This window comes from Pedobacter nyackensis (assembly GCF_900176505.1).
Lineage (GTDB): Bacteria > Bacteroidota > Bacteroidia > Sphingobacteriales > Sphingobacteriaceae > Pedobacter > Pedobacter nyackensis.
Window position 1 is genome coordinate 789,457 of sequence record NZ_FWYB01000001.1, and the last position, 41,476, is coordinate 830,932.

A 41,476-nucleotide genomic window follows, 5' to 3' on the forward strand; every position below is an offset into this window, starting at 1 on the left:
TTTATGATTATAGCTGTATTGTTTTATCGCTTGTATGGTAACTGGTGATGACCATTTACCTTTAAAAACCAAGACAAAGTTCTTTTTCCTATAATCCATTTTTGCTTCGAGATATTGGAATTTAAAACTGGCAATTGAATCAGATTTATTTAAAGGTTTGAGTATAGCTACAGGAAAATCAATGGTTGCAGTCGAGTCCAAACTCAGGTTGAAGCGAGGGTTAAAGTGGTCATCTATTTTGGTTTTCATACCATCCTGGAAAAACCTGGTGACTGCATAGAAACGCTCAATTTTTTCCATGGTTTTTACAGAATCCTTTTGTTCAATAAACGTTTTGTATATGGGGTTAATGCGTCTTGAACCGAATGTCTGAATGTAGTATTTAAGGTATTGGTTGATATCTTCATAAGCTTTCTCAGGAACTATAATGTTGGTTTTCATCTTTTTGTTCACCATTTCATTAAAGATCTTCAGTTTTTCAATTGATCCATCTGACTCGATTTCATAGTTTAGGGTATTGGCTATCATTTGACCCGGTGATAGTTTGAGCATTTTATAAGCTATATAGAAAAAGTCTTCGTTTGTCTGTGGAAGTTCATCGTAGCGTACTTTGCCGAGATAAGATCTTATTTGCTGTGTAAACAGTACACTGATTTTTTGAGAACGCGCGCTTGGTGGCGGAAGTGTTGCAAAGCGTAACTGCATTCCATTAGTGCCCTCGAGCGGAACCAGAACAGGATTTCTTCCACGAAGAGAAAAACTCAGAAAGTTGTTATCTCCATAAGTTGATGTGCTATACTGCAAATTCGTGATGTATAAAGGGCTGATAGATTTCTTAATCCACTCTTCTACTTTAGTCATGTCGCAAGGCATTTCGGTACAACTGGATAGATTGAAGAGTAAGTCTAAAGTGTTTTGAGCTGATGCTTTGGCTCCACAGATAATAATTAAAATCAGTGTAAAGAGCGATTTTCTAATTTTCATAATTCAAATCTAAAGAAAAGCAGGTGTTAATTTTCATGATGTATCTTACTTTTATATTGCTAATGTAACCTGTAACCCTCCCTGAAAATCGGATTGTGTAAAAGGCGAAAATTTGTAACTTTAAAACGGTAGGATGAACAAGTTAAAAATCAAAAACAATAAACTATGGATTTATGGTACATAGGTGTTTTGTTTGTTTTACTTCTATTCTACAAGTTATTTAGGCCTACAATAAAGGGCTTTGTTGGAGAGAAAAGTATCGCATTAAAACTTTCGGCGCTGCCCCGGTCAAAATATCTGATTATAAATAACCTGGTATTAAATAGTAAAGGAAAAACACAAGTGTCCGCGTTGCGGGGCTGAACTCGTGTTGAAGACAGGGAAATTTGGCGATTTTAAGGGCTGTTGCCGGTTTCCTTCTTGCATGTATACAGTGAATTAATGGTCTTGAAATTTATAATGCCCAAAAAAGGTATTTACTTTTGCTGTATTAACGATGCTCATCCAATAGATATGATTCATATCCTTTTTATGTTTTTCATTTTGCAAAGTTCCTCAATAGCACTCTGGGCTGCCAAAGGATATTCGTTAAAACTTTCTAGAATCGTTTCTAACTCAGTATTACTGCAGTTTTTGAACTTTTTAAAGTAAAAATCTGTTAGCTTTTGATGTTCTATTTGATTTTCTTCATCACTTGAAAAGAACATTGTTTTAAAGGCCTTTTGTATATCATTTTTGTTTATAAAATAGTAGATGATTAGAAGGAGAAAGATTATTGGATCGATGCCAATTGGATCAAGGTTTCCAAAGCCAACTGAAAATGATATATTTCCCAACCCAAGGTTTGCTATGTTCACTGTTCCAAGAAAGAGAAGTATTGCTAATCCATACCTTCGGTATCTATGATTGGTAAATCTTAAAACTGTAATAATGATCCAGATTATACCGCCACCATAATTATTGATGCTTAGTTCAGTACCAGTTAATTTGGATTGCACCAAGGTATTGACCATTAAAGTCCCTAAAAGGCCAATAAAAATAAAGTCTACTTTTCTCTTCATTTTAATTTGGCTTAATTTCCGTACTTTTCAATAGCTCTTGCTATTCTTGAATTCACAAAGTGTAGTTCAATTAATGTCAATAAAGGATAACCAATACAAATTATAAATGTTACTGCGATTTCTTTGCTGCCAGGATTGGCAGTGATTAAAGCTATAATACCTCCAATGAACATAATCGCAAAAAATAATAATGCGATTGTGGTTGACAGGCCAAAACGGAATTTATAGTGATTAATACTCGGATCTTTGGGAAAGGAGATGATTAGTTTAGGTAACAGCTTTTCAAAGCTAGTTCTGATTCGAGTAAAGGTGATGTCCTTTTTTCTTTCAAATCCTAGAAAGACCTTGTCGGGACCAATGTCACTAACTGATGAAAGGAAATCTAGAGCATGATTGCGCTTTGAAGCTGATTTTCTAAAGGCATTTTCAACTTGTTGCTTTTCCTGATCGTTTTGAAAATATACTTTTTTGAAATAGAGCATTTGATTGGGGAATATTTGAGAACAAATTACTAATTGTATCTTGAATAAGATTAAGAATATTAAATGAATTATATTAGAAGTTTAGAAGTAATGTTGAATTTGTTTAACAGGTCATTTGAAGGTATTGCTATAAAGATTTTATTATTATGATGGAAGGATTAAAAGCAAAGATTAACGATTCCCTTGAGTTTAACCTTAAGCATGTTGAATGGGAGGAAGTAGGGGATGTACTCGTAATAATTGAACAATCCTTTAATATTAGTTTTGAAGATCGGGACTTTATAAACCTGAAAGCCTTTGGAGATCTTTGTGATCTTGTTCACGATAAAATTGTTCTAGAACATCGGGATGATTGCACAAGTCAGCAAGCTTTTTATAAACTTAAAAAGGCACTTGCAGCGACTTTTGATGTTGATCAGAAGAGCATAGTTCCTGCTACGCTTTTATCTGAGATTATACCTTATAAATATCGAATTGATAAAGTAAAGGTTTTGGAACAAAAGCTTGAAATGAAACTGATGTTACTATCTCCTCCAGTATGGCTTAGTGTTGGTCTTTTAATCCTATTGGGTTTTTCGTTTCTGGCTTTCTTTTTTAGCTTGAAAATCGCTGTTGCTGGATTAGCTTTTTCTTTTGCTGGTTTTTGGATCTCCGCAAAGCTTGGAAAAGAAATTGAAGTTCTTACTGTAGGCGATCTCGTATCAAAAATCACATCCGAGCATTATCTAAAATCACGTAGTATCTCGAATACAATAAATAGGAATGAGTTAGAAGGGGCGATTCGATTTCTTTTTATTGAACATTTAGGGCTCGATTCGGGACAGCTGGGTAGAGAAGCTAGGTTTAAGGATTGAAATGTAATTAGGCAGAATTTGAATCTGCACCTTTCCCCTCAGGGAACATCATACCGAAGTATTTACCGCACCTTTTATTTTTAATGAGTAAAAAATTAGAAATCCAATGATGAGAATTATTTATTTTATCAATTTGATCATGATCTCTGCTTCGATGTCTTATGCACAGAAAAGCCCTTTTGTAATTAAAGAGGTTGTTGACACACTCGCGGAAAAGAAGAGTCCTGGAGATTTTATCAATTCAAATTATGTGTTTTTTGAAGATGATGAATATATCGCTACCAAGACATGCAGTGGTGAATGGGGTGGAACAGTCAAATTTAAAAATAAGAAGTCAGGGATTGAATATGCTTGTAGCTCGAGTTGTCCTGTAATGGTTAACAAAATGTCGGGCAAATACATTGTGACAAGTACTTTAGCGCACCTGAGAGGATCCTCTCGGATTATTGAAATAGATAATCCACAATCAATGAGCGTCTTTAAGCTTAGTAAACCTCGAAAAAAGCATGGAGTAATAATTAAATATGTTGGGGATGATGAATCTAAATCTATGCAAGGAACTCGTAGTTTGATTGATACTATTGGAGTGCTTACCCTTGCCAGTTTCCCGTACCAAGGTGAACTATTTCACGTAGTTACAGACTTTCATACCACCTTTTTAGCAAAAATTAGTGATGGAAAATTTGTAAACGTAGATACCATCTCCGAAAAAAGTATTTGGACTTATAATCCACAAGTAATCAGAACTACAGATAATAAGTATATCATCTTTTTTGATAATAAGGAAACCAATGGCTATATAGAAATATTGGACAATACTATTGTTCTTATGAGATACAAATAGACTTCGTTATGGATGTAGGTGTCCTTCGACCCTGCTTTAGCTGCTAGTTTTATTTTAAGTCTATTACTTTTTGTTCCAGGGAGATTATGGCTAAGCATCTGGAGTTCGATAAATTACACCTACAGATTTGTACCAGCCAATACTGCCATTTGGATTGGCTTTGTTCTGTTTCCTGGTATACTTATGCTTGCCAATTTTAAAAAAGGAAGGAGTTATTGATCCAGCTGTAAAATGTTTAGCTTTACATAACTCCTTATATAATCTAGGTTTTCAATAAAATCATTATGGTAGCGCAACGCCCTTATATTATTTACAAACTACCGATAAGCCGAACTACACAAGCACTTATCGGAGGAAGAATAGAGAAGGTTTGGAAAAATGTAGAAAATTTCTTGACAACTTGTACTACCGCCGATGTTAAAAAACCAAATAGTATTTATATGGTTGGTTATACTGCCGCTGAAGAACATGGCGAACAACCTGAATTGGCAGATGAAGTATTAGAAGGAGTAAGAAAAGTCTTTGGTGATGGGACGACTGAACCTCTAGGCTATTTATATCCGGAGAATGTACCTTTAAAACAAACTAAAACTGAATGGAAGTTGATCAATAAAGATTTGCCACGAGTTATAGAATACATGATAAAAGAACAGCCTTTTCCTAAGTACAACCTGGGTCCGATTGAATTAATAATATCCTATGACTTTAAACTAATCGATCCGGATACCAAAAATGAACTGCCAAATCAACAGTATATCTCGAGTTTTTTGATATGGATAACAAGGAATAGTTGTGTTAGTGCAAGTTTATGTTTTCCTTTTAACGAACCCAATCAAGAATTTTGGAATTATGTTAATAGTATTAAGCCGTACATCCCTTTTAAGTTTGACAGCAAGCATTTAAGATTAGGCCGATCTAATAGAAAAGGCGCTTCCAATATGTTTTCAAAATTATAGCGATTATTTCTGCTTTAATTTGCAAGTTACTTTTGCAAACTTCCAGACAGTTTCAGAAGATTCATTCCTTTGTTTAAAACAATTTATTTGAGACAGGTTATTAAAACAAGTATCGGACATTTATTTCCTTTTTGTTTTATATAGACATTAGGTGTCATTATTTTTTGCAATTTAGTGTGCTGAATTAATAGCACTCTATAATGAACAAGATAGTAAAATGGACATTGGTTGCTTTTGGCATTTTTATTCTAATCGCTATCGTATGGTTTGTGTCTCTAATTTCTGCCTTCGGAGTTTTTGATAAAGTGTATTCTCCTGATGATCTGAAAGCCAGTTTCCAGGAGAAAAAAACTGAGATTTATGAATTAAAGCACTACTTTAACAAGATTGTCCCTAAGAACCGCTTTGTGGAAATTGAATTTTCCAGTGATCATGAACTGGCTCGTTTTGGTATTAAAGCACTCGACTCTACAGCAGGAGACATCACTGAGCCTATGTTTCTGGAATGGGATTTGTCAACCGAGACAGAAAAAATGGATAGTTTAATAAAACCCATGGGATGGAGCAGAGCAACTCTGGCTGAACTAAAAGAAAAACTGGATAATGCAGGTTGTATTCAGATTGAAAGTGGCGAGCCTACTAAAATCGGTTTTAAAAGAAGTGGAATGGGGTTTTATTTCTTTAATGTCTTTGATAATCCAATGCCAGATAGTTTGAAAAGCAACTACGATGAAATGTGTACACATATCTATGTAGACCCTAAACTGGTTCTGGAATATGGAGGCGGTGCTGTTGGACCGCAGTGTTTTGCAGAGAAAATACAAAGTACAAATAAGTAAGTTATCACCGTGCATTAGGTTCAACTAAATTACTTATTCCGTTATGGTATGAGTATGTATGGTTATTAATTAATTTCTTTAAGTGTCTGTAAAGCTCAGTATAAATCCTCAAGTTAATCTCAGGAATAGCTGGTCAGGAAAATGATTAAGGTAGACAATAAGGATCCTCCATTCTGCTCAGGATTATCCAGGAATCCTTTATCAAAGAGCCTAGGTATACTCAGTTTCTTAAGGATTGTATTAGAACAACATTGACCTGTTTTATTATTAAAACTAGATTATGAGATGGTTAATTGATCGTTGTGGTTATATTGTTTTTTTTAAATATTTAATAACAGTTTGAATAATAATGGAAACATTTGAGCGGATTCTGGTAAAACACAACTGTGTACGAAGAACGGATAAACCGATAGCCCATTTTGAGGATATTGAAAATATTATAGGCTTTAAGCTTCCACCTGATTATAGACTGTTCCTGGAAACCTATTGTGGGTTTGAAGAATTTATAGGAGAGGCATATGTTCGTCTTTGGGGTATGGATGAGATTATAGACCAAAATCAGGGGTATGGTGTTTTTGAAAATCTTCCTGCTACATTAGCAATAGGGGGTAATGGGGGAGGTGAGTTCATCGCAATAACCATAATAGATGAAGGAAATTACAGGATTGTAATTTCGCCCTTTATTGATCTGAATGAAGAGTATCATGTAGAGATAGGTAGTTCTTTTACAGACTTTTTAGAACGCTTAAATAATGGACATGGATATTTCGATAACATTGATTTAAAAAAGTAATGCTTATGCCTGGTTGGGAATTAGAGAATGCTGTAGAGATTCAAAAGAAGTCTTTGGCCATATTTAATCGCCAACTTCGGATATTAACGTTTTTGTTGTGATAAGAATTTGAAAATAAAACAATAAACTACAAAAGTCATTATGAACAATAATAACTATACTGAGATTGTCGTCGGGCAGCCTGTTTTCTTTATCCTCAAATGAAGTTCTTATATTCGTAAAAAACGCTGTTATGACTAAAATAAAATTGCGCTATACTCTGATTCTGATGGTTTATTGCTTGAATTCCTGTACCAAGAGTAATGAAGTAGGCTGCTGGAAATGTACTATTAAAATATCAGGATCTGAAAAAACCAGAACTGTATGCGACAAAACATTGCAGGAGGCTATTGAATTAGTGACTAACGAAGAAATCGGGTATTTTGGCAGTAGTGCTAAGAATATTACATGTAAAGGGGATTAAAACGAAACATGTATTATTAGGACTAAGAGTTAACATCAGAAACTCCGTACCAGTACTAATTTTAAAATCTGTAAGATTTTTGTACGACGAGACATATGGAGAACCATAGTGGTATAAACAGATAAATCATGGATAATAAACTAACAGAAAACAGCATCCTGGAACAGGAAAACAAACTTTACAGCGCAATCAAAGATGGCAATATCACCTCGCTTGACCAGTTGCTGCATGATGACCTGTTGTTCATTCTCCCAAGCGGGGAGACAATAACAAAGGAGATCGATCTGGATACTTATCGCGATGGTGCATTAAAGGTCGACGAACTTCTACCAGAAATTGAAAACCTAAATATTATCGATGATATGGCGGTGATCACATTGACAATGAAATTGAACGGAAAGTTTAATGACGTACCGTTTGAAGCTAACTATCGCTATATCAGGTTTTGGAAAAAATTCGGTGATGGGATTAAAGTAGTAGGCGGAAGCGGAATAGCTATTTGACCAGAATAATGATAATTACAGAAACCGTTTGAAATTTCAGGGGTGTCGCCGGTAAACTGTTTAAAGTCCTTAATAAAATGTGACTGGTCGAAAAAATTGTTTTCTTAACAGAGTTCCGAAAGTGATTTATTGTTATCCAGATTGTCCAGTACCGTATTGAAACGGACAATAAAGGCAAATTTGAATTGGCTCGGCGTTTTGTTTGTTCTCTTTTATTAATGCATTGACTTATACGTTCCTGCCGCCACCAGTTCGAATGTCAAGACTTAAGTCGAACGTAACGAACCCTATGAGTCAGAGAAGCGAAGGATCGTGTAAGGAATCAATTTATCTCTTAAATCCCCTATACTTTTTCCTATTTCTATCCATACTAACATTTAGCATATCTGAGTAAACAATTGCATTCGAGACATTGCATAGCTATTTGATATTTAATAAAATCCTATGTGACTTGTTTTACTGTTTTATAATTCCATCCTCATCTACATCATCAATAGACCGAACCGAACTGTCAACTGCCCCTTCAGCAACAAAATCATAATTCAATCCCTTCGGATCATCTCCATACTCATTCGGCCCAATATCACCTTTATAGAATAATAGAATTAGCCCGTAAAACGGCAATAACTGCCACCATCCATTAACACCCTTATCATGACAACGCTTTGCACCCTGAGCGAAAATAAACCATAAAAAAGGAATATATATAACCATACTTACAAGTCGCTCACTTAACTCGCCATGGTCCATATATGGCATAATGAGAAAATGCGGAACGAAAAATATTAAATTACTCAGCCCATATTCGAGCCTGCGGATCCTGCCATTAAAGGCGAAAGGATTTTTGAACATACGTTAATTTAGATTTGGTTAGAGTTTGGAGTAAAAGCGTTCATGATTGAGTAGCATTAAAGTTTCACCTGCATCCCTATAAGACATTTACAACAGGTGCTATTTCAAATTTTAGAAATTTAACTTAGAATATCAAGAAAATTTACATTTATTATTATTCGGGATAAGCAAGAATTAACCTCAAATGATGGGGATGATTTCAAATGGGCTGTTTGATTAAAGAATTTTTACATATTTGTTATGTCTAATTAATTAACGAACTCTTTTATGAAAAAGATCTTTATTGCAATTTCATTCTCGAAACTGTACTTCTAGAAGAATACATATCAGAGCATAATGGGGCCACCCGTATTACCGATACGAGTGGCCATCTTCAAACGATATGCTTGGCCCAGAATCACCGATATATACATGAATATAATGGTTCTTCGTCACTTTTGGTGCCCGTTTCTACGGCACCCTTATTAATCTCTTTAAAAGTATGGGAATTTTGCAATTCATACCTGGTTTATAGTTCTATTTTATTGATCGCATCTAATGCGGACTCACCATTTTCTAAAGTAATATGATATATATGTTTGAAGCTCAACGTAGTTAAAACCAAAAATAGGACCCGCCCTAGGAGATCTATCCAAATAATCTTCTGTCAAGATCTTTTGAAATTATAACTTTCGGAATTTTATATCAGTTTTTCATAGTTATTTGGTGGAATCCACCAAATTTGTAATAAGGTATCGCTTCTATTCCAAAGCTTATTACGTTTGTTGCTGAGCAATTCTTAACGAAAAATGTCAATACAAGATACAACCTTAACTACTTTTCGCGATCCAGATAAAACACAACTTAGATATAGAATAAATTCGATCCTTTTAGTTCAAAATTACTGAGTTTTAGATGGCAGAAGACAGATACACTTATTTAAAAATGCCGGAAGAATACTATTATGAATTTTACAGCGAAGGTCCGAAAGGCATTATAAAAAAAATAATACGGTACAGACTTATTCAGGAAATACCATTTAAAATTTATAACCTGGGGTTTGGTGATTGGGATGAAACTGAGAGCGATGTTGATGATATGGTTAATACCAATAATCAGGATAGACAAAGAGTTCTGGCTACAGTTGCAGATACAGTTTTGGATTTCTTAAAAAGCCATCCTGATGTATCTGTATTTGCTAGAGGCAGCACGACATCCCGCACAAGACTATACCAAATGAATATTTCTGCATTCTGGAAAGAAATTTCAGACGCATCCTTTATTGTAAAGGGGTACCAGAATAAAGAATGGAAACCATTCCAAAAGGGTATAAATTTTGAAGCATTTATTATAAGAAAAAAAATATGATTATCTTTGTTATCAAGCTATTGTGAAATGGGAAATATAAAAAACAAGAAAAAAACCGAAAAAGTGGTTTCAACTCAAGATGTTGGTTCTGTAGTTAAATACGCAAATGCTCCATTTTTCAAGAAAAAGGATGAGGAGGCTATTACATTCCTCAAAAAGCACCCTATTCCTGTCGATTTCTGGAAAAACTAGTTCCCTTTACATGAAGAAGGTTCGCTATGGCATAAATATGCCGTGTCGCATTCCTTCAGGCGCATGACACAACTGTTGTAAAGCGAAACCCGTATACGTACGCCAGTTCAGCTCATAATACCCTGCAATCCGGGTGATGGAATGGACATTCGGAGTGTTTCGCTATTACACGATAACTTTATATTGTCCTGAAAATGCTTCGGTTGGCTATCGATAACGTAATAGCGATGTATGCCCGTGGCATGAGTACCCGCAATATTTCTGATTATGTAAAGGAAATGGGGTAAAAAATATCCGTTATCTGTAAAGGGCTGGATAGACAATTGGACGAATTTATCTACGTATTTTGAATATTCCCCAGAAATCAGAAAGGTGATCTATACCACCAGTGCTATAGAAGCAATGCATAGACAGATCCGTAAAGTAACTAAAACAAAGGGGGCTTTTACATCGGATCAATCCCTGCTAAAACTTGTGTATCTGTCCTACAAAGACTTCTCTAAAAAATGGACGATGCCAATGTGGAACTGGGGGTTGACAATGTCTCAGCTCTATATTAGATTTGGGGATCGATTAAAAGCCTTCGGCGACTTCTTCCTTGGTGGAGGCTGAAGGGCCTCCACCAAGGAAGAAGTGATGTTTGACAGTTCAGTTTACACTCCCGCCTGCACCAGAGCTGTTGAAATAGTTCAGCAAAATTAATGCATTTTACTGTCCTTATATCGCTTTAAACGTCCCTCAGCTAGTTTCAGCATATACTCCCCGCCTTCGAGTTGCTTGAGCTTGTCAATCCAGTCTTGTATTGTGTCTATTGCCTTATCTTTTTCACCTAGCCTAAAGTATACTTCGGGAAGAGCCTCTCTTAATAAAGGCTGGCCCAACCACGATTTATCCAACAGTGTTGGTTCCAAGAGTTTTTTTGCATGCAAATAAAATTCTTTCGACAGCCCCTCTTTATTTACAACGATCCATGTAACCCAATACTGCCACCTATCTTCATTTTGAATTAAATTCTTGTAGAAAGACAGCGACTTCTTCTGGTCAATATTTATTAGGGCCTCAAAATATACATCAACCACCCCAGCAGCTACTGCTGCAGAATCTTTACACAAAGCATCATAATAGGCAAGCGCTTTATCATAATCCTTTTTTTCTATAAATTCATATAACTTCTCACTTGCCAAATTAATCTCCTCACTTTGAGGCATCATCAAATAGCGCATAATTCCTGGTCTTCCCGGTTTAGTTTTTTCAGTCAGGTCATAACTCGTTTCACCATTCAATACCTTGGCGAGCATAACATCAAGTCCGCTATTTCCATACCAGGCAATTTTACCCTGCTGATCAACAATAAATGAGGTTGGAATTCCAGTACTACCAGAGCTAATAAACCAGTTTTCGCTCATGGTGCCATCATCTAATCCAACAGTGTAATCTATCTTATCCCCCATTTCACGAACAAAAGAGGCTATTTTGTCTTTAGGTGTCCGGTCTAAAATATTAATCCCAATAACCTGAACTTTATCTTTATACTGCCTTGCCAATTCACCTAAATGAGGCATAAGTTCTATACAGGGTTTACACCATGTTGCCCAAAACTCAACAACATAAACTTTACCATTTTCAAAATTTTTAATCGGCTCTCCCTTTAACCAATGCTTTACGCTTATTTCGGGTGCTTTGTCTCCTATTTTAATAGAACGTTGAGCATAAATTGGTATTGAACAGATCCACAAGCCTGTAATCACCAACAATTGCTTTTTTAAACTGCTATATTTCTTCATCTCAGAACAACTTTAAAATCCTCCACTTGCGGGGGCATACACATTTGCGCATTGCAGCCCATATAAGCCACAGAACCGTTAAGTGTTACCGGCAATTTCCCATTTAACTTTACCTGCTGAATAAACTCTACTTTGTTGTAGTAATACTTAACGTCAATGCCAAATGAAGATTCATATTTTTGTTTAAGCTCACCTATTTCTTCTACTTTCCCTAAAATATCCACTGACGGATTTTTTTTATAAGTAATGCTTGTAGGAAGAGGGCCTTTATTACCCATAAACTGAGAATAAATGTACCAGCCATCACTTATGGATGCGATAAGACGAATCTCAAAAGTGTTATCCTTTAGTGGCTTTGCCGAAGCTGTCCACAACACAGGCTGCTGCCCACTTGCCTTATATACCGTTAAAGCAATAATCAATAACATCATTATCCTTTTCATACCTATTTCTTTTCTCCCAGCATTAAATAAATATAACCTTTGTGAACAAGCGATTTAAAAGCTTCATTACCTCCATAATGCCTCAAAATAATATCCTCCTTAGTAATATATTTTTCGTAGTTACCGGGAACAGGTTCCTCTTGCCTCTTTTTCATCTCTAGCTTACCGATCTCCGCTTCCGTCTTTTCTGCCCTTTCTATTTTCTCCTGAATGTCTTTCTTTTTTTGACCACTATAGTAACCAGGATTCAGCTTTCCTAACATTCCATATTCTTCATCCCAGGACCAATTGATCTCAGGGGAGAAATCTCCATCTACCAGTGCTATTTTTGTCCCCAACAGTAAGTCATTTATCCCATCATTATTCCAGTCAGTTACATAAACGTTCAAATACCCACCTGGAAAAGCCTTGGTATTGTTTTTGGTGTCGAATAGTGATATACCTTGTTGAAACCTATATTCATTATTCACTTTAACCCCCTTATAAAACACAACAGCTTTGTCTTTACTAGTAAAATAAGTACTTGTAACTAAAAGATCTAATACCCCATCTCCATCCCAATCTACAACATGCGGAATTGCGATGTCCCTTATTTTATCGTCGCAAATTGCTTGTCCTTCAGGATCCAATAACAGTTCCCTTAATCCAAATTCGGGATTTGTAGCAGTACCAATATTTTTGCTGATCCTTAGCCCGGCAAGTCCACCTACAATCATATCATTAAGACCGTCACCTGTAAAATCGCCAAAGCTAACAGCAGAATATGCCCAATAGGACCAGTCTGTTGGGTCCTTATAGTTTTCTTTGTTATTTTTATAAATGCTGGCATCGCCTTTTTGTTTCAATTTTTCTCCAGGTAAAAACCCCCGCTCAGTACCCCGGAACCAAAAAACTTCACCTGGTGAGTATCTGCCTGAATACAAGTCTGGAAAGCCATCATTATTTAAATCAACAAACTGTGGTATAAAACTCATACAGCAAAATTGTGGAATTGAAATTGGTGTTCCATAATCAATAAGGTTCACCGGATATTTATTCGGATTGTCCTTCCAATAAAATCTTGCATCCATATCATCAACCATTCTTGCGTAATAAAAGTCGTCCGCAAATTTTGGAGATTCATTTTTTCCGATATTTTCATAAACCCGAATAAAATTTCCGTTACAACTCCCATGTTCAATGCCACTGCCAAACTCGCCGATAAGCAGGTCTTTTTTACCATCCCCATTCCAATCCCAAAAAGCAGGAGCCGCCCAGCCCATTCCCTCACTGATCAATGGTCGTGTATCGGACATTAAAAGAATGGGCTTTCCAAGCTTTGGTGCACCTTTTATAGGTGAAGAAATAATTTCAGGGAAGTTGATTGCTGTACTCGTTTGAGCAATTATACTCAAAGGGCTGAATAGAAATATTACTGCAGCTATTGTAATAGATAAAGCAGTTATGTTTTTTTGTATTTTCATCTTTGTTTTTTTAGTATTATGTAACTGATCTATTGATAACCTGTATTTTGTGGAAGTAAATTAGGATTAACTATTAATTCGGAATCTGGAATGGGCCAAACAACATCTGAATTATTCCAACCTGGTTTCGCTAAGGACAAAACAGAATTAATTGTACCTCTTCTCTTTAAATCTAAAAAACGGTGACCATATTCTGTGAAAAGTTCAAATCTTCTTTGTTTTTGAATTTCTTCTACTATTTCAGTAGCTGTAATTGCAGTTGTATTGGTTAGTCCGGCTGTATTTCTTATTAAATCAACATCTTCTTTCGCGCCTATTAAATCACCTTGTTTTGCTCTTGCTTCAGCTCTTATCAGATATTGTTCTGCTAAGCGTAAGATTACAGAATACTCTTGTGAAGATGTTGTTGCTATTCGCAATTTGTATTTTAATGGATGATACCAAGTATTTGCTCCATTGGTTACTGCTTTTGTCCATTTTACTTTTCGTTGGTCGCCAGTTTCAAAAGCATTTATGAAATCGCTACGAAGCGCACATAAAGGAGGCGGACCAGAAACAAAAATAAATATTGAACCTTCATTTGTATTTTTCACTGGTGTAGCTGAAGCAAATTGCCAAATTGTTGTTGTACTATTTCTTTGAAAAACTTTATTTAAATCGTTTTCCCAAACGTAAAGTGGACTATTGATTATAGTAGTGGCTTCATTTATAGCTTCTAAATTTTTATTTCTATATAAATATACTCTTGAAAGCAACGCATGAACTGCCATTTTATTTGGTCTTGCTTTATCTGGTGATAAATAAGCATCCGTTAATAGACCTTTTGCTTCCACTAAATCTGTTTCAATTGCGTCGTAAACTTCTGTTTCAGGTAGTCTTGGGACTTGACGGTTAACTTCATAGTTCGTGCCAGTTATATATGGGATTTTGCCATACATTTGCATTAAGTAAAAATGAACTAAAGCACGAACAAATAGTGATTCTCCTTTTAATTGATTTTTTACAGGAGTTGACAAATTAGTTGAATTTTCGACACCATTTATAATTGAATTTACATTGTAAATTTGACTGTAACTACTTTTCCAAAGTGTTGAAACCGTTGCGTTATCTGCTGTAAGTGCATTATTATATATAGGCAATGATATTGTTGATGTTGTATAATCTTGAAGTTCATCTGCATACAAACCTAAATTAACAGAAGAACCTGTTGCTAAACCTGTTAAAATTCCACCATCGCGCAATTGTATATAAACTTGAGCCATAGCAGCATTAGCTGTTAATTCACTTTCAAAAACTGTTGTTCCCGTGAGTTGTGAATTTGGTAATGGGACTTCTACAAAATCATCACAAGAAGATAAGGTTATCAAAAGCCCAAAAATTGCTATCGAACAAAACTTGTTTACCTGTTTTGATATTGATAAAATATTACTTTTATTTTTCATTTTAATTTAATTTAGAAATTAGAAACTTAAAGTCATTCCTGCACTATAGACTTTTAAAGGTGGAAGAAATCCAGAAAATCTAAATTCAGGGTCGCCTCCTTTGTATGGTGTAAAAGTCAAAAGGTTTTGACCTTGAAGAAAAAGTTTACATTTTACCTTATTTGCCATTTTTAAAGGCAAATCATAAGTTAAAGCAATGTTTTTTAGTCTTATAAAAGAACCGTCTTTTATTACAGCATCACTTTCGACATCCCTGTTGTATGCACTTACTGCCTCACTATTTAACCCCGTTGTATGCATTTGTGTGTCAGTTTGGTCGCCTGCTTGTTGCCAGGCATCTGTAATTGTTATACTTTGGTTATATGGACCACCGCCAGAAACATTTGATATGTAATCGTAATTTTCTTTTTTGACAAATTGAAATAAGAAATCTAATTGCCAATTTTTATATTCCAATTGGTTTTGAATGCCACCAAAAAATTTAGGTGTTAAATCTTTTACATTTTGTTTGTCCGAAGAAGTTATATTACCATCATTATTTGAATCTTCAAACTCATACAAACCTGTTTGCGGATTAACACCATTAAATTTGTACAGTTTTATAATATCTAACGATTGACCAATTACATAACGATTGGCGTAAGTTGAACCTGCTAATCCAGGAAATGAAAGCAATTTATTTTTAGCAACTGCAATGTTGAAATTTGTTGACCATTTAAAAGTTTGCTTATTGATGTTTACTGTATTTAAAGTGAACTCCAATCCAGAATTTTCAACACTTGCATTAAGGTTTGAATTTAGCGATGTAAAACCCGTTGTAGCAGGCATTGCAATACCTACTAATTGATCTGATGAACAATTACTGTAATAGGCAGTTGTAATAAAAATTCTGTCGTTAAAAAATCCTGTTTCTAAAGCTGCTTCAAATTTACGATTCGTTTCCCAACCAAAATTTGCATTAAATAAACGGGTTGGTTGTAATCCGATAACTCCTTGATAATTTCCACCAGTGCCAGCATACGTATCATAAAACTGGTAATCTCCTATTTGATCATTACCAGTTGTTCCATAACTTACTCTCACTTTTCCAAAACTTAATTTACTATTTTCCGGAACAAAATTTTCTTTACTAAAAATCCAGGCTGCTCCAACTGCTCCAAAATTTGCAAACTGTTTTCCTGGACCAAAACGACTTGAACCATCACGACGTCCGGTTAAATTAATAATATACTTTTCGTTGAAAGTGTAGTTTAAACGACCAAAAAAAGCTTGATATCGGTATAAAAAAGTATCACTATTTAATGTGTTCTTAGTAATTGCTGATGCAAAATTGTTAATCAAGTTGTTGTTTGAAAACCCAATTCCTGTTTGGAATAAACGTTCTGAACTTTGTTGTTGCGCTGTCATTCCAATAAGCACATCAAGTTTATGCTTATTAAAGACTTTGTATCCTCTAATTTGCGGTTCTATAATCCATGATTGCCTGTTTGTTTGGTTCATGTGCATCACTGAATTGTCACTACCCACTTCATATACTGGATTGTATATCGTTGACGGAATGACACGGCTTTCATTGATTTTTAGGTTTGTAAAACCTAAACTCGATTTGATTTCTAACCCTGGAATTATCTCATATGAAAGCAAACTATTTGCAATGAGGTCGTTCGTTTTTGAATGATAGGTACTTTTTAATGTTGCTAATGGATTTTCGAAAGTATTGTTTTCCCAATTCAGATTTCCGTTTGCGTCATATAGCGCTGGAGCATTTGGAGCTAAATAGCGAGCCGTTAACGTTAAATCTGTTGCTGCTTGTAAGTTATCTTGCAACATATAGCTACTTGAAAAGTTGAGCTTGAATTTTTTATTTGTGGAAACGTGATTGATGGAATTGGTCACTCCACCTTTTTTGTATCTGAAATCTGCAGGTAAAACTGTACCTTCTTTTCCATAATTCGCACTTACTAAATATTGTGTAGTTTCGCTACCGCCTGAAACACTTGTTTTGATATTATTAATAGTTGCAGTTCCTCCCAATAACGTTTTTTGCCAGTCTGTATAGCGATTTTGATCCCAAGTTCCGTTTACATCATAATCAGCATCAGAAATAGGAATTCCGTCATTTATAAATGCTTGTTGGCGCATTTGAAGATATTGTTGTGTATTCATTAAATCTACAAACTTGGTTACCGAGCCAACTCCAGTTGATGAGGTAAGCGAAACATTTGTTTTTCCAGCTTTTCCTTTTTTAGTAGTAATTAATACTACCCCGTTTGCTCCTCGTGAACCATAAATTGCGGTTGCATCTGCATCTTTTAGAACTTCAATACTTTCAATATCGCTTGGATTGATACTATTTAATGGACTTGCCTGACTAGCCATAGCGGTTGAAGTTCCGGGTGAACCGATAGACTCGTTTGAGTATGGCACTCCATTAATAACATAAAGTGGTTCATTACCATTAAGCCGAATACTATTTCGACCGCGAATTTTAATTTGAAAACCACCTCCAGGTGTTCCTCCGTCTTGAATGATATTAACTCCAGCTAACCTTCCTTGCATTGTTGCCAGCAGATTAGTTACAGGTTGCTTTTCAATATCTTTAGCTTTCATTTTTGCGATACTTCCCGTTCGTTCACTATCCTTAACTGTGTAGTATCCCGCATTAACAATTACCTCTTCCAGTTTTGCATCTGCCACAATCATAGTTAAAATGGCCATATCAGGTGCAGCCTCAACTTCTCGGGTTTGATATCCGATATAACTAATCACCAACTTATCCTTCTCTCCAACATTCTGCAAATAAAACTCACCCTTTTCATTAGTCTTTACAGATCTGCCGCTTCCCTTAATTACAACGGTTGCTCCTGACAAAGGCAAGCCTTCATTATCCACCACAACCCCACGAACATCAATAGCGGTAAAAGCAGCCACCACCTTATCCAGAAAGGAGGGTATTTTAGGTTTTAGCATAATAAACTTATCCTTTATGATGTAGGTAAGTTCTTGGTTTCTAAATACCTCTTCCAGGGCATCATTTAAGTTTTGACTTTTAACGTCTACACTTACTTTTTTAGCTCGGGTTACATCGTTAAAACTGAATATGAAATCATATCCTGTTTGTATACGGATTTTTTCGATCACGCTGCCAAGAGATGCGTTTTTTTCATTCAATGTAATCTTTTGGGCAAGAGTACCCGCACTAAGGTGCAGAAAAGCAGCTAATAATATAACGGTGGTTAATCGCATAATAAGCCATATTTTACGGGGAAACCGATAGGGCATACCCGTCTTGTTTATGTAATTTTTGTACATTTACTTTTAGTTTGGTTAAGCAGTGTGTCTTTAGTTTCGAAGCCGGAGACACCTGCGCCTTTAGTTGATAATTTAATTATTGATGCCAAACATAAACCAGGTTCCGGAAACGGGATCTGGTTTTTTAGCCTTAAGGGTCGTTTTTGTAATATTTCATCATGCTGTTGTTTTTTGTTGATTTTGTATATTGATTTCTGTGGCTGATTTACCTACTAACGTAAACCCGTTTTCCCTCTACTTTAAAATGTACATTTCCTGCGATCACAATTCCTTCTAGTACACTGGAAATATTCCGTGAACGTGAAATAACCGCAGTTAAAGGAATATCCCTGGGTGCATCATAGGCGTATTCTACCTCTACATCATACCAACGTGCTACTTTCCGCATAATACTTTCCAAAGGTTCGGCCCTGAAGACGAAATCACCATCCTTCCAGGCAACGGCCTCAGTTACATCTACCGTTTTAACTGTTATCTGGTTAGCGCCGGTTAGCTCGGCTTGCTGTCCCGGTCTTAGTATTTTGTTGCTATTTTGTGCACGAACCTTAATGGAGCCTTCCAATAAAGTTGTCTTTATTGCTTGCTCGTCTTTGTATGCGCTTATATTGAAATGCGTACCCAAAACTTCCACCTCCTGCTTATCCGTTATTACTATAAAAGGATGCTTTTTATCTTTAGAAATTTCAAAATAAGCTTCACCGGTTAGTGTGACCCTGCGCACTCCATGCTCATTTAGAGCAGTTGCATACGTTAGCTTTGAAGCAGCATTGAGTACAACTAAAGATCCATCAGGCAAACGCACCCGGTAGGTCTCTCCGTTAGCAGTAGAAAGTGTATTGGTTTTATTGATTTCAGGATTGCCTTGATCCTTAATTTCGTAAACGATCTGCCCGTCAGCAGTTTTGGAGATGCTTAATCCCGCTTCTTTAACTAGCTCGCCATTCAATGCGTCAGACAATACGATCTGCTTGCCATTGGCTAAAGTTAAAGTTGCAGTATTTTTGCCTGGAGCAATATCGTTAACGTATCGAGAGCCTGAAACCAGTTCAGGATGACGAGATGTGTTTGTATAGTAGAATAACCCTGCAGCAATAACCAAAAGAATAGCAGCAGCGGCAGCAATGCGAGGCCATAAACGACTTTTATTAATCCTTTGCCCAATTATTAAAGGCTGTGGTTGTGCAATAATGCACTGCTCGATTTGATTTGCATGCGCTGCTTTCATAGCAGGTATGTCATCATCTTTAACCTCCCAAAGTCCATCTACCAATTCCTGAAAGAAATGATCATTGCTCAAATTCAGTCCCAAATCTTCCCATTCCAAACGTTCGTCTGCTGTCAGCTCATTTTTAACGTACCTTTCGTAAAGGTAATTCGCTCTTTCTTTTTTCATTTTCAAGGGATTTCAGTGCATTAATTAACATCTCCTTAAATAATAAGTAGAACTCCGAAGGCAATCGAGGTAGTGAAAAGGAAATATTTTTTAAAGCAATCTGAAAATAACCACAAGGGCAGCAATATCGGAATGATTGGAGAGGTGATTTCTCAGAAATTTCAAGGCCTGTTTCATGTGTGATTGTACAGTGCCGTGAGAAATGTTTAATCTTTCGGCAGCTTCTTCGTATTTAAGCCCTTCCTGATAACAAAGTTGGTAAACCAGCTTTTGCTGCTGGGGGAGGAGTGCTATGGCATCATCCAGGAGCTTACGCGACTCTTTATATAGAATACCTTCCTCGGTTTCATTATGACTATCAATATGAGATGATGTCAAATCTTTTATTGCTCGTTCTTCAATTGCTTTTCGGCGAAATAAGGCAATGACCTTGCGCTTAGCAATTGTTTTAAGGTAAGCATCTAAATTATTAATATCCTTAAGTTTTTCACCGCCCTGCCATATAAAAAGCATTGTTTCCTGAACAACCTCTTCTGCAGGTTCTTCCGTGCACAATAAACGGTAAGCAAATTTGTAGATTTTATCGTAGTACAGCTGATAAATGGTATTAAATGCATGCTGATCTCCTTCGGCAATTCTGCCTAGCAACTCGCTTTCATTAAGAAGATGTTTAACATCCATTTTAATATATCCCTAAATTTACCAGATTTTCAAAGCAATATTAGATAAAATGGTTAACATTAACCGCTTAATTGTATATTTCACCGAAAGTCATCTCCGTTATATCCACTCAGAATGTTTTTTGACCTTTTGAAGTACAAGGTAATATAAATATTTATACAGGAACCGCTAGACTATCATAATACCAAATGGCAACCTATCATTGAATTAATGCTTATGCCGAATAATATCTTGAATAGCCATCACCCGCTAACCATACTATCTTCTGATGTATCCGTCCGACCAAGTACATCTTGAATGGATGATTTTCTGGTTTTAGCTTTGCCAGTATAAAAAATTTGAAGGAAAAGCGCAGCGCCATGTCAGCCATGATCGAAGATTGGCAATCCAGCGGCAAGTCAAAGAAGCAATATTGTTTGGAAAAGGGTATTACAGATTTGTACCAGCCAATAAATGGCGTAGCCGTACTGCTGAAGATCTGTTTAAAAGTAGTTCAATTCATAATGTACGCTCTGCAGGTACAGCTTCAAGCGCACAGGTTAAGGTTTCAGAAAAACTCCTTATCTGGGCTGAACTCATCTTAGTTATGGAAAAACGACATAGAGACCAACTCAGGGAAAAGTTTTCAGTAGCTATGGAAGATAAGGAGATAATCGTTTTGAACATCCCAGATGAATACCAGTATATGGATGAGGAACTTATTGAAATACTTAAAACATCTGTGGAACCGTATTTAGGCTAATAAAAACATATGGAGATTCATAGTGGTATAAACAGATAAATCATGGATAATAAACTAACAGAAAACAACATCCTGGAACAGGAAAACAAACCTTACAGCGCAATCAAAGATGGCAATATCACCTTGCTTGACCAGTTGCTGCATGATGACCTGTTGTTCATTCTCCCAAGCGGGGAAACAATAACCAAGGAGATCGATCTGGATACTTATCGCGATGGTGCATTAAAGGTTGACGAACTTCTACCAGAAATTGAAAACCTAAATATTATCGATGATATGGCGGTGATCACATTGACAATGAAATTGAACGGAAAGTTTAATGACGTACCGTTTGAAGCTAACTATCGCTATATCAGGTTTTGGAAAAAATTCGGTGATGGGATTAAAGTAGTAGGCGGAAGCGGAATAGCTATTTTTTAGTCCCGAAATCCCTTTAGCCATGCCGGAAAGTCTGCTGCCATTAGCAATTGATCGGAATGATGTTTCCCTATAATCAACTCATGCATCTCGGACCAATCTGTTCCCATAGCAACTACCCTTTTTTTGAGTTCAGCCAAATTGATATCCCTGCAATAAACGGTAGAACCCGGCTGCTGCCTCCAGGATTGAGCAATCGTCCCTATATCAAGCGGATCGAAACCTAAATCATCTACCAGCTGAAACACAATTTCCTTTGCCCTGGCATCATCACCAGAAACAGCCAGAGCGATACGATTTCTATCACCTTTAGGCCTGCCCAGATCATTCAGGCTTGTCGCAAAAATGGAATTAAACACCTTTACCACCGAAATACCCAATTGCTCCTGCATCCACAAACTATCAATACCGCTTTGTTCAAGTTCCGGCAGCACTCCATCACGTAGGTCTGGATAATAATTACCCGTATCAATGACAACCACATCTTTGGGAAGACGCTTAAACAAATTTTTTGGAAGATCCGGAATACTCTTTTGAGGGATGGCAACAACAATCAATTCTTTGTTTTTTACTACTTCTTCTACAGTAGCTGCCTCAGCTCCGGTTTCCTCAGCAAGCTGCTTTAAAGAAGCCGGGCCCCGGGAGTTAGCAATCGAAACGCTATGTCCCAGCTTAACAAATTTTGTTGCCAGGCAACTTCCTATCTGGCCTGAACCAATAATACCTATATTCATAATTTCGTGTTTTAAAAATGCACCTATTTTTAGTTAGGTAATCTCTTATTTAATAACGCTTCCAGCTTTTTCAATTTAGATGCCCAGAACTCATCGAAATAAGAGATCCAGGCTTGCAGCTCTTCAAAACCATCCTTTTTCAAGGTGCAATACCGTTCCCGGCCAATATCCTGAATAGAAATAAATCCCGCAGTTTCCAATATCTTAATATGCTTTGAAACCGCAGGACGGCTCATGTCAAAATTATCTGCCAGGTTATTTATAGTCAGACTATCCTCCAACAGCAACATCAGCATCTTTCTCCTGTTTGGATCACCGATCACCTGGAAGGCATCAAGACTTGGTATCGCCATATACTGAAGCATTTAAAAGTTCGTCGATTTTGTTGAGTTTTTCGACCCAACCATGATTCAGGCCATTGTAGAAATCCAAATTCTCTTTTTTCGCGAAACCACTATGTTCCAGGAAAACCTCGGTACCCTTGTCTGCTTGCTGCAATTGCCATACAACGACAGAATCAAGGTTAATCTCGCCACCACCAGGGCCACTGCTCCAGGAATAAGAAAGCTTTTTAAAGGGAATGATCTCTAATACCTTGCAATAGAAGATCCCGTCAAAATCCAGACTCGGTATCGGATTGGTTCTGAATTGAAAGTCATGCCCTAGCACGGGCTGAAAATCATTTTTCATGAGCCACAGCTCCATTAGCTCAGCTTTGGTCAGGTATTCCCAAACCATCTCAGTTGGGTGGGGGAAATAAAATTGGTGTTTAATGGTCCTTTTCATAATTAGTAACTTTGAAGTTACTCAAATATATAAGTAACTTGTGAGTTACGCAAATGTTTTTAACAAAAAAAAAAACTAAAACCCTATAGTATGGATATTATGGGTAATGAACGGCATTTCAAAGTTGTCGTGCCTTTTTTCTTTTGGAAAAGCCGTGAGGGCGAGCTTCGAATGATGGTTTCATATAATTATAGGCACGGTTTCGCCTGTATATCCAATACTTATATCTCGCTGTTTTCTTAAGTTTTCTTTTGGGGTATTCTATGAAATCAAACCTCCTCTGCGAAGTAATGTAAAGATTCTTGGTCATGGAGGCGTCGGTTTTCCCTCTAAAATTTCTTACATAAAAAAATATATATTTTGTTTTATTATTTTCTTTTATGTATATATGTATATACAATGTTTTTTTTTGTCGGCAATAAGCTGATTATCATGTGGTTTTTGGCATTAAAAAAGACAATTAAAAGTATTTAAGACACAAGAGATATCCTGGATTCAGAGGTACTATATTTATCAACTGCTCCCTAAAAATAAAATTATTTAACGCCTCAAACATGAAAAATGAGTTAACAATCTTAATTGCCTGGCATAAAGAAAATAATAAAGAACGGTTAAAATGTTTTGAAGAAAATAAGAAAACATTCGAAAACTATAACCCAAATATAGAGATTGTTGTAATTGTTAGCCCTTTTGAAAATTCCGCTGAGGCTTGGCTTAGTTCAGATTTAAGCATCTTTTCCTGGTTTAACGAAAATTCCCATAGAATAGATTCGGAAAGATTCTTATTGTTGGAATGGGATTGTTGGTGCGACATTAGCGCAAAGACTTATTTTGAAAAAACATGGGATATGGATGTGGTCGTGCCTTGTGTAAAATATCCCGAGCGAGATTCTTGGCTATGGTTTAATAAGCATGGTCAGTTATTGCCGGAACGAGCGAGATTATATGCAACGGGAATAGTCCCTTTTTGTGGCATTTTAGTGTCAAATAAAGCTATGAGGTTAATCTCGGATGAGATCCTAAAACCAGATTACAAAGGGTTAAACAGTGAACTCCGTTTTGCAACAATAGCTACTATGTTAGGATTTGACCCTGTGCCTAATCCGGTTTGCAGTAGAGCCATTACCTGGAAAACAATAATTCCGTTTGATACGAGATTTAAAGGTATACATCACCCTAGGAAGTCATTAGTTAACACCAATGTCCTTGACAAAATAGAAAAATACCTGGAGCCGTCTGAACATCAAATTCCAAAAATTATACATCAGACATGGAAAGATGACTTTCCTCCTTCACATTTGAATCTTTTGACGAATACCTGGAAAGAAAGTCATCCTGAATGGGAGTATATTTTATGGACTGATGAAATGAATCGTGAATTTATCAGAAAGTTTTTCCCTGGATTTCTTTTGCAGTATGATTCTTATGAGCATAACATTCAACGAGTTGATGCAGTGAGATACTTTATTCTTTATAAACTTGGCGGCTTGTTTATAGATCTGGATTTTGAGTGTTTTGTTAATATAGAACCTCTGTTAACGGATAGTGAATGCGTTTTTGCTTTAGAACCAATTGAACATTGTATCCAATTTAATAAGGATAAAATAATTTGTAATGCATTTATGGCTTGTAAGCCAAATAATGCTTTTTTTGAGTTTATCTGTAATTCATTATCCTCTTTTGCTAAGAAAGAATCCACATTCATCACCAGTATTTTATGTTCAACTGGACCTTTTGCCTTAAGCGATATTTATAATCTTTATGAAGAAAAAGAGCAGATAAGAATTTTGCCTTCCGGTACAGTTTACCCTCTTTGTGTAAAGGAAACCAGACGTGCGATCGAAGATGACATTGATGATGGGATACAGGAGAAAATTGAGGGTGCATACGCTGTTCATTATTTTCTTGGCTCGTGGTATTGAAAGCAATGAAAGGCAGAGAAACAAATGATTAATATGAATTATATGGAGGATATTAATTTCTTAAAACCAATTTCGATAAAACATAAGGTCAGACTCGGTCCAAATATGGATGGCGGTTATGTCATTTATGAGCCAGTATTGAGCGATATTGATGCGCTGGTTACTTATGGTGTAGGATGGGAAGTTGGCTTCGAAGAACACTTTAATGAAATTACAGGTAGAAGAGTTGTAATGTTTGATCCTACGATGTTTGGTAAATATATATTAGATTTTAAATTGTTTAAAGCATTGTTGCAAAAGGGCCTGATTAAGGCTGTATTTGAATATTCATATTTTGTTTGGGAGACATGGACAGAGCTGAATAAATTACGCAGACGCAAAATCATATTTGTAAATGAAGGAATAGGAATCAAATGTAGCGAAAAGTACAATACATTAGAAAATCATTTAAAACAACATCAGCTAATTGACAAGCAGATTCTTTTGAAGATTGATATTGAAGGAGATGAGTATAGTGTTTTTGAAAACAACGATACTTTTGATCATTTTAAGAATGTTAATCAAATGATCATTGAATTTCATAATCTCCATGTGTTTTTCCCTAGATTTAAAAAAATCATTTGTCGTCTTAGAGAAGATTATGAGATTGTTCATATTCATGGCAATAATTGGGGTGGAGAATTTAGCTTCACAGATCTTGTGGAAGATAATACAATTCTTATACCTAAAGTACTGGAAGTGACCTTAGTTCAGAAGGGAAGGATTCGACAGGATGATATTGTGGAAGAATCGTCTAGTAATCCTTCTGAAAATCTTGACTATCCAAATAATCCTAATTCTCATGATTTGTCACTTAACTATTTACTAATCAATAATTGTTAATCTCTTTTTCTATGATACGCTCCATAAATAGTACTGGGAATACCATATATGTATTACACTCATTAATTAACAAATTAAAAGTTCCTGTTAGTTCTTTTACAATAGAAAAAGATCTACTTGACCATCCGGATTATCCAAGCATGTTGGCACTTAGTGATTGCCTGACTTCCTGGAGTGTACCCAATGAAGCTTTCAAGATCAATAAGGAAAAATGTGATGTACAAGAATTTCCTTTGCCATTTGTTGCTCATTTAAAAAGAGAAGGAGGTGAGTTTGTGCTGGTTCAGGAAATTGAGCGAGATACTGTAGTTTTCAGCAACGAAAAGGAAAAGAAAGGAAATTTAAAACTCTCTGAATTTCTTAGAATTTGGGATGGAGTAATCCTTTACGCGGAAAAAGATGAGATGAGCGGTGAAAAGGAATACAAACAATCTTTAATCAAAGGCTGGTTGAATGAAGTCCGTCTACCTTTTCTTGTGTTAATATTGCTTTGCTGTATGTTTTATACCATTAATGTTGGTAATGCCAGCCTTTTTTATCTAAGTCTGGTTCTGATAAAATTAGTTGGTATTGGTATAAGTTCCCTTCTTTTAATGCATAGTATAAATGCCAACAATCCGTTTATACAAAACCTATGCAGCCTGGGTAAGAAGAACAACTGTAATGCTATATTAAAATCTGATGCGGCTAAAGTCACCAGCTGGTTAAGCTGGAGCGAAGTAGGCATGTTTTATTTTTCAGGTTCTTTGTTTTGCCTGCTGTTAAGCCCATCAAGTATTGTATTACTAAGTTGGCTGAATATATTATGTCTACCTTATACTATCTATTCAATTGGCTATCAGCTTAAAATAAAGAACTGGTGTGTATTGTGTTGTTCAGTTCAGTTGTTGTTGTGGATGGAGGCAGTAACTTTTTTTGGCTCAAGGCTTTCTTTTCAAGCTTTAAATCTGGAAATCTCTGATATAGTAGGCATTGCGCTTTGTTTTTTAATGCCTGTCGCCATCTGGTCATTTATCAAGCCTTATTTGTTGAAATCCGAACATGTGAAGCCATTAAATCAACAACTGAAAAAATTTAAATACAATAGTATACTGTTTAATCAGTTGTTGAGCTCACAAACTAAATATTTAGTCCCTGATGATCTGATGCCTATTATTTTGGGAAATCCGGAAGCAGAAACGGTAATTACGATGGTGAGTAATCCGTACTGTGGACCATGCGGCATGGCTCATAAGACGCTTGATGAGTGGTTAAATGAGCGAGATGACATTCAGTTAAAAGTTTTGTTTACAACTGCGAATCATGAAGATGATGAGCGTACAACGGTTGCCAGACATATTACTGCATTAAGCTTTTCGGAGAATAAGAGTTTAGTCGAACAAGCCTTGAATGATTGGTACAATCAGAGTAGTAAAGACTATGGTAATTGGGCCAAAAAATATCCGGTTAATAAAAGTGAAGACCTTGAAGTCGCAACACGAAAGCAAAAAGAATGGTGTGAAATGGCGGAAGTTTCCTTTACACCTGCCATTTTTATAAATGGATACAAATTAGTTGATCCTTATAGGTTAGATGATATAAAATATTTACTTGCATAAATAAAGATCTTTTGTACAAAAAGGAGCTGCCAGTTGCAACAGAACAGCCCCATAACAAGCATGATGTTATAAAACCATGCCGCTTGAAGTAACCCGGCGTGGCAGGATTACAAAATTTAATCACACTAAATTTTATACTAAAGTATGAAAAAATTAAGCTTAAATGCTTCTGCCTTTCAGAAAGGGGAAGTGCTTACAAGGAGTCAATTGAAACAAGTTTTAGGGGGAGATGGAAGTGAAGAGGATGGGAGTGGAGACAAAGTATGCCCAGATACTTGCGGTGGCAGTCTTCCTGCATGTGCCGAGGGTCTTGAGTGCATAGAACACGCCGTTTATGAGTGCAGTAATAAACCTAAAGGTTGTTATTTGCCTGGCTGGTAATTAAGATATCAGGATAGTACATCACTATCCTGATAGTTATTTTTATATTAAGTTTACTACTACTCAACAAAACGATTATTTTGATTATGAAATTTTCAGTATTAATATTCTTATTCTGGGCTCAAAGTACTTGTTTTGCACAAAACAGCGTTCTGCTTGAGATTCATGCACCAAAATTTAAGAATGGCACGAAAATGCAGGTTTATGAAAGTAATCCCTTCATCAGAAGGGCTGTGAATATTTATGATCTTGAAATCATAAATGGAAAATCTATCAAGAAAATAGTAACTGGAAAGGGAGATCGTTTTTTTGTGAGGTTTAATCAACAGGATCGGGGAATCTATTTGGAACCCGGTATAGTAAAAATCAATATACCAGATACTAGTTTAGCTGATGCGACGATAACCGGTAGTAAATCCGACCAGCAGATGGGGCAATGGTTAACCGATTGGAAAAATGAGCCCATTTACAATAGCACTCGCTATGCTCAAAATAAGTGGTTTGAAAAAAACAGTAAAGCGGAAACTGCTTTATTAAAGGCCAAATATGATTCCGTAAAAGTGATTTATGACCAACAGCTAGTGAGTTTTAACATAAATAGAATAAGAGCGAATCCAGCTTTCTGTATTAATTCAATACTACTTAAAAATATTATGGATTTAGTGCCTAAAAAACAGATTTCCGATTTATATGAAAGGCTTAATAAAGATGCGCAAGGTAATGCAAGTGGTAGGTTTATAAAATATACTATAGACAGTCTTTATGCAAATGGAACGGCTCCTGCCTTTGTGCAATCCGATACCTCAGGTAATCGTGTAAAACTCGAGGATTTCCGGGGAAAATATTTGCTGCTTGATTTTTGGGCTTCCTGGTGTATACCCTGCAGAGCTGAAAATCCAAATTTGATCAAGGTTTATGAGCAGTTTAAAGGTAGAAACTTTGAGATACTAGCTGTTTCGCTTGATTCAGAGCGAAAGTTATGGTTGGATGCTATTAAAAAGGACAAACTTCCCTGGGTACATATATCAGATTTAAAGGGCTGGGATAACCAGGTTTCTAGCAAGTATGTAATCAGAGCCGTCCCCAGCAATTTCCTGATCTCACCAAACGGAAAGATCATTGCTAAAAATATACACGGTAAGGCATTGATCGAAACATTGGAGAAGATTCTTCAATAACTTCAAAAATGGTTATAAACTTGTTGATCCCTGTAGATTAGATGATATAAATATTTACTCAATTAAAGCAAAGATTTTTTTGTACAAAAAAGGGGCTGCCAGTTGCAACAGAACAGCCCCATAACAAGCATGATGTTATAAAACCATGCCGCTTGAGGTAACCCGGCGTGGCAGGGTTACAAAATTTAATCACTAAATTTTATACAAAAGTATGAAAAAATTAAGCTTAAATGCTTCTGCCTTTCAAAAAGGAGAAGTGCTTACCAGAAGTCAATTGAAACAAGTTTTAGGGGGAAATGGAAGTGAAGAGGATGGCAGTGGAGATGGCACATGTACAGTGACTACAAAATGTTATAAAAAAACCTACAATACTGTTACTGGTAAATGGGATGAAGTTGAAAACGGTTCAGTAACTTGCACAAGTCCTGTTGGTGTTTGTAGTAGAAGTGAAACATCTGTATCCTGCGATGGTGAATCTGTCTCTTGCTAACGCCAAAGAGGTTGTATCACAATTCAAAAGCGACCTCTGAGAATTCAACATTCGAAAATGCTCCTTTAGGGGGATACAAATAAAAACAACAAAAAAGAGCCTGATCATGATTTATGATACAGGCTCTTTAAAATATTTTTTATGAAAAAATTATTAGCAACAGTTGTATTATTAAATCTTGGTATCAGCCTTAGCTTATTTGGACAACAAACGCCAAATATACAAATTTTATTAAGCTATAATTTTACAGAAAAATCTAATTTCTCGCCTGTTTTATATAAAAAAATAGAAGAGGCGAGAGATGAGTTCATACTGCCAACAGGCTTTAAAGAAGGTCTCATTAAACAAGTTGACATACAACAAGAGCAAGGTTTTTTTGAAATGTATTTGCAAAAAAAAGAAAGAATAGGTAAAGACAATCTTGTGAAAGGATTAAAATATTTTAATGTCGATAGTTTGGATCTGAGTAGAACCCCAACCCATCATCTGCTTTTCGTGTTAATTGGTCTTAATAGAGAAGGTATTGTCGAAGCTCGTTTCGATAGTAATTTTAATTGTGATTTTTCGGATGATAGAGCCTATATTTTTAATGCAAAAAAAGAAAATTTAATCGAACAGGCGCATATTCAGGATTTTGAAAAAGTAGTTCTGCAATATGTGAGTAAGGGCAAGATTTATAATAAACCGTTTTATATTAAACCTATAACGCATTTCAAAAGTTATAGTTATTCCAACCCAATTGAGCAAAAGTACTTTTTAATGATAGAGCAGTTAGGTAGCCTTAGTGGAATACTAAAAACAGAAACTTCAACTACAAAATTAAAAGTACAATTATCTTCCATTTTCGAATATTCTGATCAGAAAACGCAGCTATTCATAGATGATAGGTCTTTAGATAGAACAAATAAAAATAGCTATTATAATATATTAGATACCATAAAGATTGCCGGTTCAGTTTTGGTATTTTCAGGTATAAGCACATCTTTTGATACCTTATATTTTCGGCATATAGAACAACGGGCAAAACAATACAGTACATATGGTGTAAATACAGGTACAATTGTAAAGAATTTTGCTAAAACTGATTTATATGGTAAGTCATTTAATCTTGAGGCCTTAAAAGGTAAATATGTTCTTTTAGATTTTTGGGGAAGTTGGTGCAACCCTTGCATAGCTGCAATACCGGAAATAAAGAAAATTCATCAAAAATATAAGCATAAGCTCGAAGTAGTAAATATTGCATTTGATAGAGATGAAGCACTAGTAAAAGATCTTGTTAAAAAGCATGAAATGAGTTGGACACATCTTTTTGATTTAGATAATCGCGAGAACAAACATTCGTTGATAAAATTATTTAAAGTAACTACTTTCCCAACTCAAATACTAATTGACCCGGCGGGAAAGATTTTGTTTAGAGGGGTAGGAGATAATGTCAACAAAATTATTAACCTAATTGAGCTAAACAATAAGTAATGATTATTATTAAGCTTTTCGGAGAATAAGAGTTTAGTTGAACAAGCCTTGAATGATTGGTACAATTAGAGTATTAAAGACTATGGTAATTGGGCGAAAAAATATCCGGTTAATAAAAGCGAAGCCCTTGAAGTAGTAACACGAAAGCAAAAAGAATGGTGTGAAATGGCGGAGTTTCTTTACACCTGCCATTTTCATAAATAAATACAAATTAGTTGATCCTTATAGGTAGATGATATAAATATTTACTTGCATAAATAAAGATCTTTTGTACAAAAATGGGCTGCCAGTTGCAACAGGACAGCCCCCATAACAAGCATGATGTTATAAAATGGAAAAGAGCTACTAAGCGCCCTAGAAAAATTAATTAAATGAGATTAGATCAGAGACTATACATCCCACTTAATTCAAAATGGGAACTTTGCGGTAATACAAATAAGTTTTTACTAATAGATTTTTGGCCTAGCTTGCTACTCAACACATGGATATGAAACTAATCAAAACTTTTGCTATTAATTTAAAAAAACGTCCGGATAGAAGAAAACATATCATGCAGGAATTTAAGCTCAAAAGTGAGTTTGATTTCTCTCTAGCAGAGGCTGTTGAGCATAAAAACGGAGCAATCGGATTGTGGAAAACAATAAGGAATATTGTTGCAAATGAATCGTGTTCTTCACTGGAATACATTATAATTAGTGAAGATGATCACGAGTTCACTACACCTTATAATAAGGAAGCTTTATTTAGAGCTATAGAGGAAGCGAAAGAAAAGAATGCTGATGTTTTAATGGGTGGGGTTAGCTGGTTCAGTGATGCTGTACAGGTGTCCTCTAATTTGTTTTGGGTAGATCAGTTTACAGGTACCCAGTTTGTGGTTGTATACAAAAAGTTCTTTGATAAGATTATAAACACACATTTTAATCAAGGGGATACGGCAGATAGAAAGATCGCTGAATTGACTGTAAATAAGTTTATGATGTACCCATTTATTTCGATCCAAAAGGAATTTGGTTATTCTGATGCTACAACAAAAAACAATGTAGATGGATATGTGACACAGATATTTGATAAAACCTCCGAAAAACTGGTGCACCTGGTTAAGGTGGGGTCATTCTATAATTTAAAATTTTGAGACAAATGGGAGATCAAATCGTAGATTACGAAGGTATAACGATTCCTACGTATATCATCAACCTGAAAGAAAGAACCGAAAGGTTAAGCCATATATTAGAGCAGTTTAAAGACAAGCCTGAATTTGAGGTTCATATTATTGAAGCCTACAAACATGAAATCGGCGCTGTTGGACTATGGGAAAGTGTGGTTAAAGTAGTAAAACTCGCTAAGGAAAACGGTGATGATGTGATCATTATTTGTAAGGATGACCACGAATTTACAGCGCATTATTCTAAAGCTTACTTAATCCAAAATATCATAGAAGCAAATGAACAAGGGGTTGCTATTTTATCGGGTGGAATTAGAAGTTTTGGACACGCGGTACCGTTAACTGCCAACCGAATGTGGGTAAATCCTTTTGAGTCAACACAATTCATTGTATTGTTTAAAAAGATTTTCGACAAAATACTTAAATACAAATTCAAGGACAATGATGTTGCGGATGTAGTTTTAGCCGAAATGACTAGTCATAAAATGACATTATTCCCTTTTATATCGCTGCAACGAGATTTTGGATATTCAGACATTACCAGCATACATGATGAAGAGCCGGGACATGTACAGAATATGTTAAAAAAAACCATCAGTCGTTTGGAAACTATCCAAAACGTTTATTTAAAATACAGATCCGAGGTTTGATCGGGAGAACATCAATATCATTTTAATTCACGATTAATTATAGATTACTTGAAAAAATTCCCCCATTTTAAACAACCTGATCAGATGGACTGCGGTCCAACGTGTTTGCGGATGATCGCTAAACATTATGGAAGAAATTATACCCTTCAGCGGTTACGTGAAATTTCCGGCATTAACAGGCAGGGAGTGTCTATGCTGGGAATTAGCGAGGCGGCAGAGAAGATTGGTTTTCGTACTACGGGTGTAAGGTTTGGTATAGATCAATTACAGGAAATAGATTTGCCCTGCATTATACATTGGAAGCAAAACCACTTTGTGGTATTATATAAAATCTCCGGATCTGCTAAAAAACTTTACCACATTTCCGACCCGGCAAAGGGCGTAATCCAATACAATGAAACTGAGTTTTTAAGGAACTGGTTAAGTACCCAGAATAACGGGCGTTCTGAGGGCATCACCCTTATGATTTCTCCCAGTCCTGATTTCTACAGACAAGGTGGAGACCCGGAAAAAGGACTAAGCCTGACCTACATGCTGGGTTACCTTTTTAAATACAAGCAGTTGATCATCCAATTATTTGTAGGTCTTGGAGTTGGTAGTTTATTGCAGCTGATCCTGCCATTCCTGACGCAGTCTGTTGTCGATATAGGGATCAATACCCGTAACCTCAATTTCGTTTATATTGTACTGATCGCCCAAACCATGCTTTTTTTAGGAAGGATGAGTGTTGATTTCATCCGCTCCTGGATTCTTTTGCATATGACCACAAGAATAAATATTTCTATTCTCACCGATTTTCTGATTAAGTTGATGAAACTTCCAATGAGCTTCTTTGAAACCAAGATGACCGGGGATATCATGCAAAGAATGAGTGACCAAGGCAGGATACAAAGTTTTTTAACAGGTTCCTCCCTTAGTACTATCTTTTCGCTTTTCAACCTGGTCATATTTTCATTCGTACTGGCTTATTACAACCTCAACATTTTTATCATTTTCCTGGCCAGTAGTGTGATTTATAGCTTATGGGTAGTTTTTTTTTTAAAGAAGAGACGGGAGCTTGACTTTAAGCGTTTTGACATCTCCTCAGAAAATCAAAGTAATATTGTACAATTGATCGGTGGCATGCAGGAAATTAAGCTCAATAATTGCGAACAGCAGAAGCGATGGGAGTGGGAACGGATTCAGGCCGGGCTGTTCAAATTCAGCATGAAAAGCCTTGCATTGGGGCAATATCAACAATTTGGCACCTTCTTCATTAATGAAGGGAAAAATATTCTGATTACATTTATGGTAGCAAAGTCTGTAATTGACGGGCAACTGACTCTTGGGGCAATGATGGCCATCCAGTACATTGTGGGACAACTGAACAGCCCTATAGAACAACTACTAGGTTTCCTGCAATCCTTTCAGGATGCGAAAATTAGCTTAGAAAGGTTAAACGAGATCCATGAACTGGAAGACGAAGAGCCAGTAGAAAAAAACTTTCTAAATGAACTGCCTTTGAATAAAAGTATTAATCTGCAGCATATTTCATTTACTTACCCTGGCGCTGGAAATGAACCCGTTTTACAGGATATTACCCTACAAATTCCGGAAGGTAAAACTACAGCTATAGTAGGCATGAGCGGAAGTGGAAAAACCACTATCCTGAAGCTGTTACTCAGGTTTTATGAACCTCAAAAAGGAGAGATTAAAGTGGGCAATACCCATATGCAACAGATCGGGTACCGCTACTGGCGTGGGAAATGTGGCATCGTGATGCAGGACGGGTTTATCTTTTCTGACACCATTGCACGCAATATCGCTGTAGGTGACGAATACCCGGATATGACCAAATTGCTTCATGCCATTAAAGTGGCTAATATCAGCGAGTTTATAGAAGAATTACCATTGGGCCTAAATACTAAAATTGGAGCTGCCGGAAACGGAATCAGCCAGGGGCAGCGTCAACGGATGCTGATCGCAAGGGCAGTTTATAAAAATCCGGAGTACATCTTTTTTGATGAAGCCACCAATTCCCTGGATGCTAACAATGAAAAGGTCATTATGGAAAACCTGGAAACCTTCTTTAAAGGCCGAACAGTGGTTGTGGTTGCCCACCGCCTGAGTACGGTAAAGAACGCAGATAATATTATTGTATTGGATAAAGGGGTAATCATAGAACAGGGCACTCACCATGAACTGGTAAACAGCAACGGTGAATACTATCAACTGGTAAAAAATCAACTGGAACTGGGGGTATAAGATGGAAACTGAAGACGCGAAAATGGTAGATACGAGGCTAAATGGCCTGGAAGTAAATAGCGAAGAGGTTCAGGAAATTATTACCGCTGTCCCATCATGGATATTGCGAAGGGGGATTACTCTGATTTTTGGGATCCTGCTTGCAATAATGGGAGTTTCTGCCTTTATACAATATCCCGATGTTGTAAAAACTACATTGAAAGTAAATTCCCTAAATGCCCCAAAAGGGGTGCTTGTCAGGCAGACCGGTAAAATCATCGCATTGCTGGCCAAAGAAGGTGAAACGATAAAACAAAACCAGTCTCTGGCTTTTATGGAGAGTACCGCAAACCATAGTGATGTCCTAAAACTTCATGAAATGCTTGTGCAGATAAGCCAGGAACTGAATAGTTCAGGTGTTGTCCAAACATCGCTGCTTAAAGAGCTGAATCTTGGTGAGCTGCAGGGTGCCTGGCAGAATTTTTATCAGCAATACCTTCAGTTTAATTCCGCACAAAAGGACGGATATTACCTGAGCAAGAAGAGATATCTGGAACAGGATCTAAAAGAGATCGGCAAATTAAAAGACCAGATTATCTCACAGCGGAAGATCCAGGAAATGGAATATGCGAATGTGGCGCATGAGTTCGAGTCGTACAAAAAGCTTTATCAGAAGGGGATTGTTTCCACCAGTGAATACAAACAGCAGGAGAATAAGTATCTGTCTGGCCAGTATCCCTTGCAACAGACCTCAACCTCTTTACTGAATAATAATGTAAGTTATGCATCCAAAAAGAAAGAGATACTGGATCTGGAGCATACTATACAGGATGAAAGGGCCAAGTTTGTACAGTCCTTGAGTAATATGATTACCGAAACAGATGCATGGATCAATCAGTACATTATGCGTGCTCCAGTGGGTGGCAAAGTGAGCTATGCAGGCATTGTTCAGGAAAATCAGACTGTAAATGGCAATCAGGAATTGTTTATCATCAACCCGGCAAATACAGATTTTTTCGGAGAAATCCATATCCCTCAATACAATATGGGTAAGGTGAAAACCGGGCAGCGTACACTGGTAAAAATGCGAAGTTTCCCCTTCGAGCAATATGGGTTGATTAGAGGCCGGGTAAACTACATTTCGGACGTGGCTTTTAAAGACAGTGTGTTTATTGCGAAAATCAGTTTCGAGTGGTACGAGAATAAGGATGCTAAACACAAAATTTCATTAAAAAATGGCATGCAGGCAGATGCGGAGATCATTACCGAAGAGAGCTCCCTGCTACAAAGGTTTCTGCGAAATATTATCAAAATGTTAAATAGTAATTAATAGAGTTTTAGCAAACACATGGTATGTAAGTCCTGATAAAAAGTATTCTTTTAGATAGAAAAGTTCCCTGGAAAACATTACATAAGATTGTGTTAATCACAAGTAAATAGAAAGAATGTCCCAATAACAAACATGATGTTATAAAAACATGTCGCTGAAGTCGACTTGCGTGAAAGAACGACAAAATTGCTAATTACAAAATTTAATCAATTATGAGAAAATTACAATTAAACAGTATTAGATCTAGGGGTGAAGTATTAAGTAGAGCGCAACTAAAAAAAATCTTGGGTGGTAGTGGTAGTGGTGATGGTAGTGGTAGTGAAAGCTGTGTTGGCACATTTTTTTTAATAACAGCAGAAGGATGTGGATACACAACATGTACTAATGCTGAAAATATGACAGATTGTCTTTGCAAGGATGTAATTCAAACTCCTCACCCATGTGGATACGCATAATTAATTTCAACTAAAATCTCTAGGTTTTAGGGAACAAGTGCATTTGTACTTGTTCTTTTTTTTGTTCATATTTAAATCACACTAAATAGTTTATTATATGAAAAGATTTGCTTTAATTTTATTAATGATTCCTATATGTCTGAGTGTTTTTTCTCAAAGCGATAACTTGATGCCTATAAGAAAATCTAGGCTTGTCAATATTAATAATACCAATTATGTAAGAATTGTTGACGGTATAATTATAAGCGATTCAGTTATTATCAAGGGCTTCAAATCCGTCAAACATGTAAGAAATCTGGATGATATAAAAAAAATGGGAATTGACAGTAAAATTAAGCCAATAATGATCATAGAATTTGAAACACTGGATATTGAAGACAAAATTGATAGTATATTATACTCTAGATCTGACTTTATAAAGAACTATAAATACGCCTTAGATATCCAGTTGCCCATTTCCGTTAATAATGAATTGTTATCAAATGAAAGGAAGAGGTTTGAATTATCTCAAATAAGTTTCAATCAAATTGAAGGAATTGAGTATTTAGACAAAAAGGATCCAAGAGTAAATGTAGCTCTGACACCATTTGGAATGATTAATTTAAAAGTTAATAAAAGATAAAAGCATTCGTTCTTGGAGCATTATTTGGACTTTATATATGTGATTCATACAGATCCTTTCAATATATCTAAGATTTTCTAGATGTGCTATTGGTTCAAGATCTATTACCAAGATAAAAGCGGTCATTAACATCAAAAAATCTACATCTAAAGCCTACGCCGATTGCTTTAAGTTATTGAACGGTGACGAATGGACAAAAGAAAGACAGGGTCGACTTGATAAATTGGTAACCAATACAAAAGACTTAATTAGTAAGCATAGTTTTTTAGAATAGTAAGGCCAGTTTATCTTTTATTCTAACCTTGGTTGAAATCCAATCGCTATTCAGGTACACGTGCCGCAAGCTGCGCTATTTGATCTTTAAAGTCCATATGTTTTGGTTTAAATGGTTTATTTATTGTGATCTTTTTTGAATGGTAGTTGATGATTTGATTTGTGGGGTATTGTAGCGCGGCAATTCCATATGCCCAATGCAGACACAGGCATTGCAGTTAAAAGGTGTATAAACGAGGGGCTGCAACGCAGCATTAATCGGGAAAGGTTTTTGCATGATTGAGAAGCGTCTTGGTTATCTGGTTATATCTAAGCTCAAAATATTATTCGGGATAAGCAAGAGTTAACCTAAAATGGTGGGGATGATTTCAAATAATCTCCTGTCAAGATCTTTTGAAATTATAACTTTCGGAATTTTATATCTGTTTTTCATAGTTATTTGGTGGAATCCACCAAATTTGTAATAAGGTATCGCTTCTATTCCAAAGTTTATTATGTTTGTTGCTGAGCAATTCTTGTGATGGAATGGACATCACTGTCCATTTGGTTTACTATGCACTATTGTTGTCAATTATTGTGTATTCCTAATTGCCATTTTCTCTGTAGTTTTATACCGCTTACATTAGGTTAAACATTAGTACTTTTGTAAATGATTTTTCGAGTACAATACCTTATACTCTTAGTCGCATTGATCTTGCAGTTGGAAGCAGTAAATGGGCAAGCCAAAAAAGAACCTCTGACAATTCAGGTCTATAGTAGTGCGAAGAAAGAATTTTTGGCTTTCGAGCGGAGCCATGGTGGCTCTGTACAAACTAGGAATGTTAGTATGCACTATCTAAGTTGGGGGAATCCTGGCAACCCTTGTCTAATTTGGGCCCATGGAAGCATGAATAGCGGCTACGAATTTCTGGATATAGCTGATAGCCTTGTCAAGGCTGGTTATTATGTCATCGCCATTGATTATTATGGACACGGTCAAACCCCTATCCCTGATCATGAGGTTTCTATTTACCATGTAGCTGACGATATCAAATTTTTAATGGATAAACTTTCAATTGAAAAAGCTTTCGTTGGTGGTTTCTCAAGGGGAGGGTGTGTTGCCACAGCATTTTACGATTCCTACCCAAAAAATGTATTGGGTCTGATACTTGAAGATGGTGGTTCGGTTGCTGCCAATACATATTATCAGAAGCTAGATTCGGAGAAACTAGAACAGATATCAAAGAAATTCGATTTAAAACAAGCTATTCCTTGGGATAGAACTTTTCCCACACAATTTGAAGCGTTTAACTCGTTGTATGATTCGAACGAAATTGGTAACCAATTTCCGATTTTTGCATTATTAAAAGAGAACAAAACTGGAGGTTGGGGAGTTATTTATTCAGAGATGATGAACCTCTTTAATCTGGAAAATAGACATCAATTTTCTGATTTAATCTTACGTCCATCAAGAGTACCGCTTTTTGCCAGGTCAATGGTGATAATGGAGCCCCAGATCATTTTTAGGAATCTTTGCATACCGGTTTTGATTCTTGATCCTGTTAGTGATAATGATTCAATGCCTTTCGAAAAAGAAAATGAAGCATTGAAAAAGGCCCATCCGAACTTTATAACCTATATAGTTTATCCTAATACAGAACACAATATCCATTATGCACATCCTGCCAGGTTTACTAAGGACCTACTAGGATTTTTAGATGAATCATATAAAAAAGAACGCACATATTAATATTCAAGCCAAAATGATAGCTGAACCAACTCCAATTCATTCTCTTGGATTGCTGGCAGACCAATAGAAAAACCATATATTATTCATTACTTTCATCAACTTTTATCCATAGACTCTTAAAATAGAAGAAGGTAGCGCCATGCTTTATGGTAATGACAATAGAATTGTTATTTCTATGTATTATGCGTTGGTGAGTAAAGTGAATAAAATAACTCCAAATTAACGGGCCACCCGTATCACGAATGCGAGTGGCCTATCCAAGCGATACATTTGGCTTAGAATCACCAATATATACATGAATTACTTTTGCTAAAAATTGATGGAAGTATGTTTGCTATTTACATCAGTATAAATCATCTTGTGGATGTTATAGTTTACGCTTTCGTGAAAAATTGTTTTGTATAACTCGGGTAAAAATTTGAAGCCAACCGACTCGTAACACCTAATTGCCACATGATTCTTTTCCCATGTAAAAAGCTCCACGCGATCCGTATTATAGAGTCGCTTAGACTCTTTCAATAGCAATTTAATAAAATATCTTCCCAATCCCTGGTTTCGGAGTGATGGCTCTCCAACAAGAATCCTGGCAAGTTTTGGATAGCCGCTTTCTTGAGGAATGATCTCTCCAAATGCAAAAGGCACTCCATCAATTGTATAACCCATATAGAGATGACGATCAGGATGCTCCGTTTGGTAATCTGCTATTTTTTGTTCTGTGAGGGGGAAAGTAAAGTCTGTCCCAGAGAATTGAAGTAAAAGCGCTGCATCAGTCACCCAAGATTCTAATAATTTAAAGTCTGAATTATTGTATGCTTTAATCATATTGTTAATGTTCTACTAAACCTAAAGTTATTGCACCACATTTCCAAACGCAATAGCCATTGCTTTCGATAAACAACGAAATTTATCATCGGGCACCGGGAACTATTTACCTACGCAGTTCAGGCATTGAGCCGCCTGCATTTTGGAAGGAATGTTATAGAAAAGGCTGAACTCGCTTGTAAAAAATTCAGGAGAACAGCCACAAGACCATTTTCCCCGAGTAGAGAAATTGGTTGAAATAGGCTCTGGAGCCAAAAGAGATATAGGAGATATTCACTTATCAGACCTTATATCAGGAATGGGCAATTACGGAAAAGAACTATTTTTTGAGCTCAGTGGTCAGTTGGCTATAAAGCTGCTCTTTGTCGCTGGGTTTCAGTGTATTTGCATTGATAACCTTTCCTCCGCTAACTAAAATATAACGAGGTATGGCATAACCTTTCCCATCCCAGAATTTATCCATTAGATCTTGTAATAATACTTTATTTGCCCTGATATGCCAGCCCTTCAAATTGTAATACTTGATCATGGTTTTCCATTGTTCATCCACTTCATCTTTGTCTGTTGAAATGAATAGCATTTCGATTCCTTTAGCGTTGAGGAATTGCTCCAGATCTTTGCTATACTTAAATTCTGCTTTACATGGCCAACACCAGGTGGCCCAAACATCTATAAAAACGGTTTTATCTCCAAATTGGTTAAGCAGCTGCGCAAAGGAATTAATCTTTCCATAGTCAGCAATTATTTTTTGTTTTTGATTTAAATCTTCGTTTTTTTTCTTATTAAAATCCTCAATCTGCTTTGCGTTACTTTGTAAGTGAGTTGAGAAATTACTTTTCGGATATTGTTTTTTAAAATCATTAAATAACTCAAGTAAAACAGGCTGAAATTTATCTTGCATCATTTCATTCCACAAAAA

At 36.1% G+C, this 41,476-nt stretch carries 42 protein-coding genes and 1 pseudogene (1 of these 43 cut by a window edge); 27 read left to right on the plus strand and 16 right to left on the minus strand.

The genetic code is table 11. The features are described 5' to 3' along the window. On the minus strand, positions 1–984 hold the 5' portion of the coding sequence (locus B9A18_RS03265; protein ID WP_084287224.1) for a hypothetical protein. It extends 204 nt beyond the left edge of the window; the window shows 984 of its 1,188 coding nt (coding positions 1–984); its start codon is at positions 982–984; the stop codon falls past the left edge of the window. 322 nt (positions 985–1,306) lie between these two features. Here B9A18_RS03265 and B9A18_RS25640 point away from each other — a divergent pair, with 322 nt between their 5' ends. Continuing rightward, a complete protein-coding gene (locus B9A18_RS25640) occupies positions 1,307–1,426 on the plus strand; it encodes a topoisomerase DNA-binding C4 zinc finger domain-containing protein (RefSeq protein ID WP_084287441.1) in 120 nt (39 codons plus the stop codon). A 76-nt stretch (positions 1,427–1,502) separates the two neighbouring features. On the opposite strand, the gene B9A18_RS03275 is transcribed toward B9A18_RS25640, so the two are convergent. Both B9A18_RS03275 and B9A18_RS03280 read right to left on the minus strand, forming a co-directional pair. Continuing rightward, positions 1,503–2,045 carry a hypothetical protein gene (locus B9A18_RS03275; protein WP_084287225.1) on the minus strand — a complete coding sequence of 181 codons (543 nt, stop codon included), beginning with the start codon at positions 2,043–2,045 and terminating at the stop codon, positions 1,503–1,505. Positions 2,046–2,056: 11 nt separating this feature from the next. After that, positions 2,057–2,527, minus strand: a complete 471-nt coding sequence (locus B9A18_RS03280) for a hypothetical protein (RefSeq protein WP_084287226.1) — start codon at positions 2,525–2,527, stop codon at positions 2,057–2,059. Positions 2,528–2,673: 146 nt separating this feature from the next. Between B9A18_RS03280 and B9A18_RS03285 the strand changes: the two genes are divergently transcribed. From B9A18_RS03285 to B9A18_RS03315, 7 genes are all read left to right on the plus strand, one after another. Continuing rightward, positions 2,674–3,381, plus strand: coding sequence for a hypothetical protein (locus tag B9A18_RS03285; protein ID WP_084287227.1), 708 nt, complete (start codon positions 2,674–2,676; stop codon positions 3,379–3,381). 139 nt (positions 3,382–3,520) lie between these two features. Further along, positions 3,521–4,225: a hypothetical protein gene (locus tag B9A18_RS03290; protein ID WP_144009381.1), complete on the plus strand. Its 705-nt coding sequence runs from the start codon at positions 3,521–3,523 to the stop codon at positions 4,223–4,225. Positions 4,226–4,509: 284 nt separating this feature from the next. Next, a complete protein-coding gene (locus B9A18_RS03295; RefSeq protein WP_084287229.1) occupies positions 4,510–5,181 on the plus strand; it encodes a hypothetical protein in 672 nt (223 codons plus the stop codon). Between the two features lie 200 nt (positions 5,182–5,381). Then, positions 5,382–6,020 (plus strand): hypothetical protein, encoded by a 639-nt coding sequence (locus B9A18_RS03300; protein ID WP_084287230.1) that lies wholly within the window; start codon positions 5,382–5,384, stop codon positions 6,018–6,020. A 349-nt stretch (positions 6,021–6,369) separates the two neighbouring features. Beyond that, entirely contained in the window at positions 6,370–6,813 is a 444-nt protein-coding gene (locus tag B9A18_RS03305) for an SMI1/KNR4 family protein (RefSeq protein ID WP_084287231.1), read from the plus strand. A gap of 232 nt (positions 6,814–7,045) precedes the next feature. Then, positions 7,046–7,276 carry a hypothetical protein gene (locus B9A18_RS03310; RefSeq protein WP_084287232.1) on the plus strand — a complete coding sequence of 77 codons (231 nt, stop codon included), beginning with the start codon at positions 7,046–7,048 and terminating at the stop codon, positions 7,274–7,276. A 128-nt stretch (positions 7,277–7,404) separates the two neighbouring features. Further along, positions 7,405–7,779, plus strand: coding sequence for a nuclear transport factor 2 family protein (locus B9A18_RS03315; RefSeq protein WP_084287233.1), 375 nt, complete (start codon positions 7,405–7,407; stop codon positions 7,777–7,779). A gap of 456 nt (positions 7,780–8,235) precedes the next feature. Here B9A18_RS03315 and B9A18_RS03325 read toward each other — a convergent pair whose 3' ends face one another. Beyond that, the gene (locus B9A18_RS03325) at positions 8,236–8,631 is read right to left on the minus strand and encodes a DUF805 domain-containing protein (RefSeq protein ID WP_084287234.1); all 396 of its coding nucleotides are present in this window, start codon (positions 8,629–8,631) and stop codon (positions 8,236–8,238) included. 894 nt (positions 8,632–9,525) lie between these two features. Here B9A18_RS03325 and B9A18_RS03330 point away from each other — a divergent pair. From B9A18_RS03330 to B9A18_RS03335, 3 genes and pseudogenes are all read left to right on the plus strand, one after another. Beyond that, positions 9,526–9,978: a DUF6934 family protein gene (locus B9A18_RS03330; RefSeq protein ID WP_084287235.1), complete on the plus strand. Its 453-nt coding sequence runs from the start codon at positions 9,526–9,528 to the stop codon at positions 9,976–9,978. A 27-nt stretch (positions 9,979–10,005) separates the two neighbouring features. Next, the gene (locus B9A18_RS25125; protein ID WP_159452592.1) at positions 10,006–10,170 is read left to right on the plus strand and encodes a hypothetical protein; all 165 of its coding nucleotides are present in this window, start codon (positions 10,006–10,008) and stop codon (positions 10,168–10,170) included. A 276-nt stretch (positions 10,171–10,446) separates the two neighbouring features. After that, positions 10,447–10,782, plus strand: a pseudogene (locus tag B9A18_RS03335) (transposase); the annotation flags it as partial. 86 nt (positions 10,783–10,868) lie between these two features. Here B9A18_RS03335 and B9A18_RS03340 read toward each other — a convergent pair. From B9A18_RS03340 to B9A18_RS03370, 7 genes are all read right to left on the minus strand, one after another. Beyond that, entirely contained in the window at positions 10,869–11,954 is a 1,086-nt protein-coding gene (locus B9A18_RS03340; RefSeq protein ID WP_084287236.1) for a TlpA disulfide reductase family protein, read from the minus strand. After that, a complete protein-coding gene (locus tag B9A18_RS03345) occupies positions 11,951–12,397 on the minus strand; it encodes a protein-disulfide reductase DsbD domain-containing protein (protein WP_084287237.1) in 447 nt (148 codons plus the stop codon). The genes B9A18_RS03340 and B9A18_RS03345 overlap by 4 nt, the downstream gene beginning before the upstream one ends. Positions 12,398–12,399: 2 nt before the next feature. Beyond that, the gene (locus B9A18_RS03350) at positions 12,400–13,860 is read right to left on the minus strand and encodes an FG-GAP repeat domain-containing protein (RefSeq protein ID WP_084287238.1); all 1,461 of its coding nucleotides are present in this window, start codon (positions 13,858–13,860) and stop codon (positions 12,400–12,402) included. Between the two features lie 29 nt (positions 13,861–13,889). Further along, complete coding sequence (locus tag B9A18_RS03355) at positions 13,890–15,302, minus strand: RagB/SusD family nutrient uptake outer membrane protein (protein WP_084287239.1); 1,413 nt, start codon at positions 15,300–15,302, stop codon at positions 13,890–13,892. An 18-nt stretch (positions 15,303–15,320) separates the two neighbouring features. Further along, positions 15,321–18,548: a SusC/RagA family TonB-linked outer membrane protein gene (locus tag B9A18_RS03360; protein ID WP_159452593.1), complete on the minus strand. Its 3,228-nt coding sequence runs from the start codon at positions 18,546–18,548 to the stop codon at positions 15,321–15,323. Positions 18,549–18,819: 271 nt separating this feature from the next. Beyond that, positions 18,820–20,007, minus strand: a complete 1,188-nt coding sequence (locus B9A18_RS03365; protein WP_084287240.1) for a FecR family protein — start codon at positions 20,005–20,007, stop codon at positions 18,820–18,822. Positions 20,008–20,097: 90 nt separating this feature from the next. Then, complete coding sequence (locus B9A18_RS03370) at positions 20,098–20,688, minus strand: RNA polymerase sigma factor (RefSeq protein WP_084287241.1); 591 nt, start codon at positions 20,686–20,688, stop codon at positions 20,098–20,100. A 412-nt stretch (positions 20,689–21,100) separates the two neighbouring features. Between B9A18_RS03370 and B9A18_RS03375 the strand changes: the two genes are divergently transcribed. After that, positions 21,101–21,430, plus strand: coding sequence for a low molecular weight protein tyrosine phosphatase family protein (locus B9A18_RS03375; RefSeq protein WP_084287242.1), 330 nt, complete (start codon positions 21,101–21,103; stop codon positions 21,428–21,430). Between the two features lie 42 nt (positions 21,431–21,472). Continuing rightward, complete coding sequence (locus tag B9A18_RS03380) at positions 21,473–21,850, plus strand: nuclear transport factor 2 family protein (protein WP_084287243.1); 378 nt, start codon at positions 21,473–21,475, stop codon at positions 21,848–21,850. Here the strand turns inward: B9A18_RS03380 and B9A18_RS03385 are convergent. From B9A18_RS03385 to B9A18_RS03395, 3 genes are read right to left on the minus strand one after another with little or no spacing between them, the layout of a single operon-like run. After that, complete coding sequence (locus B9A18_RS03385) at positions 21,847–22,581, minus strand: NADPH-dependent F420 reductase (protein WP_084287244.1); 735 nt, start codon at positions 22,579–22,581, stop codon at positions 21,847–21,849. The genes B9A18_RS03380 and B9A18_RS03385 overlap by 4 nt on opposite strands. Positions 22,582–22,610: 29 nt before the next feature. Next, entirely contained in the window at positions 22,611–22,934 is a 324-nt protein-coding gene (locus B9A18_RS03390; protein ID WP_084287245.1) for an ArsR/SmtB family transcription factor, read from the minus strand. Continuing rightward, complete coding sequence (locus B9A18_RS03395; protein WP_084287246.1) at positions 22,915–23,367, minus strand: SRPBCC family protein; 453 nt, start codon at positions 23,365–23,367, stop codon at positions 22,915–22,917. Before B9A18_RS03395 ends, B9A18_RS03390 begins: the two co-directional genes overlap by 20 nt. 554 nt (positions 23,368–23,921) lie before the next feature. Between B9A18_RS03395 and B9A18_RS03400 the strand changes: the two genes are divergently transcribed. From B9A18_RS03400 to B9A18_RS03465, 14 genes are all read left to right on the plus strand, one after another. Continuing rightward, entirely contained in the window at positions 23,922–25,289 is a 1,368-nt protein-coding gene (locus tag B9A18_RS03400) for a glycosyltransferase family 32 protein (protein WP_084287247.1), read from the plus strand. 42 nt (positions 25,290–25,331) lie between these two features. After that, a complete protein-coding gene (locus tag B9A18_RS03405; RefSeq protein ID WP_159452594.1) occupies positions 25,332–26,171 on the plus strand; it encodes a class I SAM-dependent methyltransferase in 840 nt (279 codons plus the stop codon). Positions 26,172–26,182: 11 nt separating this feature from the next. Then, positions 26,183–27,769 carry a thioredoxin domain-containing protein gene (locus tag B9A18_RS03410; protein ID WP_084287249.1) on the plus strand — a complete coding sequence of 529 codons (1,587 nt, stop codon included), beginning with the start codon at positions 26,183–26,185 and terminating at the stop codon, positions 27,767–27,769. 144 nt (positions 27,770–27,913) lie between these two features. Continuing rightward, complete coding sequence (locus tag B9A18_RS03415) at positions 27,914–28,150, plus strand: hypothetical protein (protein WP_084287250.1); 237 nt, start codon at positions 27,914–27,916, stop codon at positions 28,148–28,150. Positions 28,151–28,236: 86 nt separating this feature from the next. Next, positions 28,237–29,328, plus strand: a complete 1,092-nt coding sequence (locus B9A18_RS03420; RefSeq protein ID WP_084287251.1) for a peroxiredoxin family protein — start codon at positions 28,237–28,239, stop codon at positions 29,326–29,328. A gap of 211 nt (positions 29,329–29,539) precedes the next feature. Continuing rightward, positions 29,540–29,818, plus strand: a complete 279-nt coding sequence (locus B9A18_RS03425) for a hypothetical protein (protein WP_084287252.1) — start codon at positions 29,540–29,542, stop codon at positions 29,816–29,818. A 141-nt stretch (positions 29,819–29,959) separates the two neighbouring features. Beyond that, on the plus strand, positions 29,960–31,291 hold the full coding sequence (locus tag B9A18_RS03430) for a TlpA family protein disulfide reductase (protein ID WP_084287253.1): 1,332 nt from the start codon (positions 29,960–29,962) through the stop codon (positions 31,289–31,291). 487 nt (positions 31,292–31,778) lie between these two features. Next, entirely contained in the window at positions 31,779–32,423 is a 645-nt protein-coding gene (locus B9A18_RS03435) for a glycosyltransferase family 25 protein (protein ID WP_144009383.1), read from the plus strand. 5 nt (positions 32,424–32,428) lie between these two features. Then, entirely contained in the window at positions 32,429–33,103 is a 675-nt protein-coding gene (locus B9A18_RS03440; RefSeq protein ID WP_084287255.1) for a glycosyltransferase family 25 protein, read from the plus strand. Between the two features lie 48 nt (positions 33,104–33,151). After that, positions 33,152–35,347 carry a peptidase domain-containing ABC transporter gene (locus B9A18_RS03445; protein WP_084287256.1) on the plus strand — a complete coding sequence of 732 codons (2,196 nt, stop codon included), beginning with the start codon at positions 33,152–33,154 and terminating at the stop codon, positions 35,345–35,347. A gap of 1 nt (position 35,348) precedes the next feature. Beyond that, positions 35,349–36,656: an HlyD family secretion protein gene (locus B9A18_RS03450; protein WP_084287257.1), complete on the plus strand. Its 1,308-nt coding sequence runs from the start codon at positions 35,349–35,351 to the stop codon at positions 36,654–36,656. Between the two features lie 212 nt (positions 36,657–36,868). Next, complete coding sequence (locus B9A18_RS03455; protein ID WP_084287258.1) at positions 36,869–37,111, plus strand: hypothetical protein; 243 nt, start codon at positions 36,869–36,871, stop codon at positions 37,109–37,111. A 97-nt stretch (positions 37,112–37,208) separates the two neighbouring features. Then, positions 37,209–37,733, plus strand: a complete 525-nt coding sequence (locus tag B9A18_RS03460; RefSeq protein ID WP_084287259.1) for a hypothetical protein — start codon at positions 37,209–37,211, stop codon at positions 37,731–37,733. A 967-nt stretch (positions 37,734–38,700) separates the two neighbouring features. Continuing rightward, complete coding sequence (locus B9A18_RS03465) at positions 38,701–39,735, plus strand: alpha/beta fold hydrolase (RefSeq protein WP_159452595.1); 1,035 nt, start codon at positions 38,701–38,703, stop codon at positions 39,733–39,735. A gap of 309 nt (positions 39,736–40,044) precedes the next feature. Here the strand turns inward: B9A18_RS03465 and B9A18_RS03470 are convergent, their stop codons facing one another. Next, entirely contained in the window at positions 40,045–40,557 is a 513-nt protein-coding gene (locus tag B9A18_RS03470) for a GNAT family N-acetyltransferase (protein ID WP_084287261.1), read from the minus strand. Between the two features lie 319 nt (positions 40,558–40,876). Next, a partial coding sequence (locus B9A18_RS03475; protein WP_235005221.1) for a TlpA family protein disulfide reductase occupies positions 40,877–41,476 on the minus strand: 600 nt, incomplete at its 5' end.

Coding starts and splice junctions, on each gene's coding strand:
- B9A18_RS03275 (WP_084287225.1), bottom strand. CDS start 2,045: ATGAAGAGAAAAGTAGACTTTATTTTTATTGGCCTTTTAGGGACTTTA.
- B9A18_RS03280 (WP_084287226.1), bottom strand. CDS start 2,527: ATGCTCTATTTCAAAAAAGTATATTTTCAAAACGATCAGGAAAAGCAA.
- B9A18_RS03285 (WP_084287227.1), top strand. CDS start 2,674: ATGATGGAAGGATTAAAAGCAAAGATTAACGATTCCCTTGAGTTTAAC.
- B9A18_RS03290 (WP_144009381.1), top strand. CDS start 3,521: ATGATCTCTGCTTCGATGTCTTATGCACAGAAAAGCCCTTTTGTAATT.
- B9A18_RS03295 (WP_084287229.1), top strand. CDS start 4,510: ATGGTAGCGCAACGCCCTTATATTATTTACAAACTACCGATAAGCCGA.
- B9A18_RS03300 (WP_084287230.1), top strand. CDS start 5,382: ATGAACAAGATAGTAAAATGGACATTGGTTGCTTTTGGCATTTTTATT.
- B9A18_RS03305 (WP_084287231.1), top strand. CDS start 6,370: ATGGAAACATTTGAGCGGATTCTGGTAAAACACAACTGTGTACGAAGA.
- B9A18_RS03310 (WP_084287232.1), top strand. CDS start 7,046: ATGACTAAAATAAAATTGCGCTATACTCTGATTCTGATGGTTTATTGC.
- B9A18_RS03315 (WP_084287233.1), top strand. CDS start 7,405: ATGGATAATAAACTAACAGAAAACAGCATCCTGGAACAGGAAAACAAA.
- B9A18_RS03325 (WP_084287234.1), bottom strand. CDS start 8,631: ATGTTCAAAAATCCTTTCGCCTTTAATGGCAGGATCCGCAGGCTCGAA.
- B9A18_RS03330 (WP_084287235.1), top strand. CDS start 9,526: ATGGCAGAAGACAGATACACTTATTTAAAAATGCCGGAAGAATACTAT.
- B9A18_RS25125 (WP_159452592.1), top strand. CDS start 10,006: ATGGGAAATATAAAAAACAAGAAAAAAACCGAAAAAGTGGTTTCAACT.
- B9A18_RS03340 (WP_084287236.1), bottom strand. CDS start 11,954: ATGAAGAAATATAGCAGTTTAAAAAAGCAATTGTTGGTGATTACAGGC.
- B9A18_RS03345 (WP_084287237.1), bottom strand. CDS start 12,397: ATGAAAAGGATAATGATGTTATTGATTATTGCTTTAACGGTATATAAG.
- B9A18_RS03350 (WP_084287238.1), bottom strand. CDS start 13,860: ATGAAAATACAAAAAAACATAACTGCTTTATCTATTACAATAGCTGCA.
- B9A18_RS03355 (WP_084287239.1), bottom strand. CDS start 15,302: ATGAAAAATAAAAGTAATATTTTATCAATATCAAAACAGGTAAACAAG.
- B9A18_RS03360 (WP_159452593.1), bottom strand. CDS start 18,548: ATGCGATTAACCACCGTTATATTATTAGCTGCTTTTCTGCACCTTAGT.
- B9A18_RS03365 (WP_084287240.1), bottom strand. CDS start 20,007: ATGAAAAAAGAAAGAGCGAATTACCTTTACGAAAGGTACGTTAAAAAT.
- B9A18_RS03370 (WP_084287241.1), bottom strand. CDS start 20,688: ATGGATGTTAAACATCTTCTTAATGAAAGCGAGTTGCTAGGCAGAATT.
- B9A18_RS03380 (WP_084287243.1), top strand. CDS start 21,473: ATGGATAATAAACTAACAGAAAACAACATCCTGGAACAGGAAAACAAA.
- B9A18_RS03385 (WP_084287244.1), bottom strand. CDS start 22,581: ATGAATATAGGTATTATTGGTTCAGGCCAGATAGGAAGTTGCCTGGCA.
- B9A18_RS03390 (WP_084287245.1), bottom strand. CDS start 22,934: ATGGCGATACCAAGTCTTGATGCCTTCCAGGTGATCGGTGATCCAAAC.
- B9A18_RS03395 (WP_084287246.1), bottom strand. CDS start 23,367: ATGAAAAGGACCATTAAACACCAATTTTATTTCCCCCACCCAACTGAG.
- B9A18_RS03400 (WP_084287247.1), top strand. CDS start 23,922: ATGAAAAATGAGTTAACAATCTTAATTGCCTGGCATAAAGAAAATAAT.
- B9A18_RS03405 (WP_159452594.1), top strand. CDS start 25,332: ATGGAGGATATTAATTTCTTAAAACCAATTTCGATAAAACATAAGGTC.
- B9A18_RS03410 (WP_084287249.1), top strand. CDS start 26,183: ATGATACGCTCCATAAATAGTACTGGGAATACCATATATGTATTACAC.
- B9A18_RS03415 (WP_084287250.1), top strand. CDS start 27,914: ATGAAAAAATTAAGCTTAAATGCTTCTGCCTTTCAGAAAGGGGAAGTG.
- B9A18_RS03420 (WP_084287251.1), top strand. CDS start 28,237: ATGAAATTTTCAGTATTAATATTCTTATTCTGGGCTCAAAGTACTTGT.
- B9A18_RS03425 (WP_084287252.1), top strand. CDS start 29,540: ATGAAAAAATTAAGCTTAAATGCTTCTGCCTTTCAAAAAGGAGAAGTG.
- B9A18_RS03430 (WP_084287253.1), top strand. CDS start 29,960: ATGAAAAAATTATTAGCAACAGTTGTATTATTAAATCTTGGTATCAGC.
- B9A18_RS03435 (WP_144009383.1), top strand. CDS start 31,779: ATGAAACTAATCAAAACTTTTGCTATTAATTTAAAAAAACGTCCGGAT.
- B9A18_RS03440 (WP_084287255.1), top strand. CDS start 32,429: ATGGGAGATCAAATCGTAGATTACGAAGGTATAACGATTCCTACGTAT.
- B9A18_RS03450 (WP_084287257.1), top strand. CDS start 35,349: ATGGAAACTGAAGACGCGAAAATGGTAGATACGAGGCTAAATGGCCTG.
- B9A18_RS03455 (WP_084287258.1), top strand. CDS start 36,869: ATGAGAAAATTACAATTAAACAGTATTAGATCTAGGGGTGAAGTATTA.
- B9A18_RS03460 (WP_084287259.1), top strand. CDS start 37,209: ATGAAAAGATTTGCTTTAATTTTATTAATGATTCCTATATGTCTGAGT.
- B9A18_RS03470 (WP_084287261.1), bottom strand. CDS start 40,557: ATGATTAAAGCATACAATAATTCAGACTTTAAATTATTAGAATCTTGG.